Origin of the sequence: Nisaea acidiphila, from assembly GCF_024662015.1 — a bacterium.
In the GTDB taxonomy this organism is placed as follows: domain Bacteria; phylum Pseudomonadota; class Alphaproteobacteria; order Thalassobaculales; family Thalassobaculaceae; genus Nisaea; species Nisaea acidiphila.
Window position 1 is genome coordinate 3,160,255 of record NZ_CP102480.1, and the last position, 55,730, is coordinate 3,215,984.

The 55,730-nt window shown below is 63.4% G+C and carries 58 protein-coding genes, 3 tRNA genes and 2 pseudogenes (1 of these 63 running past the window's edge); 56 read left to right on the plus strand and 7 right to left on the minus strand.

All coding sequences use genetic code 11. The annotated features are described in order from the left end of the window. Nucleotides 1-38: 38 nt before the first annotated feature. The 43 genes and pseudogenes from NUH88_RS14640 to rplQ all read left to right on the plus strand — a co-directional run bounded on the left by NUH88_RS14640 (nucleotide 39) and on the right by rplQ (nucleotide 32,480). Nucleotides 39-123, plus strand: a tRNA-Tyr gene (locus tag NUH88_RS14640). Between the two features lie 110 nt (nucleotides 124-233). Beyond that, nucleotides 234-307, plus strand: a tRNA-Gly gene (locus NUH88_RS14645). 100 nt (nucleotides 308-407) lie between these two features. Next, nucleotides 408-1,598, plus strand: coding sequence for an elongation factor Tu (tuf, locus tag NUH88_RS14650; RefSeq protein WP_257767150.1), 1,191 nt, complete (start codon nucleotides 408-410; stop codon nucleotides 1,596-1,598). Nucleotides 1,599-1,654: 56 nt separating this feature from the next. Next, nucleotides 1,655-1,730 (plus strand) — tRNA-Trp (locus NUH88_RS14655). A 70-nt stretch (nucleotides 1,731-1,800) separates the two neighbouring features. Beyond that, nucleotides 1,801-1,998 carry a preprotein translocase subunit SecE gene (gene secE, locus NUH88_RS14660; RefSeq protein WP_193174086.1) on the plus strand — a complete coding sequence of 66 codons (198 nt, stop codon included), beginning with the start codon at nucleotides 1,801-1,803 and terminating at the stop codon, nucleotides 1,996-1,998. Nucleotides 1,999-2,002: 4 nt separating this feature from the next. After that, entirely contained in the window at nucleotides 2,003-2,533 is a 531-nt protein-coding gene (gene nusG, locus NUH88_RS14665) for a transcription termination/antitermination protein NusG (RefSeq protein ID WP_257767151.1), read from the plus strand. Between the two features lie 83 nt (nucleotides 2,534-2,616). Then, entirely contained in the window at nucleotides 2,617-3,045 is a 429-nt protein-coding gene (gene rplK / locus NUH88_RS14670) for a 50S ribosomal protein L11 (protein ID WP_257767152.1), read from the plus strand. Between the two features lie 4 nt (nucleotides 3,046-3,049). Continuing rightward, complete coding sequence (rplA, locus tag NUH88_RS14675; protein ID WP_257767153.1) at nucleotides 3,050-3,748, plus strand: 50S ribosomal protein L1; 699 nt, start codon at nucleotides 3,050-3,052, stop codon at nucleotides 3,746-3,748. A gap of 288 nt (nucleotides 3,749-4,036) precedes the next feature. Continuing rightward, nucleotides 4,037-4,549 carry a 50S ribosomal protein L10 gene (gene rplJ / locus NUH88_RS14680; protein ID WP_257767154.1) on the plus strand — a complete coding sequence of 171 codons (513 nt, stop codon included), beginning with the start codon at nucleotides 4,037-4,039 and terminating at the stop codon, nucleotides 4,547-4,549. 49 nt (nucleotides 4,550-4,598) lie between these two features. Then, entirely contained in the window at nucleotides 4,599-4,979 is a 381-nt protein-coding gene (rplL, locus tag NUH88_RS14685) for a 50S ribosomal protein L7/L12 (protein ID WP_257767155.1), read from the plus strand. 237 nt (nucleotides 4,980-5,216) lie between these two features. Further along, nucleotides 5,217-9,398, plus strand: coding sequence for a DNA-directed RNA polymerase subunit beta (gene rpoB / locus NUH88_RS14690; RefSeq protein WP_257767156.1), 4,182 nt, complete (start codon nucleotides 5,217-5,219; stop codon nucleotides 9,396-9,398). 137 nt (nucleotides 9,399-9,535) lie between these two features. Continuing rightward, nucleotides 9,536-13,714, plus strand: a complete 4,179-nt coding sequence (gene rpoC / locus NUH88_RS14695; protein ID WP_257767157.1) for a DNA-directed RNA polymerase subunit beta' — start codon at nucleotides 9,536-9,538, stop codon at nucleotides 13,712-13,714. A gap of 443 nt (nucleotides 13,715-14,157) precedes the next feature. After that, on the plus strand, nucleotides 14,158-14,529 hold the full coding sequence (rpsL, locus tag NUH88_RS14700) for a 30S ribosomal protein S12 (RefSeq protein ID WP_193189063.1): 372 nt from the start codon (nucleotides 14,158-14,160) through the stop codon (nucleotides 14,527-14,529). Between the two features lie 12 nt (nucleotides 14,530-14,541). Further along, complete coding sequence (gene rpsG / locus NUH88_RS14705; RefSeq protein WP_257767158.1) at nucleotides 14,542-15,012, plus strand: 30S ribosomal protein S7; 471 nt, start codon at nucleotides 14,542-14,544, stop codon at nucleotides 15,010-15,012. 23 nt (nucleotides 15,013-15,035) lie between these two features. Further along, the gene (gene fusA, locus NUH88_RS14710) at nucleotides 15,036-17,111 is read left to right on the plus strand and encodes an elongation factor G (protein WP_257767159.1); all 2,076 of its coding nucleotides are present in this window, start codon (nucleotides 15,036-15,038) and stop codon (nucleotides 17,109-17,111) included. 56 nt (nucleotides 17,112-17,167) lie between these two features. Beyond that, a complete protein-coding gene (gene tuf / locus NUH88_RS14715) occupies nucleotides 17,168-18,358 on the plus strand; it encodes an elongation factor Tu (protein WP_257767150.1) in 1,191 nt (396 codons plus the stop codon). Between the two features lie 44 nt (nucleotides 18,359-18,402). After that, a complete protein-coding gene (rpsJ, locus tag NUH88_RS14720) occupies nucleotides 18,403-18,711 on the plus strand; it encodes a 30S ribosomal protein S10 (protein ID WP_193188693.1) in 309 nt (102 codons plus the stop codon). An 18-nt stretch (nucleotides 18,712-18,729) separates the two neighbouring features. Then, nucleotides 18,730-19,431 (plus strand): annotated as a pseudogene (gene rplC / locus NUH88_RS14725) (50S ribosomal protein L3); the annotation flags it as partial. A gap of 119 nt (nucleotides 19,432-19,550) precedes the next feature. Then, on the plus strand, nucleotides 19,551-20,168 hold the full coding sequence (rplD, locus tag NUH88_RS14730) for a 50S ribosomal protein L4 (RefSeq protein WP_257767161.1): 618 nt from the start codon (nucleotides 19,551-19,553) through the stop codon (nucleotides 20,166-20,168). Nucleotides 20,169-20,170: 2 nt separating this feature from the next. Continuing rightward, nucleotides 20,171-20,494 (plus strand): 50S ribosomal protein L23, encoded by a 324-nt coding sequence (locus NUH88_RS14735; RefSeq protein WP_372743568.1) that lies wholly within the window; start codon nucleotides 20,171-20,173, stop codon nucleotides 20,492-20,494. Between the two features lie 3 nt (nucleotides 20,495-20,497). Continuing rightward, entirely contained in the window at nucleotides 20,498-21,322 is an 825-nt protein-coding gene (rplB, locus tag NUH88_RS14740; protein WP_257767163.1) for a 50S ribosomal protein L2, read from the plus strand. Between the two features lie 13 nt (nucleotides 21,323-21,335). Beyond that, on the plus strand, nucleotides 21,336-21,611 hold the full coding sequence (gene rpsS, locus NUH88_RS14745) for a 30S ribosomal protein S19 (RefSeq protein WP_193188683.1): 276 nt from the start codon (nucleotides 21,336-21,338) through the stop codon (nucleotides 21,609-21,611). Between the two features lie 17 nt (nucleotides 21,612-21,628). Next, nucleotides 21,629-22,009: a 50S ribosomal protein L22 gene (rplV, locus tag NUH88_RS14750; RefSeq protein WP_257767164.1), complete on the plus strand. Its 381-nt coding sequence runs from the start codon at nucleotides 21,629-21,631 to the stop codon at nucleotides 22,007-22,009. After that, complete coding sequence (gene rpsC / locus NUH88_RS14755; protein ID WP_257767165.1) at nucleotides 22,009-22,689, plus strand: 30S ribosomal protein S3; 681 nt, start codon at nucleotides 22,009-22,011, stop codon at nucleotides 22,687-22,689. Before rplV ends, rpsC begins: the two co-directional genes overlap by 1 nt. Nucleotides 22,690-22,717: 28 nt before the next feature. Beyond that, nucleotides 22,718-23,131, plus strand: a complete 414-nt coding sequence (gene rplP / locus NUH88_RS14760; protein ID WP_257767166.1) for a 50S ribosomal protein L16 — start codon at nucleotides 22,718-22,720, stop codon at nucleotides 23,129-23,131. Nucleotides 23,132-23,151: 20 nt separating this feature from the next. Next, nucleotides 23,152-23,352 (plus strand): 50S ribosomal protein L29, encoded by a 201-nt coding sequence (rpmC, locus tag NUH88_RS14765; RefSeq protein WP_257767167.1) that lies wholly within the window; start codon nucleotides 23,152-23,154, stop codon nucleotides 23,350-23,352. Between the two features lie 26 nt (nucleotides 23,353-23,378). Next, nucleotides 23,379-23,624 (plus strand): 30S ribosomal protein S17, encoded by a 246-nt coding sequence (gene rpsQ, locus NUH88_RS14770; protein WP_257767168.1) that lies wholly within the window; start codon nucleotides 23,379-23,381, stop codon nucleotides 23,622-23,624. 20 nt (nucleotides 23,625-23,644) lie between these two features. Then, a complete protein-coding gene (gene rplN / locus NUH88_RS14775; protein WP_257767169.1) occupies nucleotides 23,645-24,013 on the plus strand; it encodes a 50S ribosomal protein L14 in 369 nt (122 codons plus the stop codon). Beyond that, a complete protein-coding gene (rplX, locus tag NUH88_RS14780) occupies nucleotides 24,013-24,336 on the plus strand; it encodes a 50S ribosomal protein L24 (RefSeq protein WP_257767170.1) in 324 nt (107 codons plus the stop codon). The genes rplN and rplX overlap by 1 nt, the downstream gene beginning before the upstream one ends. Nucleotides 24,337-24,359: 23 nt before the next feature. Then, nucleotides 24,360-24,899, plus strand: coding sequence for a 50S ribosomal protein L5 (gene rplE / locus NUH88_RS14785; RefSeq protein ID WP_257767171.1), 540 nt, complete (start codon nucleotides 24,360-24,362; stop codon nucleotides 24,897-24,899). A gap of 18 nt (nucleotides 24,900-24,917) precedes the next feature. Further along, nucleotides 24,918-25,223 carry a 30S ribosomal protein S14 gene (rpsN, locus tag NUH88_RS14790; protein WP_257767172.1) on the plus strand — a complete coding sequence of 102 codons (306 nt, stop codon included), beginning with the start codon at nucleotides 24,918-24,920 and terminating at the stop codon, nucleotides 25,221-25,223. 15 nt (nucleotides 25,224-25,238) lie between these two features. After that, complete coding sequence (rpsH, locus tag NUH88_RS14795; protein WP_257767173.1) at nucleotides 25,239-25,637, plus strand: 30S ribosomal protein S8; 399 nt, start codon at nucleotides 25,239-25,241, stop codon at nucleotides 25,635-25,637. 14 nt (nucleotides 25,638-25,651) lie between these two features. Continuing rightward, complete coding sequence (gene rplF / locus NUH88_RS14800; RefSeq protein WP_257767174.1) at nucleotides 25,652-26,185, plus strand: 50S ribosomal protein L6; 534 nt, start codon at nucleotides 25,652-25,654, stop codon at nucleotides 26,183-26,185. 11 nt (nucleotides 26,186-26,196) lie between these two features. After that, the gene (rplR, locus tag NUH88_RS14805) at nucleotides 26,197-26,559 is read left to right on the plus strand and encodes a 50S ribosomal protein L18 (RefSeq protein ID WP_257767175.1); all 363 of its coding nucleotides are present in this window, start codon (nucleotides 26,197-26,199) and stop codon (nucleotides 26,557-26,559) included. A 13-nt stretch (nucleotides 26,560-26,572) separates the two neighbouring features. Next, nucleotides 26,573-27,127, plus strand: coding sequence for a 30S ribosomal protein S5 (rpsE, locus tag NUH88_RS14810; protein WP_257767176.1), 555 nt, complete (start codon nucleotides 26,573-26,575; stop codon nucleotides 27,125-27,127). Between the two features lie 15 nt (nucleotides 27,128-27,142). Then, nucleotides 27,143-27,352 (plus strand): 50S ribosomal protein L30, encoded by a 210-nt coding sequence (gene rpmD / locus NUH88_RS14815; protein WP_257767177.1) that lies wholly within the window; start codon nucleotides 27,143-27,145, stop codon nucleotides 27,350-27,352. 58 nt (nucleotides 27,353-27,410) lie between these two features. Further along, a complete protein-coding gene (rplO, locus tag NUH88_RS14820; protein ID WP_257767178.1) occupies nucleotides 27,411-27,914 on the plus strand; it encodes a 50S ribosomal protein L15 in 504 nt (167 codons plus the stop codon). Nucleotides 27,915-27,944: 30 nt separating this feature from the next. Then, nucleotides 27,945-29,289 (plus strand): annotated as a pseudogene (gene secY, locus NUH88_RS14825) (preprotein translocase subunit SecY). Continuing rightward, complete coding sequence (locus tag NUH88_RS14830; protein WP_257767179.1) at nucleotides 29,286-29,861, plus strand: adenylate kinase; 576 nt, start codon at nucleotides 29,286-29,288, stop codon at nucleotides 29,859-29,861. The pseudogene secY and the gene NUH88_RS14830 overlap by 4 nt, the downstream one beginning before the upstream one ends. A gap of 183 nt (nucleotides 29,862-30,044) precedes the next feature. Next, the gene (gene rpsM, locus NUH88_RS14835; protein ID WP_257767180.1) at nucleotides 30,045-30,413 is read left to right on the plus strand and encodes a 30S ribosomal protein S13; all 369 of its coding nucleotides are present in this window, start codon (nucleotides 30,045-30,047) and stop codon (nucleotides 30,411-30,413) included. A gap of 35 nt (nucleotides 30,414-30,448) precedes the next feature. Further along, the gene (rpsK, locus tag NUH88_RS14840; RefSeq protein WP_257767181.1) at nucleotides 30,449-30,844 is read left to right on the plus strand and encodes a 30S ribosomal protein S11; all 396 of its coding nucleotides are present in this window, start codon (nucleotides 30,449-30,451) and stop codon (nucleotides 30,842-30,844) included. A gap of 116 nt (nucleotides 30,845-30,960) precedes the next feature. After that, complete coding sequence (locus NUH88_RS14845) at nucleotides 30,961-31,977, plus strand: DNA-directed RNA polymerase subunit alpha (protein WP_257767182.1); 1,017 nt, start codon at nucleotides 30,961-30,963, stop codon at nucleotides 31,975-31,977. 65 nt (nucleotides 31,978-32,042) lie between these two features. Beyond that, entirely contained in the window at nucleotides 32,043-32,480 is a 438-nt protein-coding gene (gene rplQ, locus NUH88_RS14850) for a 50S ribosomal protein L17 (protein WP_257767183.1), read from the plus strand. Between the two features lie 73 nt (nucleotides 32,481-32,553). Here rplQ and NUH88_RS14855 read toward each other — a convergent pair whose 3' ends face one another. Next, nucleotides 32,554-33,675: a hypothetical protein gene (locus NUH88_RS14855; protein WP_257767184.1), complete on the minus strand. Its 1,122-nt coding sequence runs from the start codon at nucleotides 33,673-33,675 to the stop codon at nucleotides 32,554-32,556. A 189-nt stretch (nucleotides 33,676-33,864) separates the two neighbouring features. Here NUH88_RS14855 and NUH88_RS14860 point away from each other — a divergent pair, with 189 nt between their 5' ends. The 10 genes from NUH88_RS14860 to NUH88_RS14905 are packed head-to-tail and all read left to right on the plus strand — an operon-like array spanning nucleotide 33,865 to nucleotide 46,312. Further along, a complete protein-coding gene (locus tag NUH88_RS14860; RefSeq protein WP_257767185.1) occupies nucleotides 33,865-35,274 on the plus strand; it encodes a Do family serine endopeptidase in 1,410 nt (469 codons plus the stop codon). A 2-nt stretch (nucleotides 35,275-35,276) separates the two neighbouring features. After that, on the plus strand, nucleotides 35,277-36,587 hold the full coding sequence (locus tag NUH88_RS14865; protein ID WP_257767186.1) for a replication-associated recombination protein A: 1,311 nt from the start codon (nucleotides 35,277-35,279) through the stop codon (nucleotides 36,585-36,587). Further along, nucleotides 36,577-37,473, plus strand: a complete 897-nt coding sequence (locus tag NUH88_RS14870) for a hypothetical protein (RefSeq protein ID WP_257767187.1) — start codon at nucleotides 36,577-36,579, stop codon at nucleotides 37,471-37,473. Before NUH88_RS14865 ends, NUH88_RS14870 begins: the two co-directional genes overlap by 11 nt. After that, entirely contained in the window at nucleotides 37,473-37,853 is a 381-nt protein-coding gene (crcB, locus tag NUH88_RS14875; RefSeq protein ID WP_257767188.1) for a fluoride efflux transporter CrcB, read from the plus strand. Before NUH88_RS14870 ends, crcB begins: the two co-directional genes overlap by 1 nt. After that, nucleotides 37,850-38,848, plus strand: a complete 999-nt coding sequence (locus NUH88_RS14880) for an RluA family pseudouridine synthase (RefSeq protein WP_257767189.1) — start codon at nucleotides 37,850-37,852, stop codon at nucleotides 38,846-38,848. The genes crcB and NUH88_RS14880 overlap by 4 nt, the downstream gene beginning before the upstream one ends. Next, nucleotides 38,849-39,532, plus strand: a complete 684-nt coding sequence (locus NUH88_RS14885; RefSeq protein WP_257767190.1) for an HAD-IA family hydrolase — start codon at nucleotides 38,849-38,851, stop codon at nucleotides 39,530-39,532. A 10-nt stretch (nucleotides 39,533-39,542) separates the two neighbouring features. Continuing rightward, nucleotides 39,543-42,965, plus strand: coding sequence for an AsmA family protein (locus NUH88_RS14890; protein WP_257767191.1), 3,423 nt, complete (start codon nucleotides 39,543-39,545; stop codon nucleotides 42,963-42,965). A gap of 3 nt (nucleotides 42,966-42,968) precedes the next feature. Then, nucleotides 42,969-43,664, plus strand: a complete 696-nt coding sequence (locus tag NUH88_RS14895) for an ATP12 family chaperone protein (RefSeq protein ID WP_257767192.1) — start codon at nucleotides 42,969-42,971, stop codon at nucleotides 43,662-43,664. A 51-nt stretch (nucleotides 43,665-43,715) separates the two neighbouring features. After that, nucleotides 43,716-45,248, plus strand: a complete 1,533-nt coding sequence (locus NUH88_RS14900) for an acyl-CoA carboxylase subunit beta (RefSeq protein ID WP_257767193.1) — start codon at nucleotides 43,716-43,718, stop codon at nucleotides 45,246-45,248. A 14-nt stretch (nucleotides 45,249-45,262) separates the two neighbouring features. Next, nucleotides 45,263-46,312: a histone deacetylase family protein gene (locus tag NUH88_RS14905; RefSeq protein WP_257767194.1), complete on the plus strand. Its 1,050-nt coding sequence runs from the start codon at nucleotides 45,263-45,265 to the stop codon at nucleotides 46,310-46,312. On the opposite strand, the gene NUH88_RS14910 is transcribed toward NUH88_RS14905, so the two are convergent. From NUH88_RS14910 to NUH88_RS14935, 6 genes are all read right to left on the minus strand, one after another. Further along, complete coding sequence (locus NUH88_RS14910) at nucleotides 46,309-46,998, minus strand: DUF1194 domain-containing protein (RefSeq protein WP_257767195.1); 690 nt, start codon at nucleotides 46,996-46,998, stop codon at nucleotides 46,309-46,311. The genes NUH88_RS14905 and NUH88_RS14910 overlap by 4 nt on opposite strands. A gap of 35 nt (nucleotides 46,999-47,033) precedes the next feature. Then, nucleotides 47,034-47,771: a DUF1194 domain-containing protein gene (locus NUH88_RS14915; RefSeq protein ID WP_257767196.1), complete on the minus strand. Its 738-nt coding sequence runs from the start codon at nucleotides 47,769-47,771 to the stop codon at nucleotides 47,034-47,036. Nucleotides 47,772-47,849: 78 nt separating this feature from the next. Continuing rightward, nucleotides 47,850-48,467: an RNA 2',3'-cyclic phosphodiesterase gene (gene thpR / locus NUH88_RS14920; RefSeq protein ID WP_257767197.1), complete on the minus strand. Its 618-nt coding sequence runs from the start codon at nucleotides 48,465-48,467 to the stop codon at nucleotides 47,850-47,852. Between the two features lie 31 nt (nucleotides 48,468-48,498). Then, on the minus strand, nucleotides 48,499-49,542 hold the full coding sequence (locus NUH88_RS14925; protein ID WP_257767198.1) for an NADP(H)-dependent aldo-keto reductase: 1,044 nt from the start codon (nucleotides 49,540-49,542) through the stop codon (nucleotides 48,499-48,501). A 163-nt stretch (nucleotides 49,543-49,705) separates the two neighbouring features. Next, nucleotides 49,706-50,728 (minus strand): thaumatin family protein, encoded by a 1,023-nt coding sequence (locus tag NUH88_RS14930; protein ID WP_257767199.1) that lies wholly within the window; start codon nucleotides 50,726-50,728, stop codon nucleotides 49,706-49,708. Between the two features lie 132 nt (nucleotides 50,729-50,860). After that, nucleotides 50,861-51,517 carry an arylesterase gene (locus NUH88_RS14935; protein ID WP_257767200.1) on the minus strand — a complete coding sequence of 219 codons (657 nt, stop codon included), beginning with the start codon at nucleotides 51,515-51,517 and terminating at the stop codon, nucleotides 50,861-50,863. Between the two features lie 106 nt (nucleotides 51,518-51,623). Between NUH88_RS14935 and NUH88_RS14940 the strand changes: the two genes are divergently transcribed. The 3 genes from NUH88_RS14940 to NUH88_RS14950 all read left to right on the plus strand — a co-directional run. Continuing rightward, the gene (locus NUH88_RS14940; protein WP_257767201.1) at nucleotides 51,624-52,358 is read left to right on the plus strand and encodes an ABC transporter ATP-binding protein; all 735 of its coding nucleotides are present in this window, start codon (nucleotides 51,624-51,626) and stop codon (nucleotides 52,356-52,358) included. Continuing rightward, a complete protein-coding gene (locus NUH88_RS14945) occupies nucleotides 52,358-54,883 on the plus strand; it encodes an ABC transporter permease (protein ID WP_257767202.1) in 2,526 nt (841 codons plus the stop codon). The genes NUH88_RS14940 and NUH88_RS14945 overlap by 1 nt, the downstream gene beginning before the upstream one ends. A gap of 87 nt (nucleotides 54,884-54,970) precedes the next feature. Then, nucleotides 54,971-55,730 carry the 5' portion of a PhzF family phenazine biosynthesis protein gene (locus NUH88_RS14950; RefSeq protein ID WP_257767203.1) on the plus strand. It continues 77 nt past the right edge of the window, so the window shows 760 of its 837 coding nt (coding positions 1-760); the start codon lies at nucleotides 54,971-54,973; the stop codon falls past the right edge of the window.

The following is a 55,730-nucleotide window of genomic DNA, read 5'->3' on the forward strand; positions in this document are numbered from 1 at the left end:
CACTCAAGTGGTTGACGGAAAATGCGTCAGGGGAACCCGGTGGGGTGCCCGAGTGGCTAAAGGGGACGGGCTGTAAACCCGTTGGCTATGCCTACGTTGGTTCGAATCCAACCCCCACCACCATCCTGCTTGCCGCGCCGGTCTCCGGCCGGAAGGCAGGGACGGAGAGTATAGTGCTTGGTCGGTGTTCGCGGCGGGAGTCACGGGCACCGCCGTGGTGTGCGATAAGCTGGGCGGGTGTAGCTCAATGGTAGAGCAGCAGCCTTCCAAGCTGAATACGTGGGTTCGATTCCCATCACCCGCTCCATCGCATCGCTCCACGGAACGCCAAACAGAGGGATCAATTCGGGCCATGGACGGGGCGTAGCGCCGGTGTGGCCGCCAAATCAAGCAGGAACACGTGCGCGATGGCGAAGGAAAAGTTTGAGCGGACAAAGCCGCATTGCAACATTGGTACGATCGGCCACGTCGACCACGGCAAGACGTCGCTGACGGCGGCGATCACGAAGGTGCTGGCTGAGTCTGGCGGCGCTGACTTCCAGGCGTACGACCAGATCGACAAGGCGCCTGAAGAGAAGGCGCGCGGTATCACGATTTCGACGGCGCACGTTGAGTACGAGACGGCGAACCGTCACTACGCGCACGTCGACTGCCCGGGTCACGCTGATTATGTGAAGAACATGATCACGGGTGCGGCGCAGATGGACGGCGCGATCCTGGTCGTGTCGGCCGCGGACGGCCCGATGCCGCAGACCCGCGAGCACATTCTTCTGGCGCGCCAGGTTGGCGTTCCGGCGCTTGTGGTGTTCCTGAACAAGGTCGACCAGGTCGATGACGAAGAGCTTCTTGAGCTGGTCGAGCTCGAGGTTCGCGAGCTTCTGTCGTCCTACGACTTCCCGGGCGACGATATTCCGATCGTGAAGGGCTCCGCTCTTGCGGCTCTTGAAGACAGCAACGAAGAGATCGGCAAGAAGGCCATTCTCGAGCTGATGGAACAGGTTGACGCCTACATTCCGCAGCCTGAGCGTCCGGTCGACCAGTCGTTCCTGATGCCGATCGAAGACGTGTTCTCGATCTCGGGCCGCGGCACCGTGGTGACCGGCCGTGTCGAGCGCGGCATCGTGAGCGTGGGCGACGAAATCGAGATCGTGGGTATCAAGGACACGACGAAGACGACCTGCACGGGCGTCGAGATGTTCCGCAAGCTGCTCGACCGCGGCGAGGCCGGCGACAATGTCGGCGTTCTGCTGCGCGGCACGAAGCGCGAGGACGTGGAGCGGGGTCAGGTTCTGGCGAAGCCGGGCTCGATCACGCCGCACACGAAGTTCACCTGCGAGGCCTACATCCTGACGAAGGACGAGGGCGGCCGTCACACGCCGTTCTTCTCGAACTACCGCCCGCAGTTCTACTTCCGCACGACGGACGTGACGGGGACGGTCGAGCTTCCGGAAGGCACCGAGATGGTGATGCCGGGCGACAACATCGCGATGACGGTTCAGCTGATCGCGCCGATCGCCATGGATGAGGGCCTGCGCTTCGCCATCCGCGAAGGCGGCCGCACCGTCGGCGCCGGCGTCGTCGCCAAAATCGTCGAATAACAGGCTGCCGCCCCGGCTCTTTCGGGAGCCCGGGGCGGCCGCTTGCAGCGCGGCTTAGGAGTGTAGCTCAATTGGTAGAGCACCGGTCTCCAAAACCGGGGGTTGCGGGTTCGATCCCTGCCACTCCTGCCACGCTTCTTCTGCAGAGTTGATTTCATTCGGCCGGGGCGCTATACAGCCCGGCTGACAGAAACGGATCACGATGGCAAAGGTTTCTCCGGCGCAATTCGTCCGTCAGGTACGCCAGGAAGTTTCCAAGGTAACCTGGGCGAGTCGCAAGGAAACAGGCGTGGGCACTATGATGGTTTTCATCATGGTAACGCTCGCGTCTATCTTCTTTTTCCTTGTCGATGGCGCGCTGTCGTGGGGCGTAAAGTTCATTCTTGGATTGGGAGCCTGAGCCCATGGCGGCACGTTGGTACGTCCTCCATGTCTATTCCGGCTTCGAGAAGAAGGTCGCGCAGGCCATTCGCGAGCAGGCCGCTGCGCACGAGATGGAAGACCTGATCGAAGAAGTCCTGGTTCCGACCGAGGAAGTCGTGGAAATGCGACGCGGCACGAAAGTGAACGCCGAGCGCAAGTTTTTCCCCGGCTACATCCTCGTGAAGATGGTGATGACCGACCAGAGCTGGCACCTCGTGCAGGACCAGCCGAAGGTGACCGGTTTCCTCGGGAGCAAGGGCAAGCCCCAGGCGATCTCGAAATCGGAAGCCGAGCGGATCATCAAGCAGGTCGCCGAAGGCGTCGAACGGCCGAAGCCCTCGGTCGTCTTCGAGGTCGGCGAACAGGTGCGTGTTTCCGACGGGCCGTTCGCGTCCTTCAACGGCTATGTTGAAGACGTGGACGAGGAAAAGTCCCGTCTCAAGGTTGCGGTGTCGATTTTCGGACGGTCGACCCCGGTCGAGCTGGAATATACCCAGGTCGAGAAGATCTGACGTCCGTTTGACGGTCGCGCGGGAGGCAGCCCGGAAATCCTCGGGGTGCGCCGTACCGCCCGGCATAATGAGAGGTAACGATTATGGCTAAGAAGATCGCTGGCTATATCAAGCTGGAGATCAAGGCCGGTGAGGCGAACCCGTCTCCGCCGGTCGGACCGGCGCTGGGTCAGCGCGGTCTGAACATCATGGAGTTCTGCAAGGCGTTCAACGCCGCGACCGGCAGCATGGAAAAAGGCATGCCGATCCCGGTGGTGATCACCGCCTATCAGGACCGGACCTTCAGCTTCGTCACCAAGACGCCGCCGGCCAGCTACTTCATCAAGAAGGCTGCCAAGCTGCCGAAGGGTGCGAGCAACCCGAGCAAGGAAGTCGCCGGCAAGATCACCATGGACCAGGTCCGTGAGATCGCCGAAGCGAAGATGCCGGATCTGAACGCGGTCGATCTCGAAGGCGCGTGCAACATGATCCGCGGTTCCGCCCGTTCGATGGGCGTCGAGGTTGTGGAGTAAGACGATGGCGAAGCTTGGTAAGCGTCTCAAGGGTGCCTATGAAAGCGTCGACCGGCTGAAGCTGCACGCGCTCGACGAAGCGGTGAAGCTGGTCAAGAACGGCGCCAAGGCGAAGTTCGACGAGACCGTCGAAATCTCGATGAATCTCGGTGTCGATCCGCGTCATGCCGACCAGATGGTGCGCGGCGTCGTCGCGCTGCCGCACGGCACCGGCAAGTCCGTGCGCGTCGCGGTCTTCGCGAAGGATGCGAAGGCGGACGAAGCGCGCGAAGCGGGTGCGGAGATCGTCGGTGCGGATGACCTGATGCAGGAAATCCAGGACGGCCGGATGGACTTCGACCGGGTCATCGCGACCCCGGACATGATGGCCCTCGTCGGCCGCCTCGGTAAGGTGCTTGGCCCTCGCGGCCTGATGCCGAACCCGAAGCTCGGCACCGTGACCGCCGATGTCGCGGCGGCCGTGACCGCCGCCAAGGCAGGTCAGGTGGAATTCCGCGTCGAGCGCGCCGGCATCGTGCATGCCGGTATCGGCAAGGCGAGCTTCTCCGAGGACCAGCTCCTCGAGAACGCCACCGCGTTCGTCGATGCGATCAACCGCGCGAAGCCGTCGGGCGCCAAGGGCACCTACGTCAAGCGCGTCGCTCTCAGCTCCACCATGGGGCCGGGCGTGAAAGTGGATACGGCGGCTCTCGGCACTGCCTGAGCCTGTCGTTGAAGTTCCGGCCCCTCGGGGCCGGGAACAGGAGCCGGACCTTCGGGTGCGGCTCCGACCTGTCCGAGACTACGGGTGCCAAAGGGGCTTCGGCCGCGGCGGCTTAATTTCCCGTATAGACGGGGGTGATAACCGATTTCGATCCCGGCCGCTGCCGGGACTGTCTGACGTTTGAGCTTCTGGGACAGGCGAACCGGGCCGGCAGGCATGGTGTTTGCCGGTTCATGTGCAAAGGGGGCTTCGGCGCGTTGCCGGGGCCCGCAGATGCGGAGATGATCAGTGAACCGTACTGAAAAAGCGGCTCTGGTCGAGACCCTGAACAAGACCTTCACGGATGCCGCGGTTGTCGTGGTTACCCATCAGGTCGGGCTGACGGTCGACGAGGTCAATGACCTTCGCGGCAAGATGCGTGCGGCAGGGGCTCGGTACAAAGTCACGAAAAATCGGATCGCTCGTCTCGCTCTGAAAGGCACGGAGTACGAAAACCTTGACGAGTCGTTCAAGGGCCCGACGGCGATTGCTACGTCCGAGGATCCTGTTGCGGCCGCCAAGGTTGCCGTCGAGTTCGCCAACGAAAACGAGAAACTGACCATTGTCGGTGGTGCCATCGGATCGAAGGTACTGGATGTCAATGCGGTCAAGGCCCTCGCCAAGTTGCCGTCTCTCGACGAACTGCGTGCGAAGCTGCTGGGCATGATCCAGACCCCGGCGACCCGGATTGCCGGCGTCGTGCAGGCACCTGCTGGTCAGGTGGCTCGGGTCATCGGTGCCTACAGCAGCAAAGAGGGGTGAGTGGTCGATCCACTCCGTTTAACGAAGCTCAAGTCTGGAGTAATTGAAAATGGCTGATCTTGAGAAAATTGTTGAAGAGCTGTCCTCGCTGACGGTTCTGGAAGCGGCTGAACTCTCGAAGCTGCTCGAAGAGAAGTGGGGCGTTTCCGCTGCCGCTCCGGTTGCCGTTGCCGCTGCTGCGGGCGGTGATGCCGGCGGTGCGGCCGCTGCCGAAGAAAAGGACTCTTTCGACGTCATCCTGGCTGCTGCCGGCGACAAGAAGATCAACGTGATCAAGGAAGTTCGCGGCATCACCGGTCTTGGCCTGAAAGAAGCCAAGGACCTCGTCGAGGGCGCGCCGAAGCCGGTCAAGGAAGGCGCTTCCAAGGACGAAGCCGAAGAAATCAAGAAGAAGCTCGAAGAAGCTGGTGCTACTGTCGAGCTGAAGTAACGCCTTGGCGTTACTTGAGAATATGGGTGGGGTACGCGCGCGCCGGACGGTGCGCGCGTTACCCTGCCTTTTTCCCGTTCTTACCTCTGGTGCGTTAGCGCCCCAGCGGTAAGGCCGGGAGACCGGGGTTCCCGGTCGGCCGAACAGGCGGCTCTCGCGGCGGGCGCGGGAGCCATGGAGCGGACGGATACCCGTCCCGACCGCTCCAGATAGAACAAAGGTGGGCGAGGTTTGACCATGGCGATTTCCTCCGTTGGTTCCTTCACCAGTCGCAAGCGTGTGCGCAAGGATTTCGGGCGCATTTCCGAAGCGTCTCCGATGCCGAACCTGATCGAGGTGCAGAAAAGCTCCTACGATCTGTTCCTGCAGAAGGACGTGTCCCCGGAGGATCGCGAGGTCCTCGGGCTTCAGGAAGTGTTCAAGTCCGTCTTCCCGATCAAGGATTTCTCCGAGCGCGCCATGCTCGAGTTCGTCAGCTACGAGCTCGAGACGCCGAAATACGACGTTGAGGAATGCCAGCAGCGGGGAATCACCTTCGCCGCGCCGCTGAAGGTGACCCTGCGTCTCGTCGTCTGGGACGTGGAGGAAGAGACCGGCTCCCGCTCAATTCGCGACATCAAGGAGCAGGACGTCTATATGGGCGACATGCCGCTCATGACGAAGAACGGTACCTTCGTCATCAACGGCACCGAGCGCGTCATCGTTTCCCAGATGCACCGGTCTCCGGGCGTCTTCTTCGACCATGACAAGGGCAAGACCCATTCCTCGGGCAAGTATCTGTTCGCCGCCCGCGTGATCCCGTATCGCGGTTCCTGGCTCGACTTCGAGTTCGACGCCAAGGACATTCTCTATGTGCGCATCGACCGCCGCCGCAAGCTGCCCGCGACCACGCTGCTCTACGCGCTGATGAGCGACGAGGCGGAAGCCTATCTGAAGCAGTGCCACGAGACCGGCGAAGAGCCGAACCGGGCCATGGTGACCGGGCTCTCGGCGGAGAACATCCTCAGCCACTTCTACGAGAACGTTCTCTACACGAAGAACGGCGAAGGCTGGAAAACCGAGTTCGACGGCAATCGTCTGCGCGGTCAGAAGCTCGCCCGCGATCTGGTCGACGCCGCGTCCGGCGAAGTCGTCGCCAAGCTCGGCGACAAGATGACCCCGCGTCTCGCGCGCAAGCTGACCGAAGCCGGCCTCAAGGACATCTATGTTCCGAGCGAGGATCTCGTCGGTCAGTATATCGCCATCGACATCATCAACCCGGAAACCGGCGAAGTGCTGGTCGAAGCCGGCGACGAGGTCACCGAAGATCTGCTGCAGGTGATTAGCGATGCCGGCGTGGAAGAGCTGCCGGTGCTGGCGATCGACCATATGACGGTCGGTGCCTATCTGCGCAACACGCTCGCGCTCGACAAGAACACCACCCGCGAAGAGGCGCTGGTCGATATCTACCGCGTCATGCGTCCGGGCGAGCCGCCGACCCTCGAGACGGCCGAGAGCCTGTTCGACGGTCTGTTCTTCGACAGCGAGCGGTATGACCTCTCCGCCGTCGGCCGGGTGAAGATGAACGCCCGCCTCGACCAGGAAACCGACGACCAGCTGCGCACCCTGCGCAAGGAAGACATCCTCGCGATCCTCAAGATCCTCGTGGACCTGAAGGACGGCAAGGGCGAGATCGACGATATCGACCATCTCGGCAACCGCCGTGTCCGCTCCGTCGGCGAACTGATGGAGAACCAGTACCGTGTCGGTCTGCTGCGCATGGAGCGCGCGATCCGCGAGCGCATGAGCTCGGTCGAGATCGACACCGTCATGCCGCACGACCTGATCAACGCGAAGCCGGCTGCCGCCGCGGTGCGCGAGTTCTTCGGGTCCTCGCAGCTTTCCCAGTTCATGGACCAGACCAACCCGCTCTCCGAGATCACCCACAAGCGGCGTCTCTCGGCGCTTGGCCCGGGCGGTCTCACCCGCGAGCGCGCGGGCTTCGAGGTCCGCGACGTGCACCCGACCCACTACGGCCGGATCTGCCCGATCGAAACCCCGGAAGGTCCGAACATCGGTCTGATCAACTCATTGGCCACCTATGCCCGCGTCAACCAGTACGGCTTCATCGAAACCCCGTACCGCAAGGTCGTTGACGGCAAGGTCACCGACGAGGTGCGCTACATTTCCGCGATGGAAGAGGGACGTTACACGGTTGCCCAGGCCAACGCGCCGGTCGACAAGGACAGCCGCTTCGTCGAGGAGCTGGTGCCGGTCCGCCGCCAGGGTGAATTCGCCCTCGCGCGTCCGGAAGACATCCATCTGATCGACGTGTCGCCGAAGCAGCTGGTCTCCGTCGCCGCGGCTCTGATCCCGTTCCTCGAGAACGACGATGCGAACCGCGCGCTGATGGGGTCCAACATGCAGCGGCAGGCCGTGCCGCTGGTGAAGGCGGAAGCGCCGTTCGTCGGTACCGGCATGGAAGCCCGTGTCGCCCGCGACAGCGGCGTGACCATCGTCGCCCGCCGCTCCGGCATCGTCGACCAGGTGGACGCGACCCGTATCGTTGTCCGCGCCACGGAGGAGACCGCCTCCACGGAAAGCAACGTCGACATCTACTCGCTGCTGAAGTTCCAGCGCTCGAACCAGAACACCTGCATCAACCAGCGTCCGCTGGTGAAGGTCGGTGACCGGGTCGTCGCCGGCGACATCATGGCGGACGGCCCGTCCACGGATCTCGGCGAGCTCGCGCTCGGCAGGAACGTGCTCGTCGCCTTCATGCCGTGGAACGGCTACAACTTCGAGGACTCGATCCTGATCTCCGAGCGCATCGTCCGTGACGACGTGTTCACCTCGATCCATATCGAGGAATTCGAGATCATGGCCCGCGATACCAAACTGGGTCAGGAAGAGATCACCCGCGATATCCCGAATGTCGGCGAAGAGGCTCTGAAGAATCTCGACGAGGCCGGCATGGTCTATATCGGCGCCGAGGTGAACCCGGGCGATATCCTGGTCGGCAAGGTCACGCCGAAGGGCGAGAGCCCGATGACGCCGGAAGAAAAGCTTCTGCGTGCCATCTTCGGCGAGAAGGCCTCCGACGTCCGCGACACCTCCCTGAAGGTGCCGCCGGGGGTCACCGGTACGGTCGTCGAGGTGCGGGTCTTCTCCCGCCGCGGCGTCGACAAGGACGAGCGTGCGCTCGCGATCGAACGTGCCGAGATCGAGCGTCTCGCAAAGGACCGCGACGACGAACGGGCGATCCTCGAGCGGGGCTTCTTCGCCCGCCTCAAGGAACAGCTCCTCGGCCAGAAGGCGGTGTCCGGCCCGAAAGGCTTCAAGGGCGGCGTCGAGATCACCGACGCGGTGCTCGGCGAGTTCACCCAGGGCCAGTGGCGCCAGTTCGCCGTCGAAGACGAAGCCCGGATGGAATATCTGGAAGGCATGAAGAGCGAGTTCGACAAGAGCGTCGAGGAGCTCCAGGCCCGCTTCGACAACAAGGTCGACAAACTGCAGCGCGGAGACGAACTGCCGCCGGGCGTCATGAAGATGGTCAAGGTCTTCGTCGCGGTGAAGCGCAAGCTGCAGCCGGGCGACAAGATGGCCGGCCGCCACGGCAACAAGGGCGTGATCTCCAAGATCAACCCGGTCGAAGACATGCCGTATCTCGAAGACGGCACCGCGGTCGATATCGTGCTGAACCCGCTCGGCGTGCCGAGCCGCATGAATGTCGGTCAGATTCTCGAAACCCACCTCGGCTGGGCCTCGCACGGTCTCGGACTGCAGATCAACAAGATGCTTTCCGATCTGCACGACCAGGCCAAGAAGGGCGACTTCAAGACGCTCTTCAAGAAGGTCTACGGCGAGGAGCAGTACAAGGCCGAGATCGAGCCGCTGGACGACGACGAGATCCTCGAGCTGGCCGGCAATCTCAGCCGCGGCGTTCCGATGGGCACGCCGGTGTTCGACGGCGCCCGGGAAGAGGACATCGTCGACATGCTGGATCTGTCCGGTCTCGACTCGACCGGTCAGGTGACCCTGATCGACGGCCGGACCGGCGAGGTCTTCGACCGCAAGGTGACTGTCGGCTACATCTACATGCTGAAGCTGCACCACCTCGTGGACGACAAGATCCACGCCCGTTCTATCGGCCCGTACAGCCTCGTCACCCAGCAGCCGCTGGGCGGTAAGGCCCAGTTCGGCGGCCAGCGCTTCGGTGAGATGGAGGTCTGGGCTCTCGAGGCCTACGGCTCCGCCTACACCCTGCAGGAAATGCTGACGGTGAAGTCGGACGACGTGTCCGGCCGGACCAAGGTGTACGAGGCGATTGTCCGCGGCGACGACAATTTCGAGGCCGGGATCCCGGAATCCTTCAACGTTCTCGTGAAGGAACTCCGCTCCCTCGGCCTGAATGTCGAGCTCGAGCAGGAGCAGCTGTAAGCCTTTCCGGGCGGATCCCGTCGGGATCCCGCCCGGTTCTCTATCCTGCCGGAAGCGGACTTGCCGTGACCGGCCGCGTCGCCCACACTGAACGGTAAGTCGGCGCACAACGTCCCAGTGACGTAAGGAGATGCTTGATGAACGAGTTGATGAACATCTTTGGTCAGCCGTCCGGCCCGCAGAGCTTCGATCACATCCGGATCGCGATCGCGAGCCCGGAACGGATCCGCTCCTGGTCCTTCGGCGAGATCAAGAAGCCCGAGACCATCAACTACCGGACCTTCAAGCCGGAGCGCGACGGTCTGTTCTGCGCCCGGATCTTCGGTCCGATCAAGGACTACGAGTGCTTGTGCGGCAAGTACAAGCGGATGAAGTATCGCGGCATCATCTGCGAGAAGTGCGGCGTCGAGGTCACCCTCTCCAAGGTCCGCCGCGAGCGGATGGGCCATATCGAGCTAGCCTCCCCGGTCGCCCATATCTGGTTCCTGAAGTCGCTGCCGAGCCGCATCGGCCTGCTGCTGGACATGACGCTGAAGGATCTCGAGCGGATCCTCTATTTCGAGAGCTTCGTCGTCACCGAGCCGGGCCTGACGCCGTTCAAGTACGGCCAGCTTCTCGGCGAGGAAGAGTATTTCGACGCCCAGGACGAGTATGGCGAGGACACCTTCAAGGCCATGATCGGCGCCGAGGCGCTGAAGGAAATGATGGGCGGCCTCGATCTCGACGAGGAAAAGGAAAACATTCGCGAGGAGCTCCGCACCACCGGTTCGGAAGCCAAGCGCAAGAAGCTGGTCAAGCGTCTGAAGCTGATCGAGGCCTTCGAAGAATCCGGCTGCCGTCCGGAATGGATGATCCTCGACGTGATCCCGGTCATTCCGCCGGAACTGCGCCCGCTGGTTCCGCTGGATGGCGGCCGCTTCGCGACCTCCGACCTTAACGATCTCTATCGCCGGGTGATCAACCGGAACAATCGTCTGAAGCGGCTGATCGAGCTGCGCGCGCCGGACATCATCGTCCGGAACGAAAAGCGCATGCTGCAGGAAGCCGTCGACGCCCTGTTCGACAACGGCCGTCGCGGCCGCGTCATCACCGGTGCCAACAAGCGTCCGCTGAAGTCGCTGTCCGACATGCTGAAAGGCAAGCAGGGCCGCTTCCGTCAGAACCTGCTCGGCAAGCGTGTCGACTATTCCGGCCGTTCCGTGATCGTTGTCGGCCCGAGCCTGATGCTGCACCAGTGCGGTCTGCCGAAGAAGATGGCGCTCGAGCTGTTCAAGCCGTTCATTTACTCCAAGCTGGAGCTCTACGGCCTCGCGAGCACCATCAAGGCCGCCAAGCGAATGGTGGAAAAAGAGCGCCCGGAAGTCTGGGACATCCTCGAAGAGGTGATCCGCGAGCATCCGGTGCTGCTGAACCGCGCGCCGACCCTGCACCGCCTCGGCATCCAGGCTTTCGAGCCGGTGCTGATCGAAGGCAAGGCGATCCAGCTGCACCCGCTGGTCTGTACCGCGTTCAACGCCGACTTCGACGGCGACCAGATGGCGGTCCACGTGCCGCTCTCTCTGGAAGCACAGCTCGAAGCCCGCGTGCTGATGATGTCCACCAACAACATTCTCAGCCCCGCGAACGGTAAGCCGATCATCGTGCCGTCCCAGGACATCATCCTCGGCCTCTACTACATGACCCTTGAGCGCGAGGGCATGCCGGGCGAAGGCATGGCCTTCGCCGATATGGGCGAGATCGAGCACGCTCTGAACAGCGGTGCTGTCACGCTGCACACCAAGATCGAAGCCCGCGTCGATACCTTTGACGAAAACGGCGAGGAAGTGACCAAGCGGGTGGAAACCACCCCGGGCCGCCTCAAGATCGCGCAGCTGCTGCCGAAAAACCCGAACCTGCCCTATTCGAGCATCAACAAGCTGATGACGAAGAAGGAAGTTCAGAACGTTATCGACATGGTCTATCGCCACTGCGGGCAGAAGGACACGGTGATCTTCGCCGACCGCCTGATGACCCTCGGCTTCGGTCATGCCTGCCGGGCCGGCATCTCGTTCGGCAAGGACGATCTGATCATTCCGGACGCCAAGCAGGAACTGGTCGAAGAGGCCCAGTCCGAGGTGAAGGAGTTCGAGCAGCAGTATCTCGACGGTCTCATCACCCAGGGCGAGAAGTACAACAAGGTGATCGACGTCTGGTCGCGCTGCACCGACACCGTCGCCGAGCGCATGATGGAGCACATGTCCAACATGGAGCCGGGCAAGCCCGTCAACTCCGTCTGGATGATGGCCCATTCCGGCGCTCGTGGTTCCGCGACGCAGATCAAGCAGCTCGCCGGCATGCGCGGCCTGATGGCCAAGCCGTCCGGTGAGATCATCGAGACCCCGATCATCTCGAACTTCAAGGAGGGCCTGACCGTCCTTGAATACTTCAACTCGACCCACGGCGCCCGTAAGGGCCTCGCCGATACCGCGCTGAAGACCGCGAACTCCGGTTACCTGACGCGCCGTCTCGTCGACGTGGCCCAGGATTGCATCATCACCGAAGAGGATTGCGGGACCGACCGCGGCATCTCGGTGAAGGCGGTCGTCGAGGGTGGCGAGGTGATCGAACCGCTGAGCGAGCGGATCCTCGGCCGGACCTGTGCCGACGACCTGCTCGCGCCGCTGACCGGCGAAAAGATCGCCGATGCGGGCACCATCATCGACGAGGCCCTGGTCGACGCGATCGAGCGGGCCGGCATCGACGAAGTGCGTCTGCGCTCGGTGCTGACCTGCGAAAGCAAAGTCGGCGTCTGTGCCAGCTGCTACGGCCGAGATCTCGCTCGCGGTACGCGGGTCAATATCGGCGAGGCGGTCGGCGTGATTGCCGCCCAGTCCATCGGCGAGCCGGGCACCCAGCTGACCATGCGAACCTTCCACATCGGCGGTGCCGCGCAGCGTGGTGCCGAACAGTCCAGCATCGAGGCGTCCTTCGACGCCAAGGTGAAGGTCCTGAACCGGAACGTGGTGAAGAACTCCGAAGGCATTCTGATCGTCATGAGCCGGAACACCGAAGTGGTGCTCCAGGACGAACAGGGCCGCGAACGGGCCCGTCACCGGATTCCGTACGGTTCGCGCCTTTTCGTCGACGACGATCTGGCCGTGAAGCCGGGCGACAAGCTGGCCGACTGGGATCCGTACACCATTCCGATCATCACCGAAAAGGAAGGTACCGCGCACTATGTCGACCTCGTCGACGGCGTCTCCATGAAGGAGGTCACCGACGAAGCGACCGGTATCGCCTCCCGCGTTGTCATCGATTGGAAGCAGCAGGCCCGCGGCGGCGATCTGCGTCCGCGCGTCACGCTGCGTGACGATGCAGGTGAGGTCATCGAACTCGCCAACGGTCTGGAGGCCCGCTACTTCATGTCCGTCGACGCGATCCTCTCCGTCGATAACGGCGCGAAGGTGAAGGCCGGCGACGTGCTCGCCCGTATCCCGCGGGAATCCTCCAAGACCCGCGACATCACGGGTGGTCTGCCCCGCGTTGCGGAACTGTTCGAGGCGCGCAAGCCGAAGGATTACGCGATCATCAGCGAATCCGAGGGCCGCGTCGAATTCGGCAAGGACTACAAGACCAAGCGCCGGATCATGGTGGTGCCGCAGGAAGAGGAGAAGGAAACGGTCGAGTACCTGATCCCGAAAGGCAAGCACCTCGCGGTTCAGGAAGGCGACTATGTCCAGGTCGGCGACCTGCTGATGGACGGCAACCCGGTGCCGCACGACATCCTCAACGTTCTCGGGGTTCCGGCGCTCGCCGAATACCTCATCAACGAGATCCAGGACGTCTACCGACTGCAGGGCGTGAAGATCAACGACAAGCATATTGAAGTGATCGTCCGCCAGATGCTGCAAAAGGTCGAAATCTCCGATGCCGGCGATACCACGCTGCTGGTCGGCGAGACCGTCGACCGCGACGAGTTTGACGAGGCCAACGAAAAGGCGCTCGCCGAAGATCTCCGTCCGGCCAAGGCGATCCCGATCCTGCAAGGCATCACCAAGGCCTCGCTGCAGACCCGGTCCTTCATCTCGGCCGCGTCCTTCCAGGAAACCACCCGCGTCCTCACCGAGGCGGCCGTTTCCGGAAAGAAGGATCAGCTCGAGGGGCTGAAGGAAAATGTCATCGTCGGCCGCCTGATCCCGGCCGGTACCGGCAGCGTGATGAATCGCCTGAAGCGGCTTGCCGCCGAACGCGATCGCGCCCTGGCTCCGGCTCAGGAGGAAGCCCCGGCGATCGCCGAGGAAGGCGAAGCCGGCGAGCAGGTCCCTGCCGCCGAGTAAGACGACAAGAAACAGAGTTCGAGTCTCGAACGAAAGCGGCGCCCGGATGCGAGTCCGGGCGCCGTTTTGCATCCGCTCCGACGGCGCCGGGCATAATCTTGCGCAAATCGGCCGGACAAGGTTCGGTCCGGTCCCGGAAATTGGCTGATTTTGTGGCTTTCAGGCCTGCATTGCGCATATAGGCGGTATGCGGAAAAAAGCGGAAATGAGTCCTTGACCCACAAGGGGCGCATAAATAGTATCCGCCAGCCTTTGCAGGGCTGGTAGTGACACCGTGGTCGGAAACGGCGCGAATTGTCAGACGCAGCCCCGGCGAAATGCTGGAACTTAAATAGGTTCGCCCGCGAACCCCGAAGCAGAGACGATAATTGGCCGCTAGGGCGGGGCCCTGGGGCTGATTGTTGTTTGCGCAATGTGTTTTGTAGTCGAGAGGGATCGACTGAATGCCGACGATCAACCAGCTGATTCGGCAGGGCCGTAAGGCACCTGTCGTTCGCAATAAAGTGCCCGCGCTGGAAGCCTGCCCGCAAAAGCGTGGCGTGTGCACGCGCGTTTACACAACGACGCCGAAGAAGCCGAACTCCGCGCTGCGTAAAGTCGCGCGTGTCCGTCTGACCAACGGTTTCGAAGTGACGAGCTACATTCCCGGTGAGGGCCACAACCTTCAGGAACACTCCGTCGTGATGATCCGCGGCGGCCGTGTGAAGGACCTTCCGGGCGTTCGCTATCACATCATTCGCGGCACGCTGGACACCCAGGGTGTCAAGGACCGCCGTCAGCGCCGTTCCAAGTACGGCGCGAAGCGTCCGAAGTAAGGAGAGACTGGGATGTCCCGACGCCATCGCGCAGAGAAACGTGAAGTTCTGCCCGACGCCAAATTCGGCGATACGGTCGTTTCGAAGTTCATGAGCTGCCTCATGTATGACGGCAAGCGCTCGGTTGCCGAGAGCATCGTCTACGGTGCCTTCGACAAGATCGAGGCGCGCACCGGCCAGCAGCCGGTCGCCGTGTTCCATGAAGCGCTGGGTAACGTGAAGCCGCATGTCGAGGTTCGCTCCCGCCGTGTCGGTGGCGCGACCTATCAGGTGCCGGTGGAAGTGCGTTCCGACCGCGCGCAGGCGTTGGCCATCCGTTGGACCATCGACGCCGCGCGCAAGCGCTCGGAAAACACCATGGTGGATCGTCTCTCCGGTGAGCTGATGGACGCCATCAACAATCGCGGCGCCGCGGTGAAGAAGCGTGAAGACACGCACCGCATGGCCGAAGCGAATAAAGCTTTCTCGCATTACCGCTGGTAACCCAGGGATATTGGACGGACGTTATGGCTAGGACTCATCCGCTCGAGAAATATCGCAATATCGGCATCATGGCGCACATCGATGCCGGTAAGACGACCACGACCGAACGTGTGCTCTATTACACGGGCCGTTCCTACAAGATCGGTGAAGTCCACGACGGCGCCGCCACCATGGACTGGATGGAGCAGGAGCAGGAGCGGGGCATCACCATTACGTCCGCCGCGACGACCTGTTTCTGGAACGACAACCGCATCAACATCATCGACACCCCGGGTCACGTCGACTTCACCATTGAGGTCGAGCGTGCGCTGCGTGTGCTCGACGGTGCGGTCGCCGTGTTCGACTCGGTCGCCGGTGTCGAGCCGCAGTCCGAAACCGTCTGGCGCCAGGCTGACAAATACAAGGTTCCGCGGATCTGCTTCGTCAACAAGATGGACCGCATCGGCGCCGACTTCTATCGCTGCGTCGACATGATCATCGACCGTCTCGGCGCGACCCCGCTGGTCATGCAGATGCCGCTCGGTGCCGAGTCCGAATTCGCCGGTGTTGTCGACATCATGCAGATGAAGGCGATCCGCTGGCTTAACGAATCTCTCGGGGCCGAATTCGAGATCGTCGATATTCCGGACAATCTGAAAGACAAGGCCGAGGAGTATCGCTCCCAGCTCATCGAGACCGCCGTCGAAATGGACGACGACGCGATGGAAGCCTATCTCGAAGGCAACGAGCCGGACGAAGCCACCCTCAAGGCCTGCATCCGCAAGGGCACCATCACCGGTGCCTTCGTGCCGGTGCTGTGCGGCTCCGCGTTCAAGAACAAGGGCGTGCAGCCGCTGCTCGACGCCGTTGTCGATTATCTTCCGAGCCCGCTCGACATCGGCGCGGTCAACGGTGTGGCCATGGACGGCGAGACGCCGATCCAGCGCAACCCGTCCGATGAGGAGCCGTTTGCCGGTCTTGCCTTCAAGGTCATGAACGACCCGTTCGTCGGTTCCCTCACCTTCGTGCGGATCTATTCCGGTGTCCTGGAAACGGGTACCTCGGTCATGAACACCGTGAAGGACAATCGCGAGCGCGTCGGCCGCATGCTGCTGATGCATTCCAACAGCCGCGAAGACATCAAGGAAGCGCGTGCCGGTGACATCGTCGCCATCGCGGGCCTGAAGAACACCACGACGGGTGATACCCTGACCGAGCCGACCAAGCAGGTCATCCTGGAGCGCATGGAGTTCCCGGATCCGGTCATCGAGGTCGCCGTCGAGCCGAAGACCAAGGGCGACCAGGAAAAGATGTCCAACGCCCTGCAGCGTCTCGCGGCCGAGGATCCGTCCTTCCGCGTTTCCGTCGACCACGAGAGCGGCCAGACCGTGATCAAGGGCATGGGCGAGCTCCATCTCGAGATCCTGGTCGACCGCATGAAGCGCGAATTCAAGGTCGACGCCAATGTCGGCGCCCCGCAGGTCGCCTATCGCGAGACCATCACGAAGACCGCCGAGATCGACTACACCCACAAGAAGCAGACCGGCGGTTCCGGTCAGTTCGCCCGGGTGAAGCTGGTGTTCGGTCCGTCCGAGGTCGGCGAAGGTTTCGTTTTCGAGAACAAGATCGTCGGCGGTGCGGTTCCGAAGGAATACATCCCGGGCGTCCAGAAGGGCCTCGAGTCCTCCAAGGATACCGGCGTGCTCGCCGGCTTCCCGGTGATCGACTTCAAGGTCGAGCTGATCGACGGCGCCTCCCACGATGTGGACTCCAGCGTGCTGGCGTTCGAAATCGCGGCGCGGGCGGCCTTCAAGGAAGGCATGCAGAAAGCCGGTCCGAAGCTCCTCGAGCCGATCATGAAGGTTGAGGTTGTGACCCCGGAAGATTACATGGGCGACATCATCGGCGACCTGAACAGCCGCCGTGGCCAGGTGGGTGGCATGGATCAGCGCGGCAATGCCCGCGTCATCGACGCCATGGTGCCGCTGGCCAACATGTTCGGCTATGTGAACACCCTGCGCTCCATGAGCCAGGGACGTGCGCAATACACCATGCAGTTCGACCACTATGAGCAGGTGCCCCAGGCGGTTGCGGACGAAGTCCGCGCGAACCTGGCCTGATGCTCCGCTAGTGTCGGTAACGAAAACGAAGAACCAAAGGTACGGAGCCTAGAACCATGGCGAAGGAAAAGTTTGAGCGGACAAAGCCGCATTGCAACATTGGTACGATCGGCCACGTCGACCACGGCAAGACGTCGCTGACGGCGGCGATCACGAAGGTGCTGGCTGAGTCTGGCGGCGCTGACTTCCAGGCGTACGACCAGATCGACAAGGCGCCTGAAGAGAAGGCGCGCGGTATCACGATTTCGACGGCGCACGTTGAGTACGAGACGGCGAACCGTCACTACGCGCACGTCGACTGCCCGGGTCACGCTGATTATGTGAAGAACATGATCACGGGTGCGGCGCAGATGGACGGCGCGATCCTGGTCGTGTCGGCCGCGGACGGCCCGATGCCGCAGACCCGCGAGCACATTCTTCTGGCGCGCCAGGTTGGCGTTCCGGCGCTTGTGGTGTTCCTGAACAAGGTCGACCAGGTCGATGACGAAGAGCTTCTTGAGCTGGTCGAGCTCGAGGTTCGCGAGCTTCTGTCGTCCTACGACTTCCCGGGCGACGATATTCCGATCGTGAAGGGCTCCGCTCTTGCGGCTCTTGAAGACAGCAACGAAGAGATCGGCAAGAAGGCCATTCTCGAGCTGATGGAACAGGTTGACGCCTACATTCCGCAGCCTGAGCGTCCGGTCGACCAGTCGTTCCTGATGCCGATCGAAGACGTGTTCTCGATCTCGGGCCGCGGCACCGTGGTGACCGGCCGTGTCGAGCGCGGCATCGTGAGCGTGGGCGACGAAATCGAGATCGTGGGTATCAAGGACACGACGAAGACGACCTGCACGGGCGTCGAGATGTTCCGCAAGCTGCTCGACCGCGGCGAGGCCGGCGACAATGTCGGCGTTCTGCTGCGCGGCACGAAGCGCGAGGACGTGGAGCGGGGTCAGGTTCTGGCGAAGCCGGGCTCGATCACGCCGCACACGAAGTTCACCTGCGAGGCCTACATCCTGACGAAGGACGAGGGCGGCCGTCACACGCCGTTCTTCTCGAACTACCGCCCGCAGTTCTACTTCCGCACGACGGACGTGACGGGGACGGTCGAGCTTCCGGAAGGCACCGAGATGGTGATGCCGGGCGACAACATCGCGATGACGGTTCAGCTGATCGCGCCGATCGCCATGGATGAGGGCCTGCGCTTCGCCATCCGCGAAGGCGGCCGCACCGTCGGCGCCGGCGTCGTCGCCAAAATCGTCGAATAACGGATCGTTCATGAGGCTCGTCGAGCGGGCCGGAGATTGAAAAAATGGACAGTCAGAATATCAGAATCCGCCTCAAGGCGTTCGATCACCGGGTCCTCGACCAGTCGACCGGCGAGATCGTGAACACGGCGAAGCGCACCGGCGCGCAGGTCAAGGGCCCGATCCCGCTGCCGACCCGTATCGAGCGTTTCACCGTTCTTCGCGGCCCGCACATCGACAAGAAGAGCCGTGAGCAATTCGAAATCCGCACTCATAAGCGGGTTCTGGACATCGTCGATCCGACTCCGCAGACGGTCGACGCTCTGATGAAGCTCGATCTCGCGTCCGGCGTTGACGTCGAGATCAAGCTCTAACGCTGAAGGATTGGTTTCATGCGTTCCGGAGTAATCGCACAGAAGATGGGCATGACCCGTGTGTTCACCGAAAGCGGTGACCACGTGCCGGTCACGGTCCTGAAAATGGACAGCTGCCAGGTGGTGGGCGTCCGCACCGAGGAGACCGACGGATATTCCGCGGTCCAGCTCGGCGTCGGTGCCGCCAAGGTGAAGCGCGTCAGCAAGCCGATGCGCGGCCATTTCGCCAAGGCGAAGGTCGAGCCGAAGCGCAAGCTGGCCGAGTTCCGTGTCAGCGCGGATGCCCTGCTTGAGGTCGGTGCGGAAATCACCGCCGACCATTTCGTCGCCGGTCAGAAGGTCGACGTCGTCGGCACCTCGATCGGTAAGGGCTTCGCCGGTGCCATGAAGCGGCACAATTTCGGCGGCCTGCGCGCCAGCCACGGCGTCTCGATCTCCCACCGTGCTCACGGTTCCACGGGTAACTCCCAGGATCCGGGCCGGGTGTGGAAAGGCAAGAAGATGGCCGGTCACCTCGGTGACGAGCGGGTGACGACGCAGAACCTCGAAGTGGTTCAGCTCGATGCCGACCGCGGCCTGATCCTGGTCAAGGGATCGGTCCCGGGCGCCAAGGGCGGCTGGGTTCTGGTTTCCGACGCCGTGAAGGGGAAGCTGCCGGAAAACCTCCCGTTCCCGGGCGCCGTGCGCGCTCCGGCGGAAGAGGCGGCCCCGGCGGAAGAGGTTGCCGAAGCCGAGGAAACCGCGGTCGAGGCTGCTGTCGAAGCGCCGGCCGAAGCGGAAGCCCCGGCCGAAGCCGAAACCTCGGCTGACGACAACGCCGAGAATAAGGACTGAGGGTCATGAAGCTTCCTGTTACGACACTCGACAACAAGAAGTCCGGCGACATCGAAGTCGCGGACTCCGTGTTCGCCGTCGAGCCGCGCCGGGACATCCTGGCCCGTGTGGTGAACTGGCAGCTGGCCAAGCGCCGGGCCGGTACCCACGCGACCAAGACGATCTCCCAGGTCAGCGGCACGACCAAGAAGCCGTTCCGCCAGAAGGGAACCGGCCGGGCCCGTGCGGGCTCGCTCCGGGCGACCCAGTATCGCGGCGGCGGCATCTCCCACGGCCCGGTTTCGCGGGATCACGGCTTCGCTCTGCCGAAGAAGGTCCGCAAGCTGGGCATGCGTTCCGCGCTCTCCGCCAAGCAGGCCGAAGGCAAGCTGGTGGTGATCGACGACGCGTCCGGCGAGACCAAGACCAAGGAGCTGGCCAAGAAGCTTTCCGCTCTCGGCTGGAACTCGGTCCTGATCATCGGCGGCGCGACCCTCGACGAGGGCTTTGCCCGCGCCGCGCGCAACATCCCGAACGTGGATGTGCTGCCGGAGCAGGGCGCGAACGTCTATGACATTCTCCGCCGCGACACCCTGGTCCTGACCAAGGCCGCCGTGGAAAGCCTGGAGGCTCGCCTGAAATGAGCATGCGTCCCTACAACGCCCGCCAGGTGCGGATGAGCGACGAACGCGCGTACGACATCATCGTCCGCCCGATCGTCACCGAAAAGTCGACCCTCGGCTCGCAGTTCGGCCAGGTGACCTTCGAGGTTGCCATCGATGCGACCAAGCCGGAGATCAAGGTCGCCGTCGAGAAGCTGTTCGACCGTAAGGTGAAAGCGGTCAACACCGTGCTCAACAAGGGCAAGGTGAAGCGCTTCCGCGGCAAGCTCGGCAAGCGGTCCGACTTCAAGAAGGCGATCGTCACCTTCGTTGACGGTCAGGACATCGACGTTACCCAGGGGATCTGATCCATGGCGTTGAAGACATTCAATCCGACGACGCCGTCCCAGCGTGAACTGGTGATCGTCGACCGTTCGGAACTCTGGAAAGGCAAGCCGGTCAAGTCCCTGACCCGCGGCCTGACCAAGTCCGGCGGACGGAACAACACGGGCCGTACCACCAGCTTCTGGCGTGGTGGCGGCCATAAGCGCAAGTACCGCATCATCGACTTCAAGCGGCGCAAGTTCGACGTCGCCGCGACGGTCGAGCGGCTGGAATACGATCCGAACCGGACCGCGTTCATTGCGCTGATCAAGTACGACGACGGTGAGCTCGCCTACATCCTGGCTCCGCAGCGCCTCAAGGCCGGTGACAAGGTCATTGCCGGTGAGCGTCAGGACATCAAGCCGGGCAACGCAATGCCGCTGAAGAGCATTCCGGTCGGCACGATCGTCCACAATGTGGAGTTCAAGCCGGGCAAGGGCGGTCAGATCGCCCGTTCAGCCGGTGCCTATGTTCAGATCGTCGGCCGCGATCAGGGTTACGCCCTGCTCCGCCTCACCTCCGGTGAAGTGCGGATGGTCCGCGGCGAATGCATGGCGACTGTCGGTGCGGTTTCCAACCCGGACCAGCAGAACACCAATCTCGGCAAGGCGGGCCGTTCCCGCTGGCTCGGCAAGCGCCCGCACGTTCGCGGTGTCGTGATGAACCCGGTCGACCACCCGCATGGCGGTGGTGAAGGCCGGACCTCCGGTGGCCGCCATCCGGTGACCCCGTGGGGCAAGCCGACCAAAGGCAAGCGCACCCGCAGCAACAAGAAGACCGACCGCCTGATTGTGCGTCGGCGCCGGAAGTAAGAGGAGATAGACGTTGGCACGTTCTGTTTGGAAAGGCCCGTTCGTTGACGGGTATCTCCTGAAGAAGTCCGACGCGACGCGCGCGTCCGGCCGTAACGAGGTCATCAAGACCTGGTCGCGCCGGTCGACGATTTTGCCGCAGTTCGTCGGTCTGACCTTCGGGGTTCACAACGGCCAGAAATTCGTTCCGGTCCTCGTGACCGAGAACATGGTCGGACACAAACTCGGCGAATTCGCGCCGACCCGGACTTATTACGGCCACGCGGCCGATAAGAAGTCGCGGCGCTGAGGACTGGAGCAGAGACCATGGGAAAGAGTGCGGCCGAACGCAGGCTGGACGATACCGAGGCGAAAGCGGTGCTCCGCAATGTGCGCGTGAGCCCGCAGAAGCTGAACGTCGTGGCGCAGATGATCCGTGGCATGGATGTGGAAAAGGCTCTCGCAGCCCTGACCTTCTCCCGCCGCCGCATCGCCAACGACGTGAAGAAGGTTCTGCAGTCCGCCATCGCGAATGCTGAGAACAATCACCAGCTCGACGTCGACCGGCTTTTCGTCAAGGAAGCCTCCGTCGGCAAGAGCATCGTCATGAAGCGCTTCCGTCCGCGGGCGCGGGGGCGTGTCGGCAAGATCATGAAGCCGTTCTCGCACCTGACCGTTGTCGTGCGCGAGCGCGGGGAGACCGAATAATGGGTCATAAAGTAAATCCGATCGGGCTTCGCCTCGGCATCAACCGGACCTGGGATTCCCGCTGGTTCGCTGCCAAGGACTATGGCGATCTTCTGCACGAAGACATCCGGATCCGCCGCTATCTGCACAAGCGGTTGGCGCAGGCCGGTGTCTCCCGGATCGTCATCGAGCGTCCGGCGAAGCGCTGCCGCATTGCCATCTACACCGCCCGTCCGGGCGTGGTGATCGGCAAGAAGGGCCAGGACATCGAGAAGCTCCGCCAGGATCTCTCCAAGATGGCCGGCACCGAGGTCAGCCTGAACATCCTCGAAATCCGCAAGCCGGAGATCGACGCCAAGCTGGTCGCCGACAACATCGCGCAGCAGCTCGAGCGCCGTGTGGCTTTCCGCCGCGCCATGAAGCGGGCCGTCCAGTCGGCCATGCGTCTCGGCGCCCAGGGCATCCGGATCAATTGCGCGGGCCGTCTCGGCGGCGCGGAAATCGCCCGGACCGAATGGTACCGCGAAGGCCGCGTTCCGCTGCACACGCTCCGTGCCGATATCGATTACGGCGAGTCCACCGCGCAGACCACCTATGGCGCTTGCGGCGTCAAGGTCTGGGTCTTCAAGGGTGAGATCATGGAGCATGATCCGCTCGCCAGCGAGAAGCGGCTGACCGACCAGCCCGGCGCCCAGCGCTGAGCCGGCGGATAGGATAGAGGATTGAACGATGCTTAGTCCGAAGCGCACAAAATTCCGGAAGGCCCACAAGGGGCGCATTCACGGAAACGCCAAAGGCGGCACGACGCTGAATTTCGGCTCCTACGGTCTGAAGGCGATCACGCCGGCGCGGGTCACCGCGCGTCAGATCGAAGCGGCCCGTCGTGCGATCACCCGTCACATCCGCCGTGCTGGCCGGGTGTGGATCCGGATTTTCCCGGATGTTCCGGTGTCGTCCAAGCCGGCGGAAGTTCGTATGGGTAAAGGTAAGGGTACGCCGGAATTCTGGGTGTGCCGTGTGAAGCCCGGCCGGATCATGTTCGAGCTCGAAGGCGTTCCGAAGGACCTGGCCGAAGAAGCGTTCACGCTTGCTTCCGCCAAGCTCCCGGTCGATACGCGCTTCGTCACCCGGCTCGGCGAATAAGGCCGCGGGAGAGAAGAGCGATGGCAAACAAGGCAGCAACCGATCTTCGCGCCAAGACGGCCGATGAGCTGAAGACCAGCCTGGTGGACCTGAAGAAGGAGGCCTTCAACCTCCGCTTCCAGCGCGCCAACGGACAGCTGGAGAACACTGCGCGGATGCGGCAGGTGCGCCGCGAGATCGCGCGCATCAAGACGATCCTGCACGGGCAGGCCAGCGCTTAAGCCGCGCTGGAATTAGGAGACGAGAAATGCCGAGGCGAATTTTGCAGGGCACCGTGGTGAGCGACAAAGGCGACAAATCCATCGTCGTCCGCGTCGAGCGCCGCGTTATGCACCCGATCTATAAGAAGTTCATCAAGCGCTCGAAGAAATTCGCCGCGCATGACGAACAGAACGCATGCAAGGTCGGTGACATCGTGCGGATCCAGGAATGCGCGCCGATTTCCAAGCGCAAGAACTGGATCGTCGTTGAAGACGCCGGCGGCGAAGCCTAAGCGACGGAAGGAGTGACGACATGATTCAGATGCAGTCAAACCTCGATGTTGCTGACAATTCCGGCGCCCGCCGCGTGCAGTGCATCAAGGTTCTCGGCGGCTCCAAGCGCAAGGTCGCTGCCGTCGGTGACGTGATTGTGGTCTCCGTCAAGGAAGCAATTCCGCGGGGCCGCGTGAAAAAGGGTGACGTGCTGCGTGCCGTTATCGTCCGGACCGCCAAGGAAATCCGCCGTAACGACGGTTCCTCGATCCGGTTCGACAACAACGCCGCGGTGCTCATCAACAAGCAGAACGAGCCGATCGGCACCCGTATCTTCGGTCCGGTCACCCGTGAACTTCGCGCCAAGAAGTTCATGAAGATCGTCTCGCTCGCACCGGAGGTGCTGTGATGGCAACGAAGTTCAAGGTGAAGAAGGGCGACAAAGTCGTCGTCACCACCGGCAAGGACAAGGGCAAGACCGGTGAAGTGCTGGAAGTCATTCCGAGCACCAACCGTGTCCGCGTCCAGGGTGTGAACATGGTCAAGCGCCACACGCGTCCGACCCAGTTCGCCGCCGGAGGCATCATTGAGAAGGAAGCGCCTGTTCACGTCTCGAACGTGGCGCACATCGACCCGAAGTCCAACGAGCCGACGCGCGTCGGGATCCGTGTTCTCGAGGATGGACGTAAAGTCCGCTTCGCGAAACGGTCCGGCGAAGTGATCGACGCTTAAGCGCGCTCGAAACGAGGCCAGATATGTCGCGATTGAAAGAAGAATACGAGAGCACGATCAAGCCGGACATGATGTCGGCGTTCAATTATTCGAACCCGATGAAATGCCCGAAGATCGAGAAAGTCATCGTCAACATCGGCGTTGGCGAGGCGGTGCAGGATTCCAAGAAGGTGAAAGCCGCCGTGGAAGACCTCGCCCTGATCACCGGTCAGCGCCCGATCGTTACCCGCGCGAAGAAGTCGATTGCCGGCTTCAAGCTCCGCGAGGGTATGCCGATCGGCTGCAAGGTCACTCTGCGCCGCGAGCGGATGTACGAGTTCCTGGACCGTCTGGTGAACATCGCCCTGCCGCGCGTGCGTGACTTCCGTGGTCTCAGCCCGAAGAGCTTCGACGGACGCGGCAACTATTCGATGGGCCTTAAAGAGCAGATCGTGTTTCCGGAAATCGACTACGACAAGGTCGACTCGATCCGGGGCATGGAAATCGTCGTTGTGACGACGGCCGAAACCGATGATGAGGCGCGCGAGCTGCTGCGTCGCTTCAACTTCCCGTTCGTGAACTGATCGGGCTGGAGAAGAGTCATGGCGAAGAAAAGCGCGATTGAGAAGAACAACAAGCGGCAGAAGCTGGTTCAGCGCGATGCGAACAAGCGTGCACGTCTGAAGGCGACCATCGCCGACAAGGACCTGCCGATGGAAGAGCGGTTCAAGGCCGTCCTGCAGCTGAACGAAATGCCGACCAACGGTGCGAAGATCCGTCTGCGCAACCGTTGCGAGGTCAGCGGACGCCCGCGCGGTTACTACCGCAAGCTCAAAATGTCCCGTATCGCCCTGCGCGATCTTGGCTCCATCGGCCAGATCCCGGGCATGGTCAAATCTAGCTGGTAAGAGAGGAGTCTGACAGTGACGATGAGTGATCCTCTCGGGGATATGCTGACCCGGATCCGGAACGGCCAGACCGCTGGTAAAAGCGTCGTGGTGAGCCCGGCATCGAAGCTGCGGAGCAATGTGCTCGAAGTTCTGAAGCGCGAAGGTTTCATTCGCGGCTATTCGAGCGCGGAAGTCCGCAAAGGCATCAATGAGCTGACGATCGAACTGAAGTATTACGAGGGCGAGCCGGTGATCCGCGAGATCCAGCGCGTGTCCCGTCCGGGTCGTCGGGTCTATTCGAAGATCAAGGACCTGCCGCGGAGCTACAACGGTCTGGGCATCCAGATCCTGTCGACCCCGCGCGGCATCCTGTCCGACAACGAGGCTCGTGCGGCCAATGTCGGCGGCGAAGTCCTCTGCCAGGTATTCTGATCGGAGCGCGGACGATGTCACGTATTGGTAAAAACCCGGTCGCTCTTCCGAGCGGCGTCACCGCCGAGATCGGCGCGGACGCCTTCTCGGCGAAGGGCAAGCTCGGCCAGCTCTTTGTTCCGCTGCACGACGAAGTCGACGTGGCGATCGAGGACAACCTGGTCAAGGTCACGCCGAAAACCGAGACCAAGCGCGCCCGCGCCATGTGGGGCACGATGCGTGCCCGCGTGCAGAACGCGGTCACCGGTGTCTCGGAAGGCTTCACCATCAATCTCGAGATCAACGGCGTCGGTTACCGCGCCGCGGTCGAGGGCAAGAACCTCGTCCTGTCGCTCGGCTTCAGCCATCCGGTGAACTATCCGATCCCGGAAGGCATCACCATGAAGTGTGAGAAGCCGACGTCGGTGTCGATCCATGGTGCCGACAAGCAGAAGGTTGGTCAGATCGCGGCAGAGATCCGCGCGTTCCGTCCGCCGGAGCCCTTCAAGGGCAAGGGTGTCAAGTACGAGAGCGAGACCATCCTGCGCAAGGAAGGCAAGAAGAAGTAAGGAATCGGGGCATGCTGAATTCAAAAAAACTCTTCCAGCGTCGCCGCGAGCGGACTCGTACCGCGCTGCGCGCAAAGGCGAATGGCAAGGCCCGGCTCTCCGTGTTCCGGTCTTCCAAGAACATCTACGCCCAGATCATCGACGATCTGAAGGGCGAGACCCTGGCGAGCGCCTCTTCTCTCGAGAAGGACGTGCGCAAGGGACTGAAGACGGGCGCGGACAAGGCCGCGGCCACGGAGATCGGCAAGCTGATCGGCGAGCGCGCGGTGAGCAAGGGCGTCACCGACGTCGTGTTCGACCGTGGCGGCTACCGGTTCCACGGGCGCGTCAAGGCTCTGGCCGACGCCGCGCGTGAAGCCGGACTGAAGTTCTAGAAAGGGCCGGGACATGGCACGAGGCGAAAGACGAGATCGCGACGCGCGCGAAGAACCGGAACTGGTTGAAAAGCTGGTCGGCATCAACCGCGTCGCCAAGGTTGTGAAGGGCGGTCGCCGGTTCGGCTTCGCGGCCCTGGTGATTGTCGGCGACGGCCGTGGCCGGGTCGGTTACGGTGCGGGCAAGGCCCGGGAAGTGCCGGAAGCGATCCGCAAGGCGACCGAGCAGGCGAAACGTGGCATGGTCCGCGTTCCGCTGCGCGAAGGCCGCACGCTGCACCACGATATCGGTGGCCGTTTCGGCGCCGGCCGCGTGATCCTGCGTTCGGCTCCGGCCGGTACGGGCATCATCGCGGGTGGCCCGATGCGCGCGATCTTCGAGGCGCTGGGGATGCAGGACGTGGTGGCGAAATCCACCGGTACCTCCAACCCGCACAACATGATTAAGGCCACCTTCGAGGCGCTCAAGGGCGTCCGGTCCCCGCGTGCGGTTGCGGCCAAGCGCGGCAAGAAGGTCTCCGAGATCTTCGGTCGGGCCGGCGGCGACGCCGAAGCGGCGCAGGCCTAAGGACGGAGAAGAGCCATGGCGGCAGCGAAGAAAAAGAAGGCCGACAAGACGGTCACGGTCACCCAGATCGGCAGCCCGATCGGCCGGACCAAGGACCAGCGCCAGACGCTGGTCGGCCTGGGTCTGAACAAACTGCACCGCACGCGTACCCTGGAAGATACTCCGGCGGTTCGCGGCATGATCAGCAAGGTCGCCCATCTGGTGCGCGTCGAAGACGCGTCCTAAGGCGGCCAGGCAGAACATCAAGGCGATCCGGCCGATTGCCGGAACGAGGGCAAGAACGATGAAACTCAACGAACTTCGCGACAATCGGGGCGCGACGAAGGCCACCAAACGGGTCGGCCGTGGTGCCGGTTCCGGCCTCGGCAAGACGTCCGGTAAGGGTCAGAAGGGCCAGACCTCGCGCTCCGGCGTAGCCATCAACGGCTTCGAGGGCGGCCAGATGCCGATCCATCGCCGTCTGCCGAAGCGTGGCTTCAAGAACCCGTTCCGTAAGGAATACGCGCCGCTCAATATCGGCACGCTCCAGGCGGCAATCGACGCCGGTAAGCTCGACGCCAAGAAGACCATCGACGCGGCAGCGCTTCAGGCCGCCGGTGTGGTCGGTCGTCTGCGTGACGGTGTGCGCCTGCTTGCAACCGGCGAGCTGAAGGCCAAAGTGAAGGTGGAAGTTGCCGGTGCCTCGGCGGCCGCGATCGCCGCGGTCGAGAAGGCCGGCGGTTCCGTCACGGTCGCGGCGCCTGCCGCGAAGCCGGCGAAAGAGGCGGGCGAGTCCGCCTCCGAGTAAATCGGGCACCGACTGATTGGGTTCAGCGACATGGCATCCAGCGCCGAGCAATACGGTTCATCGATCAACTTCGGGGCCTTCGCGAAAGCGACGGAACTCAAGAAACGCATCTGGTTCACACTGGGTGCGTTGATCGTTTATCGCCTTGGGACGTACATTCCGATCCCGGGGATCGATCCGGCGGTGCTGGAGCAGATCTTCTCGCAGAATTCCGGCGGCATTCTCGGCATGTTCGACATGTTCGCGGGCGGCGCGCTCGGGCGGATGACGATCTTCGCCCTGAACATCATGCCGTACATCTCGGCTGCCATTATCATGCAGCTGATGACTGCGGTGTCGCCCAGCCTCGAGAGCCTGAAGAAGGAAGGCGAGAGCGGGCGCAAGAAGATCAATCAGTATACCCGTTACCTGACGGTTCTCCTCGCGGCGTTCCAGGCTTACGGCATCGCCGCGGGCCTTGAATCCATGGCCGACGGCACGGCAGTTGGCAATCCGGGCTTCTTCTTCCCGCGCGACTGCGGTCATCACGCTGGTCGGCGGCACTGTCTTCCTGATGTGGCTCGGCGAGCAGATTACCGCGCGCGGTGTCGGCAACGGCATCTCGCTGATCATTTTCGCGGGCATCGTCGCGCAGCTGCCGTCCGCTCTTGCGGGAACGCTCGAGCTCGGCCGGACCGGGGCGCTCTCTGCCGCCGTGATCGTGTTGATCCTGATTATGGCCGTCGCGGTCATCGCCGGGATCGTGTTCATCGAGCGCTCGCAGCGCCGGATCACCGTGCAATATCCGAAGCGACAGGTCGGCAACCGCATGTTCGGGGGCGAAAACTCGCATCTGCCGCTGAAGATCAACGTCTCGGGCGTGATCCCGCCGATCTTTGCCAGTTCCATCCTGTTGATGCCGGTCACGGTCGCGCAGATGAGCGCGGCGGGCGGTGCGGGACCGGAATGGCTGACTACCTTCACGGCGATGGTCGGCCGCGGTCAGCCGCTCTATCTGGCGATCTTCGTCTCGCTGATCGTGTTCTTCGCGTTCTTCTATACCGCCATCGTGTTCAACCCGGCGGAGACCGCGGACAACCTGCGCAAATACGGCGGCTTCGTGCCGGGCATCCGTCCGGGTAAGAACACCGCGGATTATCTCGATTATGTTCTGACCAGGCTCACGGTTCTGGGCGCCGCCTATCTCGCGGCGATCTGTATCCTGCCGGAGATTCTGATCAGCCAATATCAGGTACCCTTCTATTTCGGGGGAACGAGCCTGCTCATCGTCGTGACGGTGACCATGGATACTGTGGGCCAGATCCAGTCGCATCTGCTGGCTCATCAGTATGAGGGCCTGATCAAAAAATCAAAATTGAGGGGGAAACGTCGATGAATCTGATTTTGCTCGGCCCTCCGGGTGCCGGAAAGGGGACCCAGGCGAAGCGTCTGGAGGACAAGTTCAAGATTGTTCAGCTCTCCACCGGTGACATGCTGCGCGCGGCGATCGCGTCCGGCAGCGAGGTTGGCCTGAAGGCAAAAAACATCATCGATTCCGGCGGTCTCGTCTCGGACGACATCATGGTTCAAATGATCTCCGAACGGGTTGACGAGCCGGACTGCAAGAACGGTTTCATTCTCGACGGCTTCCCTCGCACCGTGGCGCAGGCCGAGGCCCTCGATGTCATGCTGGCCGACAAAGGGCTTCAGATCGATCACGTGATCGAGCTGAAGGTCGACGAAGGCATCCTGTTCGACCGCATCCGCACGCGGATCGCGGAGACGCCGGAAGCCGAGCGCCGCAGCGACGACAACGAAGAGACGCTGAAGAAGCGGCTCGACGTGTTCAAGGAACAGACCGCTCCGATCATTCCGTACTATGCGGATAAAGGGGCGCTGAAGACGGTGGACGGCATGGCCTCCATCGACGAGGTGAGTGCTCAGATCGACACGATCGTGGCGGCCTGAGTTTGGAGTTCAGTGGCGCGGGTAAACCGGTTGACTCGGCAATCCGGTTGCGTATAATCCGCGCCCTCGGTTTCGGAGAAACCGTGCGTATTCGCTTGCGCGAATTTTCCGAGTTCGGTGCCTGGGTCGGATGACCCGTTTTTTTGTTGGACGCTGACAAGCGTTGTACTGAGGAGTTTGCTCGTGGCGCGCATCGCAGGCGTGAATATCCCGACGCAAAAGCGTGTCGAGATTGCGTTGACATACATTCATGGTATCGGCCGGACCACCTCCACGCAGATCTGCGAGAGTGTTGGTATCCCGCGCGAACGCCGTGTTCATGAACTGACCGAAGACGAAGTCGCGCGGCTGCGCGAGGTCATCGACCGCGACCAGGTGGTCGAGGGTGACCTTCGCCGCAAAGTCGCGATGGACATCAAGCGTCTGATGGATCTGGGCTGCTATCGGGGCCTGCGGCACCGTAAGGGCCTGCCGGTGCGTGGTCAGCGGACCCACACCAACGCGCGGACCCGCAAGGGCCCGGCGAAGGCCATCGCAGGTAAGAAGAAGTAATCCGGGTCTGACCCGACAAGCCGGAGCGGCAATAAATGGCAAAGCAACCGACACAGGCACGCGTACGTCGTCGCGAGCGGAAGAACATCACTTCCGGCGTCGCGCATGTGAACGCGTCCTTCAACAACACCATGATCACCATCACCGACGCCCAGGGCAACGCGATCTCCTGGTCCTCCGCCGGTGCTATGGGTTTCAAGGGCTCCCGTAAGTCCACCCCGTACGCGGCGCAGGTCGCGGCGGAGGATGCCGGCAAGAAGGCTGCCGAGCATGGCATGAAGACCCTTGAGATCGAAGTCAGCGGCCCGGGTTCGGGGCGTGAGTCCGCGCTGCGCGCGCTGCAGGCCGTCGGGTTTGCCGTGACCTCCATTCGCGATGTCACGCCGATCCCGCACAACGGCTGCCGGCCGCCGAAGCGTCGCCGGGTCTAAGGTTTCGCCGGCCCCGGCCGGCGGACTGGAACACCCGTGGCCCCGGAGCGAACGGTTTCGGGGCCGAAAGCGTAAGTAAGAGGCCCGCGGGTCTCGATAACGATGAGGTCACTCCCGTGATTCAGAAGAACTGGCAGGCTCTTATCAAGCCGAACAAGCTCGATGTTCAACCGGGTTCGGATCCCGCCCGCAAGGCGACGATCGTGGCGGAGCCGCTGGAGCGCGGATTCGGTTTGACCCTCGGTAACGCGCTGCGCCGCATCCTGCTGTCCTCCCTCCAGGGAGCGGCGGTCACTTCGGTGCAGATCGACGGCGTCCTGCACGAATTCTCGTCCGTCGCGGGTGTCCGCGAGGACGTGACCGACATGGTCCTCAACATCAAGGCGATCGCGCTTCGGGCTCACAGCGAAGGCCCGCGCAAGATGCGCCTGAAGGCCGAAGGTCCGGGTGAAGTCACCGCCGGCATGATCGAGGCGGGCTCCGACATCGAGGTGATGAACCCCGATCTCGTGATCTGCACCCTCGACAATGGTGCCAGCCTGTCGATGGAATTCACCGTCGAAACCGGCAAGGGCTACGTCCCGGCGAGTGCCAACCGTCCGGAAGACGCGCCGATCGGCCTGATCCCGGTCGATGCGATCTTCAGCCCGGTCCGTCAGGTCACCTACAAGGTCGACAACACGCGTGTCGGTCAGGTCACCGACTATGACAAGCTGTCCGTGACCGTCGAGACCGACGGTTCGCTGACCCCGGAAGACGCGGTCGCTTACGCCGCCCGTATCCTTCAGGACCAGCTCCAGCTCTTCATCAATTTCGAAGAGCCGCAGCAGGTGGTCGAGACCGAAGAGAAGCAGGAGCTGCCGTTCAACAAGAACCTGCTCCGCAAGGTGGACGAGCTGGAACTCTCCGTGCGTTCCGCGAACTGCCTGAAGAACGACAACATCGTCTATATCGGCGATCTGGTTCAGAAGACCGAGCCGGAAATGCTCCGGACCCCGAACTTCGGCCGCAAGAGCCTCAACGAGATCAAAGAGGTTCTGGGGCAGATGGGCCTGGCGCTCGGCATGGATATCCCGAACTGGCCGCCGGACAATATCGAAGAGCTTGCCAAGCGGCTCGAAGAGCCGTTCTGAGCGGCCTAAAGCCGTAACGCGCAGTGCCGTGAGGCACTTGAAGATACGAAACTGGAGTTTTCGCGATGCGACATCGTTTTAAAGGCCGCCGGTTCAACCGGTCCGCCAGCCACCGCAAAGCCATGTTCAAGAACATGGCCAACGCGCTGATCAAGCACGAGCAGATCGTCACCACCCTGCCGAAGGCGAAAGACCTGCGCAGCGTCGTCGAGAAGCTCATCACCCTCGGCAAGCGCCAGGATCTGCACGCCCGCCGTCAGGCCATGTCGCAGCTGCAGGATAATGCCATGACCCGCAAGCTGTTCGACGTTCTCGCCGAGCGCTACAAGGATCGTCAGGGCGGCTACACGCGGGTTCTGAAGGCCGGCTTCCGCTATGGCGACAGCGCGCCGATGGCGGTGATCGAACTGGTCGACCGCGACGAAGATGCCCGCGGCCAGGATTCCGGCCCGGTCATGGTGCAGGAAGAAGAACTCGAAGGCGCGATGCCGGCTGCGATCTGATCGCGCCGACGCGACTTACGAAAAGCGAAGGCGGCCTCCGGGCCGCCTTTTCTCTTGCCTGGGATCGGCGTGGTCAGACTGTATCCAGCGGCGCAAGTCCCGCGGCGATTTCCCAGATCTCCGCCTGGTCCGGCCAAGCGGCGACAAGCTGGGCCAGTTCCTGGGCGAGGAGGTCGGCATGGGCAGTGTCGTCCAAGGCGTCCGTCGTCAGCAGCAGGTTGGCGCAGGCCTTGGCGTGGACAACGGCCATTTCCTCGTCCTCGGGCCGGGCCGCGGACAGGGCGAGGATGTCGTCATAGATCTGGCGCGCTTTGCCGACGTCTCCATCGCGGCAGAAATCCGTCATCAGGTTGAACGCCGCCAGGGCGACTTTGCCGGCCATCCCGTCGCTGGCGGCCGCGCGTTGCTGCAGGTCGCGATAGACGGTTTCGGCGGGATCGAGCATCTGCTTGTCGCCGAATACCGTGACGAGGGCGAAACCGGCATCCGCGAGGACTTCGCTCAATTCCGGATCGGGCCCGTAGCGGCCAACGAAACCGGCAAGGTCGAAATAGAGCTCAAGCGCCTTCTTCGGTGCGCCTGAGCAGGCCAGATAAGTCGCGAGATTGAAGGTGCCGTTGGCGCGATGCAGCATTGTGTCCGGTCGGCTGTTCGGCACTTCGGCCAACGCACAGAGCGAGCGGTGCAGATGCCGGGCGGCGGTCGTCCGGCCCTCGTCGCAATGGGCCGCGATCCGGTTGGAGATCGCCTTGGCGAGGGTCGAGCGCAGCAGGCGGTCGGTCGGGTGTCCGGCCGCGACGGTGCGGATCTCCTCGAAGGTGCGGTCGGCATCCGCGTCCTTGCCCTGGCGGGTATATTCGAGACAGAGGGTGACAGAGAGTTCGCAATAGCCGCGGCGCATTCCCGGATCGTCCGGATGGCCGCTGGCATAGCGCTCAAGCCGGTTGCGCACGTCCCGTATCGCCGTGATGTCCTTGCGCCGTGCATGGCAGGCGGCCAAACGAAGCGCGCCGCAGATCAGCCGGTCGCGAATATCTGCTGAGCCGCTATGGTCTTCGGCGAGTTCGTACAGGGAATCGTAGCAGGCCGTTGCCCGGGCAATCTCGCGGTCGCTGTCGCCGAAATGGCTGAGTGCGTCCGCAAGTTCTCCGGCTCTGGAGATCGTGGCTTTCCCGGCGTCCTGACCGCCTGGCATGAACCCCTCCGTTTCCGGCCCGGCGCTGCCGGTGCGTCCCTTTTGCCCCATGCACCGCCAGCCCATATAGGATAGCGTACATTCGACCGGTTTTTGTGACAACCAACGGAAAAGCGACAGATGCGAAGGCCTGAATCCACTTGGTTTTTCTTTCCTTCCGGCGGGCAGCGCCTCTTGCGGGGGCTCCATTTGGCGCTTGCCGCCGGGATCGCATTGACGCTTCTGTCCTTCGGACCGGCCTCGGCCCAGACGGTCAGGCAGGTGCCGGCCTCGCGCGAGGATATCCAGTATTCCTTCGCGCCGCTGGTGCGGAAGGTCGGGCCCGCCGTCGTCAATATTTACGCCCGCGCCGAGGTGACCGAGCGACGGATCTCGCCGCTTTTCGACGATCCCTTCTTCCGCCGTTTCTTCGGCGACGTCTTTCCGGGCGAGACCCGCAAGCGGACGGCGCAATCCCTCGGCTCCGGGGTGATCATGCGGGAGGATGGGCTCGTCGTGACCAACGCCCATGTCATCAAGGGGGCGGACGAGATCACCGTTGTACTGGCGGACCGCAGGGAATTCGACGCCAAGATCCTGATTCAGGACGAGCGCACCGATCTCGCCGTGCTCCGGATCGAGACGGACGGCGAAAACCTGCCCTATCTGCAAATCCGCGACAGCGACGAACTTGAGGTCGGCGATATCGTGCTCGCGATCGGCAACCCTTTCGGCGTCGGGCAGACCGTGACGAGCGGGATCATCTCGGCGCTGGCACGGACGGCACTCGGGATCACCGATTACAGCTTCTTCATCCAGACCGACGCGGCGATCAATCCGGGCAATTCCGGCGGGGCGCTGATCTCGATGGATGGCAGGCTGGTCGGTGTGAACACCGCGATCTTCAGCAATCAGAAGGGTAGCGGCGCGGGATCGGTCGGGATCGGATTCGCGGTGCCGTCCAACATGGTTCGCACGATCCTCGAAGGCGTCGACAAGGGCGTGATCATCCGGCCCTGGCTTGGCGTCTCCGGGCAGACCATGACGACGGAGCTGGCTGAACAGTTCGGATTGCCCCGCCCGGTGGGCGTGGCGGTGACCGATGTCTATCCGGACGGCCCGGCGGCAAATGCGGGGATCCGGGTCGGCGATATCGTTCTCAAGGTTTCCGGCCGCGAGATCGTCGACGAGCAGGCCCTGCGCTACCGGGTCGCGACGCGGCCCCTGGAGAGCATCGCCGAAATCGAGATTTTGCGCCGAGGCGAAATCGAGACAGTGAGCGTACCGATGCGGCCGCCGCTCGCACAACCGGCGCCGGACCTGCGCGACCTGAACGGCCAGCACCCGCTGGCCGGGGCCAGGGTCGCCAATCTCTCGCCGGCTTTCGCGCTGGAAAACGATCTGGACGACATGGCGCGCGGCGTCGTGGTGCTGAAAGTCGCGCGGCAATCACCTGCCGCCCGGATCGGACTGCGTCCGGGCGATATCGTGCTTGAGGTGAACGGGGAAAAGATCGATCTGGTTGCGACCCTCGAGCGGGCCATGCTCTCCAGCCAGAATGCCTGGCGCATTTCCATCCGCCGAGAGGGCCAGGTGCTGACGACGGAAATCAAAAGCTGACCGTGGCGAGCCTCTTCGAAGCCGACACGCCGCGGCCGCTCGCCGACCGGCTCCGCCCGCAGACGCTCTCCGAGGTCGTAGGGCAGGATCACCTGCTTGGGCCGGAAGCGCCGCTGGGGCGGATGATGGCGCGCGGGCGTGTCGCCTCGATCCTGCTCTGGGGGCCGCCCGGCTGCGGCAAGACCACCATCGCCCGGCTGCTGGCCGACGGCACCGACATGGGGTTCGAGCCGCTCTCCGCCGTCTTCTCCGGTGTGGCCGACCTGCGAAAGGTGTTCGAGCGAGCGAAGGAACGGCGGCAGATGGGGCGCGGCACGCTGCTTTTCATCGACGAGATCCATCGCTTCAACCGTGCGCAGCAGGATGGCTTCCTGCCCTATGTCGAGGACGGCACCGTGGTGCTGGTCGGCGCGACGACGGAGAACCCCTCCTTCGAACTGAACGCGGCCTTGCTCTCGCGCTGCCAGGTGCTGGTCCTGCGGCGTCTCGACGATGCCGCCTTCGACAAGCTGCTGGCGCGCGCCGAGGAGATCGAGGGGCGCACGCTGCCGCTGACCGAGGACGGGCGCGAGGCCCTGAAGGCTATGGCGGACGGCGACGGGCGCTACCTGCTCAATCTGGCCGAGGAGGTTTTCCTGCTGCCGCCGGAGCCGCTGCTGGGTGCGGCCGAGCTTGCCGGTGCCGTGCAGCACCGGGCCCCGGTCTATGACAAGAACCGGGAGGAGCATTACAATCTCATCAGCGCGTTGCATAAGTCGCTCCGAGGCTCGGATGTCGATGCGGCGCTCTACTGGCTCTCGCGCATGCTCGCGGGCGGCGAGGACCCGGGCTACATCATGCGCCGGCTGACCCGCTTCGCCTCCGAGGATATCGGTATGGCGGACCCGGCGGCGCTGCCGCAGGCGCTCGCATGCTGGGACGCTTTCGACCGGATCGGCTCGCCCGAGGGAGACCTGATGCTGGCGCAGTGCGTGATCTATCTCGCGACCGCGCCGAAATCGAACGCCGCCTATAAGGCCGCAGGCGCGGCGAAACGTTCGGCCAAGTCGACCGGCTCGCTGATGCCACCGGCCCATATCCTGAACGCACCGACGAACCTTATGAAGGATCTCGGCTACGGCAAGGGTTATGCCTACGATCACGACGCGCCGGACGGTTTCTCGGGCGCGAATTACTTCCCCGACGGGATGCCGCGCGAGCGCTTCTACAATCCGGTCGAGCGCGGTTTCGAGCGCGAGGTGCAGAAGCGGCTTGCCTATTTCGACAAGCTGCGGCGCCAGCGTCAGCAGGATGGCACCGGCGGTGACGGCTGAACGCCGCTTCGATCTCTATCTGGGCATTGACTGGTCGGGGGCGAAAGGCGCGCGAACGAAGGGGATCCAAGTGGCCGCCGCCGAGCCCGACGGTCGAATCCCACAGCTTCTGCGCAATCCTTTCAAGGAGCATGGTGTCTGGTCGCGTAGCGACGTCCTGGCGTTCCTGAGGGCCGAGGCCGGCCGGGGACGCCGTGTACTCGCCGGGTTCGACTTCGCCTTCTGCTATCCTTTCGAGGACGAGAGTGCCTATTTCCCCGGGCTTGCCGGTGCTCCGGCGGATCCGCCGGGTGTCTGGGGGCTGGTCGAGCAGGCCGCCTCGGACTTGCCGGAACTTTACGGCGCTGCGCTCTACCAGCGTGACGATCTGCCCTATCGCGACTATTTCATGGCGCCCGGCTGGTCGGGGGAGCTCTACAAGCACCGCCAGCGTCGTACGGAGCTGGCCTCTGCAGCCGTCACGACGCCGCATCCGGTCTTCAAATGCATCGGCGCCGCGAATGTGGGCACCGGCTCATTGGCCGGCATGCGTTTGCTGCACCGGCTTCGAGCGGACGGGCCGGAAACGCGGATCTGGCCTTTCGATCCGGAACCGGGTGGCATCCTGACCGTCGTGGAAATCTTTCCCCGGCTTTTTTTCAAACGCGCGGAGGGAGACCCGCGGGCTTGGGGGAATCCGGACAACCTGGCCGCTGTACTGGCGCGCTACGGTACGGAGGCCGCGCCGCTGCCGCCGATCCGAAGCGAGGACGAAGCGGACGCACTGATCTCCGCCGCCGCGCTCCGGTCTCTCGCGGGTGACGACGAGCTCTGGGCACAAGCAGAGCGTCCCGGCGCCGCAAGGGAAGGCTGGATATTCGGCGCCGCTTGGGCTAGCAAGCGCTGATGAAAATGCTCCTCGCCATCGCGCTCGGCGGCGCTCTCGGAGCGCTCGCCCGTCACAAGGTCGGATCCGTCGCCATGCATTGGCTCGGCAGCGGTTTTCCCTATGGCACGCTCACGGTCAATATCGCCGGTTCCTTCCTGCTTGGCTTGCTCGCCGGCGGCCTTGCCTTCCGCTTCAGCCTGCCGCTCGAGGCGCGTGCCTTCCTGATGGTCGGCTTCTGCGGCGCCTTTACCACTTTTTCCACCTTCGCTCTCGACTTCGCGACCCTGACCGAGCGCGGCAACCTGATGCTGGCCGGTTTCTATGTCGCGGTATCCGTGGCCGGTGCGATCCTCGCCATGTTCGGGGGACTCGCCATCATGCGGACCCTGTTCGCATGAGCGGGGTGAAGACAGTTGCGGTGAAAACCGACGAAGCGGAGATGCGGGTCGATCGCTGGTTCAGGAAACATTTTCCCGGACTCGGTCATGGCCGGCTGGAGAAGTTGCTGCGCAAGGGCGAGATCCGGGTTGACGGCAAGCGGGCAAAGTCAAACCAACGCCTCAAGGCGGGCCAGCAGGTTCGCGTCCCCCCGATGGGCGAGGCGGAGACGACAGCACCGGATCCCGGCGCTCGGCCGAAGAAACAACCCGTGGTCGACGAGGCACTCGCGGAGGAGCTGCGCCAACGCATCCTCTTCATGGACGATGACGTGATCGCGCTCGACAAGCCTGCCGGGCTCGCAACCCAGGGCGGAACCGGGCAGAAGACCCACCTGGACGCGATGCTGGATGCGCTCCGGTTCGACAAGCTGGAGCGCCCGAAACTGGTACACCGGCTCGACAAGGACACGTCCGGGGTTCTCCTGATCGCCCGCTCCGCAGCGGCCGCCCGATGGCTGACGGCCGCCTTCCGGGCCAAGACCGCACGCAAGATCTACTGGGCTCTTGTCGTCGGCGAAGTGAAGCCGAGATCTGCCCGCATCGATCTGCCGATCGCCAAGCTGCCCGGCAAGAGCGGGGAGAAGATGGCGGTGGATTTCGACGAAGGGAAGAAGGCGCAGACCGACTACGAGGTCGTGGAACAGCTCGGTAAGCGCGTCGCCTGGGTCGCACTCTCCCCGATCACCGGACGGACCCACCAGCTCCGGGTTCACATGATGGAACGGCGCACTCCGATCGTCGGCGACGGGAAATATGGCGGACAGGAAGCCTTCCTCGTTGCCGAAGGCCTGTCGCGCAAGCTGCACCTGCATGCCCGCGAAGTCGAGGTGACGCGACCGAACGGATCGCTGCTGCGGATCTCGGCACCCTTGCCTGACCACATGATGAAGGCCTGGCAGTTTTTCGGCTTCGATCCGGACGGCGGGGCGGATGCCCTGCATGAGGTAGACTAGATGGCAAATGGCGATCCGCTGCGCCTCGTCGTGTTCGACATGGACGGGACACTGATCGACAGCCAGCACCATATTATCGCCTCAATGACCCGCGCATTCTCGGCGAACGGGTTGCCCGCTCCCGACCCCGCTGCGGTCAGGGCCGGTGTCGGTTTGCCGCTGGAAGCAATTTTCCGATCATTGCTGCCGGGGCACGGTCCGGCGCTTTACGGCAAGCTGGCGGAGGATTATCGCGACGATCATCGCAGCCGCCTCGATCGCGGCGAGCGTCAAGAACCGCTGATGCCGGGCGCGCGCGAGGTGATCGAGCGTCTCGACGCCGCCGGTTATCTGATCGCGCTCGCGACCGGGAAGGGAACAAGAGGCGCCCGTCATGCGTTGGAGGTGCATGGCTTGATCGACTACTTTGTCACGATCCAGACGGCGGACACGGCGCCTGGAAAACCGCATCCCGGAATGCTTCTCCAGGCGATGGACGAGGCCGGCGTTGAGGCATCCGCCACGATCATGGTCGGCGATACGGTGTATGACCTGGAGACGGCGCGAAACGCCTCGGTGGCGTCCGTTGCCGTGACCTGGGGTTATCACGAGCGGGATGCGCTCTATTCTTATGGAGCGGACGCGCTGATCGACCATTTCGACGATCTGGACGCGGCAGTCGAGCGGCTCTTGAAGAACGGATAGGAGCGGCGTGGTGCGATATCTCAAATATTCCCTGCTGGGAGTTCTGGCGCTGGTCGTCCTGACGGGCGCGGGGGCCGCGCTGTTCGTGGCGACCCTCGAACCTGAAGACGTGAAGCGCTTCGTAGAGGAAGAGGTCACGGAGCGTTCGGGGCGGCGGCTTCGGATCGACGGCCCGCTCAGCTACGAAATCTCGATGACGCCGAAGATCTCGGTGTCGGAAGTCAGCTTCCAGAATGCTGACTGGTCCGAGCACGAGGAAATGCTCCGTATCGGCAAGCTTCAGATCAGTCTCGATCTGAACCGTATCCTGAGCGGCGTCGTCCAGGTCGATAACATATTTCTGGAACATGCGAAGATCCGTATGGAGCGCCGCGCGGACGGCAGCGCTAACTGGAATCTGTTCTCGTCGGACGAGGATGAGAGCGGGGCAGACCGCCGCGGCGATCCGGAGGGGCGCATCCGCCTGTTCCCGATCGTGGAAAGCGTGACGCTCATCAATGTCGATGTTCTTCTGGACGATGCGCTCGATGAGCGCCGGCATCACGTCGAAATCGATCTCGTCGATCTCGACGCCCCCACGCTGGACGATCCGGTCGAGGCCGTGGTCCGGATGAAAATCGATGACCGCGATGTCGACATTGCCGGCAACTTGCCGCCGGCGGTCTCCATCGGAGACGCCGCGCAGCCGCAGCCGTTCGACATCACCGGAGAAGCGCTCGGCCAACCTTTCACCGCGGCCGGCAAGCTCGTTTTTGCCTACGAAGGCGGGCGGCCGGTCAATATCGCGATACAGGATTTCAAGGGCACCGCCTTCGGGAGCGATCTCTCCGGACTTTTCAAGCTCGATCTGGCCTCCGACATACCGCTCATTGCGGCGAATCTACGCTCCGAGAAGCTGGACACGCGGGGCATCGAAGCCCTTATCGCCGGTACGCGTAAAGAGGAGCCGGCAGAGACAGCGGAGGCGGCGCCGTCCCGCCAATTGCGCGAAATCGTGGATGACCGGATTCCTGTCGAATGGCTGGACGAGGCGTCGGTCGATATCGCGCTTAATATCAAATCTCTTGTGACCGGCGTGGCGTCGGCGACAGACCTCTCGGCACAGGTCGTCCTCGGCAACGGGCGTCTGGAGATTTCTCCGTTCTGGGCTGTCTACGAAGGGTCGCCGATCCGGTTCGAGGCCACTGTGGGACGTGACGGGGACGCCATTGCCGGAGCCGTAGACCTGACGGTCTCGGGAGCGGATTTCGACCGCTTGGCCGGAGCTTTCGTCGACACCAAAGGCTTCGAAGCCGGTGGCAATCTTGTCGTCAAGTACCGTACATCTGGCACCACGGTCGGCCATGCTATCGAGCGCAGCGTCTTCGAATTATCCGCCCAGATGCCGGAAATGCGCTACCGCGATCCGGCAGGACCGGTCTGGGGCAGGGACGCGACGGCCAAGAGGGTGGGGCTGGAAGTCGTTCTCGCGGGAACCGACGTCGATTCCTTGCTGAAAGCGTTGGACAAGGCCAGCCATATCCGGCTGGACACTCCGTTGGAAGGAACATTGCTTGCCGCGTTTACCGGTACGGCGAAACTCCATGCGGAGGAACTGTCCACGCCGGACGACAATGCCCGGGACATCCTTCTGGAAGTCGCGCTCCAGGACAAAGTGCTGACCGCGAAGATTTCGGAGATGCTGCTTGCGGGCGCGCGGCTATCCGTCGACGCACGGCTGGCGAGGGTGGGGGACGCAAGTCAGCTTGAGGGGAAACTCTACTGGCAGGACGTTGATCTCGGCCTGATCGGGCGCAGGGTCCTGAGCGAAGGGAGCCTCAGCGGAGAAGGCGATTTCGACATCAATCTTCGCGGGCAGGCCCGGACCGTCGCGGCGATGCTGACCGCGCTCGACGGCGAGATCGGGATCAACTTGTCAGACGTGGTCTACAAGCGGCCCGACCCCGCGGGTGGGCCGGAGCAAACGTTTACGATCAGCCAGCTCGCGGTCGCCGCGCCGTCCATGGCGCAGCCGTTCGAGGGGCGTATCGCCGGCGCGTTCGAGGGCCAGACAATAGAAATCGCGGGAAGCTTCCCGCCGCCGAAGGCGCTCGTCGACCAAGGGACCCCGTTGCCGTTCGCTTTCACTGGGCGCGCGCTGGATGAGCCGGTATCTGTGAAGGGAAACCTGACCCTCGTTCAGGTCGGTGATACTTTCACGAGCTTCAGCCTAACCGGGCTCGATACAAAGATCGGAAAGTCTGACCTCAGGGGCGACGTGCGGATCGGTCTCGAGGGCGAGCGTCCGAATATCAAGCTTTCGATGGCGAGCGACTTCCTCGATCTCGAGCCTCTGCTCGGCAAGCATTTCAAGGCGGATCGTAATGGCGGGGAAGAGAGCAAGGCGGAAACCGCCGGGGATCCTCTGGACGAGCCGTTTCCGGTGGAAGTTCTCGGGCTGATCGACGGCGATTTCGACCTGCGCGCAGCAACGTTGCAAACGCCCGGTGCGCTGTTCCAGGATCTGACGCTCCGGACCCAGGTCCAGAACAAGGTCCTCACCGTATTTCCCTCGAATGGCGTCTTCAACGGAGGCCGCTTCAATCTCGAGGGCAAGGTCGACGGCTCGAAACCCGAACTGGCGGATTTTGCGGTGAAGGGCGACTGGCGCGACGCCGAGTTCGGCAATGTCCTGCGGGAGTATTTCGATACAACGGTTCTCGAAGGCCGCAGCAACATGCTGGTCGATCTGACGGCGCGCGGCCGGGTTCCCCGGGAGGCGATGGATACCGTCAATGGCCAATTCGCTCTCGTCGTGCAGGACGGCACAATGGCAAATGCCTATTGGGAACTGCTGGCCGCCGACCTGCTGACCGGCCTGTTGCCGGCGCTTGGCCGGGACACCGAAGAAGGGCGGCTCAATTGCCTTGCCACGAGATATGAGATCCAGAACGGCGTCGCCAATACGGTCGTGTTTCTGGTGGACAGCTCGCGGGTGACGGTCGGCGGAACGGGAACGATCGATCTTCGCGACGAGAAGATCGACATGATCGTGACGCCGAAGCCGAAGAATTTCAGCTTCGTCAGCTTGGCGCATCCGATCCGTATTACCGGCGATCTGCAGGATCCCAGCATCTATCCGGACCCGGTCGCCGCCGCGACGACCGCGGCGAAAAGTGTCGGGGCTGCGGCACTGACGGTGGTCAACCCGCTGACCTTGATCGTTCCGTTCCTCGCACCTGGCTCAAGCGAAGACCCGTGTCCGACCGCGATCGCGCTGGCCGAAGGTCTGAGCCCGGAAGAGGCGGCGAAACGCGGAGCGTCGGGGCAAAAATCTTCCGGCGAAGACGCGGCGGAAAGCGGCGCGCCGAAACCGGCACAGAATGATAAGGGTTCCGAGCCCACCGGGCCGATCCGCGGGATCTTCGGCGGGATCAAGAAGCTTCTGGAGTAACGCGTGAAACGTTTCTACAAGACCGCCTCCGCCGGACCAGCCGAGGGCGGCTTTCAGGTTCTGCTCGACGGCCGCGCCGTCCGTACCCCCGCAAAGGCGCCTTTGCTGCTTCCCGCCAAAGATCTGGCAGAACGGATTGCCGCCGAGTGGGAGGCGCAGGGCGAGAAGATCGAGCCCGGCGCCATGCCGTTCATGTCGCTGGCCTCCACCGGGATCGACCGCGTCACGCCGCAGCGCGAGGCGGTGATCGACCAGATAGCGGCCTATGGCGGCTCCGATCTGGTTTGCTACCGGGCGGAGGAACCGGAAGAGCTGGTGCATCGTCAGATGGCGGCCTGGCAGCCGCTGCTGGACTGGGCCGAGGCACGGTTCGATGCGCGCCTGACCGTGACCGCAGGGATCATGCCGGCGGCGCAGCCTGAGGGCGCGCTCCGCGCGCTCCGGCTCGCGGTCGCGGAATATGACGATCTGGTGCTCTCCGGCCTCTATCAGCTGACCACCGGATTCGGCTCTCTCATCATCGCGCTGGCGGTGGTCGAGGGGCGTGTCGATGTCGAGACGGGGACCGGGCTGGCGCAGCTTGACGAGCTCTTCCAGGAGGAGCGCTGGGGCGGGGATTCCGAGGCATCGGCGCGGCGCGCGAACATTGCCAGCAACATGGCCGACGCGGCGCGGTTTGTCGCGCTTTGCCGGGTTTGACGCGCTGCACAAGCTGGGCCTATCGTTGCGCGTTCAGGGGAGAAAACGCATATGCAGGACATCATTCAGCGGCTTGAGGAAATGCGCGACGGCGCGCGCGTGGGCGGCGGCGAGAAGCGGATCAAGGCGCAGCACGCAAAGGGCAAGCTGACGGCGCGGGAACGGATCGAGATCCTGCTTGACGAAGGCTCGTTTGAGGAATGGGACATGTTCGTCGAGCACCGCTGCACCGATTTCGGCATGGCCGAGAACAAGGTGCCGGGCGATGGCGTGGTGACCGGCTACGGCACCGTCAACGGGCGCATGATCTTCGTCTTCAGCCAGGATTTCACCGTCTTCGGCGGCTCGCTTTCGGAAGCCCATGCCGAGAAGATCTGCAAGCTGATGGACCAGGCGATGAAGGTCGGCGCCCCGGTGATCGGCCTCAATGACAGCGGTGGCGCGCGCATCCAGGAAGGCGTCGCCTCCCTCGGCGGCTATGCCGAGGTGTTCCAGCGCAACGTGCTCGCCTCGGGCGTGGTGCCGCAGATCTCCATGATCATGGGCCCCTGCGCCGGCGGCGCGGTCTATTCCCCCGCCATGACCGACTTCATCTTCATGGTGAAGGACAGCTCCTACATGTTCGTCACCGGCCCCGACGTGGTGAAGACGGTGACCCACGAGACGGTCACGCAGGAGGAGCTGGGCGGCGCGGTAACCCATTCCACCAAGTCCGGCGTTGCCGACCTCGCCTTCGAAAACGACGTCGAAGCGCTGCTGCAGCTCCGCCGCTTCATCGACTTCCTGCCGGCGAACAACCGTGAGAAGCCGCCGGTGCGGCCGACCGCGGACGTCATGGACCGGCCGGAAATGTCGCTCGACACCCTGGTGCCGAGCAATCCGAACAAGCCCTACGACATGAAAGAGCTGATCGAGAAGGTCGTCGACGAAGGCGATTTCTTCGAGATCCAGCCGAACTTCGCCGGCAACATCCTGGTCGGTTTCGCCCGCATGATGGGCTCGACGGTGGGCATCGTCGCCAACCAGCCGATGGTGCTGGCCGGCTGCCTCGATATCGAAAGCTCGAAGAAGGCCGCCCGCTTCGTGCGCTTCTGCGACTGCTTCAACATACCGATCGTGACCTTCGTCGACGTCCCGGGCTTCCTGCCGGGCACGTCGCAGGAATATAACGGCATCATCAAGCACGGCGCCAAGCTGCTCTACGCCTATGCCGAAGCGACGGTGCCGAAGATTACCGTGATCACCCGCAAGGCCTATGGCGGCGCCTACGACGTCATGAGCTCCAAGCATTTGCGCGGCGACCTCAACTTCGCCTGGCCGACTGCGGAGATCGCGGTGATGGGACCGAAAGGCGCGGTGGAGATCATCTTCCGCGGCGATCTCGGCGACGAGGAGAAAATCGCCGAGAGGACCGAGGAATACCGGCACAAGTTCGCCAATCCCTTCGTCGCCGGCGCGCGCGGCTATATCGACGACGTCATCCTGCCGCACAACACGCGGCGGCGGATCTGCCGGGGGCTCTCGATGCTGAAGAACAAGCAGCTCGAGAATCCCTGGAAGAAACACGACAACATCCCGCTCTAGAGAGAATTCGGAACATGCGAGTGGTCTATACCGAGGGGCATGCGGCGCATGCCCCAAAGCGCTTCATCATGCGCGGCGAGATCGGGCAGAGCCCGGAGAAGCCCGAGCGGGCCGAGATCCTGCTGACGGCGGCGCGCGAAGCCGGACATGAGCTGATCGCGGCGAAGCCGCACGGCGTGGGCCCCGCGGCACGAATTCACGACGGAGGTTATCTCGACTTTCTCGAGAACGGCTGGGCGCGCTGGTGCGAACTGCCGAACCATGCCGACGAGATCATTCCGAACGTGCATTCCGGCCGGAACATGCACCAGCCGCCGCAGCATGTCGTGGCCGAGGCTGGGCATTACCAGGCGGACACGGCGTGCCCGATAGGGCCGGGGACCTGGGAGGGGGCGCTCGCCTCCTCGGACGTCGCGGTGACGGCGGCGGACCTGCTATGCGACGATATCGAGGCCGGCGATCGCGGGGCCTATCTCTACGCGCTCTGCCGCCCGCCGGGGCATCATGCCTATGCCGATCAGGCCGGCGGCTTCTGCTTCCTGAACAACTCCGCCATCGCCGCCCAGCGCCTGCGCGACCGGGGGGCGGCGAAGGTTGCGATCCTCGATGTCGACGTCCATCACGGCAACGGGACGCAGGGGATCTTCTATACGCGTGGCGACGTGCTGACGGTCTCGCTGCACGGCGACCCGGCGGTCTATTACCCGTTCTTCACGGGCTTCGCGCACGAAACAGGAGAGGGTGCGGGTGCCGGTGCGAACATCAATTACCCTCTGCCAAAGGACACGAGCGACGAGGCCTATCTCGCGATCCTCGAGGATGCCCTGGAGACGGTGGCGACCTTCAAGCCTGACGCGCTCGTCGTCGCACTCGGCCTCGACGCTTCGGAGGCCGATCCGCTCGCCTTCTGCAAAATCACGACCGATGGGTTCCGGCGCATGGGGCAGGTGATCGCCGGAGCCGGTTATCCGAGCCTTCTGGTGCAGGAGGGCGGTTATATCTCGGACCAGCTCGGCGCCAATCTCGCGGCGTTCCTCGCCGGTTTCGAAGGCAACCGCGCCTAGGAAATCGGCCCCGCCCGGATCTCCCTTAGCAGCTTCCGTCTGATCGCCTTGATGTAATCCTCGTAATCGTCCGCGGTGATGACGAAGGCGCCGGGGCCGGTGATAACGTATTCCTCGAAATAACCGCCGAGGTCGAGCACCTGATTCTGGATCGCGAGGCCGTTTACGATGACGCCGGCCTGCCTGGCGATCTCGCGGCCTTCGCGCATGGTGCGGCCGGAATTGTTGAAGCCGTCGCCGGAGATATCGATCACCTGGCGCTGGCCCGCGAAGCTGTTGGCGGAGAAATACGGGACGGTATAGGCGATGGCGGCCGAGATCGAGGTCGCGCCGGTCTCCACGATGCGTGGCGAACTGGCAATCTCGGCGGCAAGCGCGTTGGCGCTTTCCGCGCTGTCGATCAGACGCCAGGGGATGCTGACCGCCTGACGGTCGACGCTCGACCATTCGACCAGTGTGACCGCGATCGACTGGAAGGCGCCGCCCTTGATGGCGGCCTGTACTTCCGGGTCGGTGAAGGCAAGCGCAAGCCCGCGCAGCTGCAGTTCGAACTCGAAGCGGTCGACACTCGCCGAGGAATCTATGGCGAGGACGAGTTCTACATCGACGGGGAGTTCGGTCTGCGCAACGGATGACGGGGCAAGAAAGAGACAGGCGAGGCCCAGAACCGTTTTCAGAATCCGCAAGCTGTCACCTTACTGGTTGTTCTTCGGGACCCGCCTCAGGGGAGAGGCAGAAGCGACGCCTCCTTCCATGATGGGTCAAGCTCCGGTCCGACTGCAACGGGGACGTCGCGCAATTCGCGGAATAGTTTGCGGAAAATAGCGTTTCGGTAGTCGACATAGTCCTTCGCCGCCTCGGCGAAGGACTGCTCGCCGCCGATCACACGGTCCTCGAAATAGATGTCGAGATTGGGGAACTCGTTGCGGATCGCGAGGCCGTTGATGGTGATCCCCCGCGCCAGCACCTGGGCGCGGGCGATATGGATGTCGAGGCCCTGGTTGTTTTCCCCGTCCGCCGACATGTCGATCACACGGCGATAGCCTTCCATGCCGTTTCCGTTAAAGGTCTCGGCGGCAAAGAGCAGGGCGTTGGCGATCGAGGTTGCGCCGGTGCCGATCGTGCGGGGCATCGCCTCGATCTCGTCCGCCAGTTTCAGCGCGTCCGCCGGGCCGGTCAGCAGGCGCCAGCGTACCGCGACGTTCTGGAAGCGGTCGCTCGACCACTGGATGACCGAGATCCCGACCGCCCCCTCGACGCCGCCCTGGATCGCGTCCTGGATCATCGGATCGCGGAAGGCATTGGCCATGCCGGCGACCTGGAGCGCGAATTCCTCGTCATCGACGCTGGAAGAGCAGTCGATAGCGAGCACCAGTTCGAGATCCACGGGAATTTCGGCCCGGCCTTCGCGGGGCAGCAGAGCGAGGAGACAGAAAGCGAAAAGGACAAGGCGCAGCATGGCTCACCACAGCTGTTCTGGTCAGGCTCCCATCCTTGCAGGACAATGTGAAGAATCCGTGTCTATCGCGGCTTAATGTTAAGAGGCCGCCTCACTTTCCTCAAATTCGTAGTCCTCGCCGTCGCGAAACTCGTCGAAATAGGGGTCGGAGAAATCGCCTCCGTCGAGCGGGTAGACGACTTCCGGGCGGTAGATCGGGCCGTCCCGGTTGAGGAAGCTCCGATAGAGCGTGAAAGACCCGACCGGGAAGGAACCGACTCGGAACGGACTGCTTTCGCAGATGAAGTGGTTGACCCGGTCGAGCGGTGCGTCCTTGAAGCGGGCGAGCGTGATATGCGGCTTGAACTTGCGTGTCTCGCGTGGCACGCCGACGGAGTCGAGTGCGGTGTCGATCTTGCGCTGCAAGTGAAGCAATTCTTCGTTCGCCGGCACCCGGGCCCACAGGGCGCGGACCTTGCCTTTGGTCTCGAAGCAGCCGAACCCGTCGATCTCGAGGTCGAAGCCGGGCTCGCGGACCCTGTCCAGCCGTTCGGCGATATCGTCCATCGACCTGTTGTCGACTTCGCCGATGAAGCGGAGCGTCAGGTGAAAATTCTCCTCGGCGACCCAGCGGGCTCCGGGAAAACCGCGCCGCAGGCGTGTCAGGGCGGACCTGACATGCTCGGGCAGCGCGAGCGCGACGAACAGCCTGTTCATAACTAGCTGCGTATCACGCCCGCGCGTGCTGTCAAGGACAGGGGTTGGAGTAGAGGTGATGGATGCGTTCGATCTCCTCCAGGACCTCGTCCGGAAGGGTCATATCCCACGTATCGATATTGCTTTTCAGCTGTTCCATCGTCGTCGCCCCGATGATGTTCGAGGTGGTGAACTGGCGCGTGTTGACGAAGGCGTTGGCGAGGTCCGCGGGCGCGAATCCGTGCTCTTTTGCGAGCTCCGCATACGCGATGGTGGCGGGCTCCGCATTTGGCGTCGAATAGCGGGAGAAATTGCCCGGGAACATGGTCATCCGCGCACCCGCGGGCTTCGCGCCGTCCAGATATTTGCCGCTGAGTACGCCGCCGGCGATCGGGGAATATGCGAGCAGGCCGCAATTCTCGCGGATCGCGACCTCCGCGAGGCCGACCTCGAAACTGCGGTTCAGCAGGTTGTAGGGGTTCTGGATCGAGACCACCCGCGGCAGCCCCATCGCGTCCGAGAGGGCGATGCATTTCATCGCGCCCCAGGGCGTCTCGTTTGAGAGCCCGACATGGCGGATCTTGCCTTCCTTCACCAGGTCGGCGAGCACGGAGAGGCTCTCTTCCAGCGGAGTCCAGTCCTGGTCCGCTCCATGAACGTAGCCGAGCTTGCCGAAGCTGTTCACGGGCCGCTCGGGCCAGTGCAACTGGTAGAGGTCGATATAGTCCGTCTGCAGCCGCTTCAGACTGTCCTCGACGGCCTGGGTGATATGCGCGCGGTTGAATTTGAGATTGCCGTCGCGGACATGGGCGAAACGCTCGCCCGGCCCGACCACCTTGGTCGCGAGAATGACCTTGTCGCGCTTGCCGCCAGACTTGAACCAGGTGCCGATGACCTCCTCGGTCCGGCCGTAGGTCTCGGCCCGCGGCGGCACCGAATACATTTCCGCCGTATCGAAGAAATTGACCCCGCGCTCCAGCGCGTAATCCATCTGCTCGTGACCTTCGGCTTCGGTGTTCTGCTCGCCATAGGTCATGGTTCCGAGGCAGATCACGCTGACGCGCAGATCCGTTCGTCCAAGCGGGCGGTATTCCATCGATATGTCTCTTCCGTTGATTTCAGGCGGGCGGAACGGGCCCGGAAGCGGCGGAGTTTAGTGTTCGGATCGAAAGGGATCAACGGCCGGGGATATTGCCTGCCGGGAAATGCCGGCGGCCGGTCTCGGGGAACCGGCCGCCGCTCCGCAGGGCAGAGTGGCGCTAGTCGGCGACGAGCGGGCAGAAGAAGGTGACTTCGTAGATCGTCTCGGCTGTAGCCGGACAGGAGAAATTCCCGGTCCCGTCGTCATAGGCATAGGCGTAGGTCTGCGGACAGAATTTGTGGATCAGCTCGACATAGCTGGTCTTCACAACCGGCCCATTGCGGCAGGCTTCAGGGCCTATATCGCCGCCGCAGCAGTAATAGTCCGCCTGCGGGTCAGATGGCTGGTAGGTGACGGGGCCATTGGTGAAGGGGGGATTGGGAATGTTTTGCCAATTGCCGATCGTCAGCTTCGAGCAAGGCGAATAACAGCCTGTCTGGACATTGGTCTTGCCGCCGGTCGCAGTGGGGAAATTGAGGACGAGGTTTTCGTTTTTCAGCGCCGGATAGGTTCCGTCGGTGCTGAGATCCTCGTCGGTCGGACAGGATGCGAAGCTGAGTTTGCTGCAATCGATCGTGTTGTTCTTCGGGCCTCCGGGACAGGATCCTTTCACCTCGACCTTGTAGGGCAGGGTGTAGCCGTCCACCATGCTCGTATCCCAGCCGTCGCTGCTAGGCAGGGGCGTTCCGCTGGACGGGTTGATCAGGCACCCGCCCTTCTTGGCGACGGAGTCGAAGCAGCCGAACGTGCCTTCGAACTTGGAATCGACCGGCGGCGCGCAGCCAACTCCGTCAGGGCAAGCGAGCCCGGGCCCGCCGCTTTCGCCGATTGAGCAATCCGAGCCGTCGTCGGGACAGCTCACGGCCATGGTCGGCCAGAATCGGGTGCCCGCCAGCCCCTTGTCGGGGATGTTGTAGGTGATTGAGTCGCCCTTCTTCTTCAGCACTGCCGGATTGGGGGCATCGAGACTTCCGCCGCCGCTGCCGACGATATTCTGGATTGCTATGGGCTGATCGCAGCCATTGATGACTTTCAGGCGGGGATGGGTTCCGCTGTCAGCGATCGCCGGAAATGCCAGAAACATGGTGCCGATCTGAGCGAGGACGAGAGCCGTTGGTAGTTTCGATATAGCGTTTCGCATCTTGGACCTGCCTATTTCTAAGTTGGCCGGGGCGGTCATGAGCAGGTCACGTGTTACACGAAAATACAAGCAAAAAGTGTAAATCGGATTGGAGTTTGTTTCGAAAATTGAAGGCCGGGCTCCCGAATTCTTTTATTTGCCAGCCGTAGCGCGCGTAAGGAGTCTCTTCACCAGAGGCATGATGCGCTCGACGATCACTGCGACGCCGTCCGCCGTCGGATGAATTCCGTCCGCCAGATTGAGCGACGCATCGCCGGCTACCCCATCGAGGAAGAACGGATAGAACAGCGCGTCGTGCTTCTCCGCCAGCTCGCGGAACACGGTCTCGAACTCCGTCCCGTATTCCTGACCAAGATTGGGCGGCGCCAGCATCCCCGCTAGCAGGACCGGCACCCCCCGCTCGCCCACCGTTGTCAGGATCGCGTCGAGGTTGCGCCGCGTCTCGGCCGGATCGAGGCCGCGCAAACCGTCATTGGCGCCAAGTTCGAGGATCACGGCATGCGGATCGGAGGCGAGTGCCCAGTCGAGCCTAGCCCGGCCGCCGGCGGAGGTGTCGCCGGAGACGCCCGCATTCACCACTTCGGCCTCGATCCCCTCGGCGGCCAAAGCGCGCTGCAGCTGGTCGGGAAAGCTCTCGCCGGGCGGCAGGCCGTAGCCCGCCATCAGGCTGTCACCGAGGCCGAGAATCCGGGTTTCGGCATCCGCCGGCGCGCCTGCCACGTAGAGAAGGACGAGAAAGGCCGCGAGGGACGCCAATACGCGGGAGATGGCGGTTCTCCGCCGCTTCACGGTGTTGCAATGCAAAACTATGGCCCCATATCCCGATGATGCGCGATTTCCGCGTATATTCGCCTGCACTGGCGCGCCCGGCCGACGGAACTTGGAAGAGGAACTCATGGCACTTATCCGGCTATCCGACCTGCACCTTAACCTGAGGAGCGGGGCCGGTGAGGTCAATATCCTCCGGGGAATCGATCTCGAAGTGAACGAGGGCGAGACCGTCAGCATCGTGGGTCCGTCCGGGGCAGGGAAGTCGACCCTGATGATGGTCATGGGCGGGCTGGAGCAGGCGAGCACCGGCAGCGTTTCGGTCGCGGAGCACGATCTTTCCGCCATGAGCGAGGACGCGCTCGCCGAGTTCCGTCGCGACACGGTGGGGATCGTCTTCCAGGCCTTCCGCCTCGTGCCGACCATGACGGCGCTGGAGAATGTAGCCATACCGCTGGAACTCGCGGGCCACCGCGACGCCTTTGCGCTCGCGGGCGAGAGCCTGGAGCGGGTAGGACTGGGGCACCGGGTGACGCACTACCCGGACCAGCTCTCCGGCGGCGAGCAGCAGCGCGTCGCCATCGCCCGCGCCTTCGTCACCCGGCCGAAACTGCTGCTGGCGGACGAGCCGACCGGCAATCTCGACGGCTCCACCGGCGACCGGATCATGGAACTGCTTTTCGAGTTGAGTGAGAGGCACGGCACTACCCTGGTGCTGATCACCCACGATATGGGGCTCGCCGAGCATTGCGCGCGTGTCATCTCCATGGCCGACGGCAGGATCGTGAACGATACCGGCGCGCGGCCCGTGCGCGCGGTGACGGATAAGCCGGACGCGGCGGGCGAGCGGCAGCGCGCCTGATGAAAACCCTTCCCATCGCCCTCAGGATCGCCCGGCGCGAGCTTCGTGGCAGCGCCGCGTCCTTCCGTGTCTTTCTCGCCTGTCTTGCCCTCGGCGTGGCGGCCATGGCGGGTGTCGGCTCCGTGTCCTCCGCCATGATGGCCGGCGTCGAACGCGATGCGCGCGAGATCCTCGGCGGCGATATCGATATCCGCTTCACCCACCGCGAGGCGACGGACGCGCAGCAGGCCTGGTTCCGCGAAAGCGGCACTGTCGCCGAGACGGTGGAGATGCGCGCCATGGCCCGCAAGGCCGACGGCGGCCGCCGCACCCTCGTGGAACTGAAGGGCGTCAGCGCGAGCTATCCGCTGTTCGGAGACATGGAACTGGAGGGTGGAGCCGCGTTGCAGGAAACTCTCGCGGCGCGTGACGGTGTTTACGGCGCCGTGGTCGACAGTGCGCTGGCGGCACGGCTGGACCTGGTGCCCGGCGACCGGCTGAAAATCGGCGAGGCGGAAGTCGAGGTGCGCGACACGATCGCCAAGGAGCCTGACCGTGCCGTCAGTTTCGCCTCTTTCGGCCCGCGCGTGATGATCCCGGCGGCGGCGCTGCCCGAAACCGGCCTGGTGCAGCGCGGCAGCCTGATCCGATTCCACTACCGCATCGCGCTTGCGCCCGGAACGAATGCGGCCGACTGGATCGAGGAGACCAACGCAGCGTTCCCGGATGCCGGCTGGCGCATTCGTGGCGTCGACCGCGCCGCACCGGGTTTTGACCGGTTCATCTCCCGCGTCACCCAGTTCCTCACGCTTGTCGGGCTGACGGCACTACTGGTCGGCGGCGTCGGCATCGCCAATGCGGTCCGGAGCTTCCTCGATCGCCGGATGGCGACCATCGCCACGCTGAAATGCCTCGGGGCTTCGACCGGGACGGTCTTTACCGCCTATTTCATCCAGATTCTGGCCGTGGCGTCCGTCGGGATCGGCATCGGTCTCGTTTTCGGTGCTGTCGCGCCTCTAATCGCGGGCAAGCTGGTCTCGGGCATGCTGCCCTTCGAGGTTCCGGGCGGGATCTACTGGGGGCCGCTGCTGACCGCGGGCGCCTTCGGGTACCTCACCACCATCGCCTTCTCGCTCTGGCCGCTCGGGCGGGCCGGGTCGGTACGCGCGGCGCAGCTCTTCCGCGCGCTCATCGTGCCGCCGGGCGGGCGCCCGGCGATGCGCTACATCGTCTGGAGCGCGCTCAGCGCCGCCGCGCTTGCGGTCCTCGCGATGGTGGCGACCGACGATCCGAAGCTCGCGGGGTATTTCATCGCCGGGGCGGTGGGCGTCCTGCTGCTCTTCGGCGGCGGGGCCCAGCTGATCGTCCGCGCGGCCCGCGCCGCGCCGACGCCGAAACGGCCGGACCTGCGCCTCGCGGTGGCGAACCTGCACCGCCCCGGCGCGCCGACCGCGAGTGTGATCCTCTCGCTCGGGCTCGGTCTCACCGTGCTGGTCGCGATCGCGCTGGTGGAGGCCAATCTCGCCCGCCAGCTGAAGGAGCAGATCCCGGAAAAGGCGCCGTCCTATTTCTTCATCGATATCCAGCCGCACCAGGTCGAGGGCTTCATCGAGACGGTGGAGAGCGTTCCGGGCATCACCAAGATGGAGCGCACGCCGATGGTGCGCGGGCGGATCGTCGAGATCGCCGGCGTGCCCGCTGGCGAACGCAAGGTCGACCCGGACGTGCAATGGACCATCAACGGCGACCGGGGCCTCACCTATGCCGCGACGCCGCCGCCGGGAACAGACCTGGTGGAGGGCGAGTGGTGGCCGGAAGACTACAAGGGGCCGCCGTTGATCTCCTTCGACGCGGAGATCGCGCGCGGATACGGCATCGGTGTCGGCGACGCCATCAAGCTGAACGTGCTCGGGCGGGAGATCACCGCGACGGTGCACAATCTGCGCAATATCGAGTGGCAGTCGCTGGGGATGAACTTCGTCTTCGTCTTCGCACCCGGAACGCTCGAGGCGGCGCCGCACAGCATTATTTCGACGGTTTACGCGGAAACACCGGAGGCCGAGGAGGCGGTGCAACGCGCCGTGACAGACCGGTTCCCGAACGTCTCCGCGATCCGGGTAAAGGATGCGCTCGACAATGCGAGCCGGATCATGGACGCGGTTGGGATTGCCATCCGCATCACTGCCTCGGTGACATTGCTGGCGGGCGTGCTGGTGCTGGCAGGCGCCGTGATCTCAGGCCACCAGCGGCGGATCTACGATGCCGTGGTGCTGAAGGTGCTGGGCGCGACCCGGCGCAAGGTGCTGACGGCCTATGTCATGGAGTACGGCCTGCTCGGGCTCGCGACCTCGCTGGTCTCGGCGCTGATCGGCACGGCTATCGGCTATCTGGTGATCTCGCAGATCATGCGGGCCGATTTCGCCTTCGATACGGTCTCGGTCGTCGCGACGGCAACGCTGTCCACCCTGCTCACCATCGGTCTCGGTCTCGTCGGCACCTGGAGCGCGCTCTCCCAGAAAGCGGCGCCGCTGCTCAGAAACGAATAGATCCTTTCGGTTCGGGGTATGGCGGAAGACGCGGTGCCGATTGAGGATCAGGTCTTACGGATGGGCTCAGCAGGTATGGGGGCAAGAATGAGCGTGCAGCGTATTGCGTCTTTTTCCGAGAGGAATGCCGGAGGCAATCCGGCCGGAGTGATGATTGCCGACAACCTTCCGTCGGTGGCGGAGATGCAGCGCATCGCCGCAGAGGTCGGATTCTCCGAAACGGCATTCGCCGAGCCGGAGGGGGACAGCTGGCGGGTGCGGTATTTCTCGCCCGGTTCCGAGGTGCCGTTCTGCGGCCACGCGACGATTGCGCTCGGTGCCGCGCTTGCGATGAGGGAAGGCGACGGAGTATTCCGGCTGTCGCTCAACGAAGCGGATATTACCGTCGAGGGGCGCAACGAGAACGGTGTGTCTTCGGCCGCGTTGCAGTCACCGCCGACGCGCAGTTCCCCGGCCTCTCGGGAGATCGTATCCGAAGTTCTGGGGCTGTTCGGCTATTCCGCGGACGACCTGTACGACGGTATGGCGCCGGCCTGGATCCATGGCGGGGCGGACCATTTCCTGCTGCCGTTGAAATCCCGCGAGGCCTTGGCCGGCATGACATACGACCTTGAGGCGGGGCGCAGTCTGATGAACCGGGAAGGCTGGGTCACCATCATGCTGGTCTGCCCCGAAAATCCGACCAGCTTTCACGCACGCAACGCCTTCGCCTCCGGCGGCGTCTATGAGGATCCTGCCACCGGTGCCGCGACGGCGGCCTTTGCGGGTTATCTGCGGGATATCGGCTGGCCGCATGGCGGGAGGATCGAGATCCGGCAGGGTGAGGACATGGGCATGCGCTCGCGTA

What these genes read in the sequence shown, in the direction of transcription:
- tuf (WP_257767150.1), top strand. Translation starts at nt 408, where the DNA reads ATGGCGAAGGAAAAGTTTGAGCGGACAAAGCCGCATTGCAACATTGGT.
- secE (WP_193174086.1), top strand. Translation starts at nt 1,801, where the DNA reads ATGGCAAAGGTTTCTCCGGCGCAATTCGTCCGTCAGGTACGCCAGGAA.
- nusG (WP_257767151.1), top strand. Translation starts at nt 2,003, where the DNA reads ATGGCGGCACGTTGGTACGTCCTCCATGTCTATTCCGGCTTCGAGAAG.
- rplK (WP_257767152.1), top strand. Translation starts at nt 2,617, where the DNA reads ATGGCTAAGAAGATCGCTGGCTATATCAAGCTGGAGATCAAGGCCGGT.
- rplA (WP_257767153.1), top strand. Translation starts at nt 3,050, where the DNA reads ATGGCGAAGCTTGGTAAGCGTCTCAAGGGTGCCTATGAAAGCGTCGAC.
- rplL (WP_257767155.1), top strand. Translation starts at nt 4,599, where the DNA reads ATGGCTGATCTTGAGAAAATTGTTGAAGAGCTGTCCTCGCTGACGGTT.
- rpoB (WP_257767156.1), top strand. Translation starts at nt 5,217, where the DNA reads ATGGCGATTTCCTCCGTTGGTTCCTTCACCAGTCGCAAGCGTGTGCGC.
- rpoC (WP_257767157.1), top strand. Translation starts at nt 9,536, where the DNA reads ATGAACGAGTTGATGAACATCTTTGGTCAGCCGTCCGGCCCGCAGAGC.
- rpsL (WP_193189063.1), top strand. Translation starts at nt 14,158, where the DNA reads ATGCCGACGATCAACCAGCTGATTCGGCAGGGCCGTAAGGCACCTGTC.
- rpsG (WP_257767158.1), top strand. Translation starts at nt 14,542, where the DNA reads ATGTCCCGACGCCATCGCGCAGAGAAACGTGAAGTTCTGCCCGACGCC.
- fusA (WP_257767159.1), top strand. Translation starts at nt 15,036, where the DNA reads ATGGCTAGGACTCATCCGCTCGAGAAATATCGCAATATCGGCATCATG.
- tuf (WP_257767150.1), top strand. Translation starts at nt 17,168, where the DNA reads ATGGCGAAGGAAAAGTTTGAGCGGACAAAGCCGCATTGCAACATTGGT.
- rpsJ (WP_193188693.1), top strand. Translation starts at nt 18,403, where the DNA reads ATGGACAGTCAGAATATCAGAATCCGCCTCAAGGCGTTCGATCACCGG.
- rplD (WP_257767161.1), top strand. Translation starts at nt 19,551, where the DNA reads ATGAAGCTTCCTGTTACGACACTCGACAACAAGAAGTCCGGCGACATC.
- NUH88_RS14735 (WP_372743568.1), top strand. Translation starts at nt 20,171, where the DNA reads ATGCGTCCCTACAACGCCCGCCAGGTGCGGATGAGCGACGAACGCGCG.
- rplB (WP_257767163.1), top strand. Translation starts at nt 20,498, where the DNA reads ATGGCGTTGAAGACATTCAATCCGACGACGCCGTCCCAGCGTGAACTG.
- rplV (WP_257767164.1), top strand. Translation starts at nt 21,629, where the DNA reads ATGGGAAAGAGTGCGGCCGAACGCAGGCTGGACGATACCGAGGCGAAA.
- rpsC (WP_257767165.1), top strand. Translation starts at nt 22,009, where the DNA reads ATGGGTCATAAAGTAAATCCGATCGGGCTTCGCCTCGGCATCAACCGG.
- rplP (WP_257767166.1), top strand. Translation starts at nt 22,718, where the DNA reads ATGCTTAGTCCGAAGCGCACAAAATTCCGGAAGGCCCACAAGGGGCGC.
- rpmC (WP_257767167.1), top strand. Translation starts at nt 23,152, where the DNA reads ATGGCAAACAAGGCAGCAACCGATCTTCGCGCCAAGACGGCCGATGAG.
- rpsQ (WP_257767168.1), top strand. Translation starts at nt 23,379, where the DNA reads ATGCCGAGGCGAATTTTGCAGGGCACCGTGGTGAGCGACAAAGGCGAC.
- rplN (WP_257767169.1), top strand. Translation starts at nt 23,645, where the DNA reads ATGATTCAGATGCAGTCAAACCTCGATGTTGCTGACAATTCCGGCGCC.
- rplX (WP_257767170.1), top strand. Translation starts at nt 24,013, where the DNA reads ATGGCAACGAAGTTCAAGGTGAAGAAGGGCGACAAAGTCGTCGTCACC.
- rplE (WP_257767171.1), top strand. Translation starts at nt 24,360, where the DNA reads ATGTCGCGATTGAAAGAAGAATACGAGAGCACGATCAAGCCGGACATG.
- rpsN (WP_257767172.1), top strand. Translation starts at nt 24,918, where the DNA reads ATGGCGAAGAAAAGCGCGATTGAGAAGAACAACAAGCGGCAGAAGCTG.
- rplF (WP_257767174.1), top strand. Translation starts at nt 25,652, where the DNA reads ATGTCACGTATTGGTAAAAACCCGGTCGCTCTTCCGAGCGGCGTCACC.
- rplR (WP_257767175.1), top strand. Translation starts at nt 26,197, where the DNA reads ATGCTGAATTCAAAAAAACTCTTCCAGCGTCGCCGCGAGCGGACTCGT.
- rpsE (WP_257767176.1), top strand. Translation starts at nt 26,573, where the DNA reads ATGGCACGAGGCGAAAGACGAGATCGCGACGCGCGCGAAGAACCGGAA.
- rpmD (WP_257767177.1), top strand. Translation starts at nt 27,143, where the DNA reads ATGGCGGCAGCGAAGAAAAAGAAGGCCGACAAGACGGTCACGGTCACC.
- rplO (WP_257767178.1), top strand. Translation starts at nt 27,411, where the DNA reads ATGAAACTCAACGAACTTCGCGACAATCGGGGCGCGACGAAGGCCACC.
- NUH88_RS14830 (WP_257767179.1), top strand. Translation starts at nt 29,286, where the DNA reads ATGAATCTGATTTTGCTCGGCCCTCCGGGTGCCGGAAAGGGGACCCAG.
- rpsK (WP_257767181.1), top strand. Translation starts at nt 30,449, where the DNA reads ATGGCAAAGCAACCGACACAGGCACGCGTACGTCGTCGCGAGCGGAAG.
- rplQ (WP_257767183.1), top strand. Translation starts at nt 32,043, where the DNA reads ATGCGACATCGTTTTAAAGGCCGCCGGTTCAACCGGTCCGCCAGCCAC.
- NUH88_RS14855 (WP_257767184.1), bottom strand. Translation starts at nt 33,675, where the DNA reads ATGCCAGGCGGTCAGGACGCCGGGAAAGCCACGATCTCCAGAGCCGGA.
- crcB (WP_257767188.1), top strand. Translation starts at nt 37,473, where the DNA reads ATGAAAATGCTCCTCGCCATCGCGCTCGGCGGCGCTCTCGGAGCGCTC.
- NUH88_RS14880 (WP_257767189.1), top strand. Translation starts at nt 37,850, where the DNA reads ATGAGCGGGGTGAAGACAGTTGCGGTGAAAACCGACGAAGCGGAGATG.
- NUH88_RS14885 (WP_257767190.1), top strand. Translation starts at nt 38,849, where the DNA reads ATGGCAAATGGCGATCCGCTGCGCCTCGTCGTGTTCGACATGGACGGG.
- NUH88_RS14900 (WP_257767193.1), top strand. Translation starts at nt 43,716, where the DNA reads ATGCAGGACATCATTCAGCGGCTTGAGGAAATGCGCGACGGCGCGCGC.
- NUH88_RS14905 (WP_257767194.1), top strand. Translation starts at nt 45,263, where the DNA reads ATGCGAGTGGTCTATACCGAGGGGCATGCGGCGCATGCCCCAAAGCGC.
- NUH88_RS14915 (WP_257767196.1), bottom strand. Translation starts at nt 47,771, where the DNA reads ATGCTGCGCCTTGTCCTTTTCGCTTTCTGTCTCCTCGCTCTGCTGCCC.
- thpR (WP_257767197.1), bottom strand. Translation starts at nt 48,467, where the DNA reads ATGAACAGGCTGTTCGTCGCGCTCGCGCTGCCCGAGCATGTCAGGTCC.
- NUH88_RS14925 (WP_257767198.1), bottom strand. Translation starts at nt 49,542, where the DNA reads ATGGAATACCGCCCGCTTGGACGAACGGATCTGCGCGTCAGCGTGATC.
- NUH88_RS14930 (WP_257767199.1), bottom strand. Translation starts at nt 50,728, where the DNA reads ATGCGAAACGCTATATCGAAACTACCAACGGCTCTCGTCCTCGCTCAG.
- NUH88_RS14940 (WP_257767201.1), top strand. Translation starts at nt 51,624, where the DNA reads ATGGCACTTATCCGGCTATCCGACCTGCACCTTAACCTGAGGAGCGGG.
- NUH88_RS14945 (WP_257767202.1), top strand. Translation starts at nt 52,358, where the DNA reads ATGAAAACCCTTCCCATCGCCCTCAGGATCGCCCGGCGCGAGCTTCGT.